The organism is Paenibacillus antarcticus (genome assembly GCF_001637225.1).
GTDB classification, from domain to species: Bacteria; Bacillota; Bacilli; order Paenibacillales; family Paenibacillaceae; genus Paenibacillus_AQ; species Paenibacillus_AQ antarcticus.
The window spans coordinates 57,672-115,342 of the sequence record NZ_LVJI01000018.1 but is presented as its reverse complement, the minus strand read 5'-3'; the positions used below and the strand labels follow the sequence as shown (position 1 = coordinate 115,342).

Genomic DNA, 57,671 nt, shown 5'->3' with positions numbered 1-57,671 from the left:
TAGAATAATAATACCATTATGTTACATATATCGATAATCGTCATGATGCGTTCGACCTAGGAAACACCACTAATAATAACCTTTTTTTGAAACCTTGTTGGAAACAAAAAAAAGTTTAATGGGGTGTCTATCTTTCAAAGGTTCAACATTACTATGTATTGGAGATTTTAATAGGAATAAAGCCGCAATTTCGTATGGATAGCTTTGAAACACTACGAAGAGTGTTAAAAAATTAGCGACATATGGCATGTTGTGGTTTTTCGAAAGGAGGCTCATAATGTTCTCAACTCATGCTTCTAAGCAAGACTCAATTCTACTAGATAATAAAGAGTTTTTTTTTCTAGCAGGGATTTTGGGCTCAGACCATTTACTTGGTGTCGAAGATCCCTTTCAAGGACGTTTGGCAGAAGAAATTGCTTGCGAATGGCACAAGACCAAAACTTTATTACTGGAAAAGGGTTATTTGATTAAGGGAAAGAATGAGATTCAGCTGTCTATTCCACCTACGGTATTCTCTAGTGTTGCTATTGCATGTTTAGCTGAACGTGCTTGCTGGATCAAGTTTAGTGTATATGGAGAGACATGCGAAAGTTACCTTCATGTTACGAATGAACGAGTAGTTAGAGTAAGTAAAGGTAATGAAATTACGACATGTTATAGGTTGGATGATTTAGGAACGATTGAAGAAGCTTGTTCAAGGATAATGGATGAAATAGATATGCAAGATGGTTCTCATATCGACATGCCTGCATTATTCTTCTCTCAACAACACTTCAATGAACTATACGAGGAATCTCACGACCTTGATGTTGATGTATTAAGTCGTAAGTTTGCTGAAGTAACGGATGATATAGAAGGATCGATCTCGTTGGCTAAATGTTTGAAATTTCGTTCGGGTGAAGGTGAATTCCATCTCTCGATATGGACAGGACATACCTGGGAGACTCAGCAAGCCGCATTTTTAATGAATGGTTCGGTAAACTGGTTAGTTCGCAAAAGTATAAACAGTGACCAAGATTGGCTTGTTGCTAGTCCAACGTGTAAGAAAAAGTTTCAAAATATGTTACTAATGTGGTTGAAGGAGTCTTCACAATCTGATGTGAGGTGAAAATCAATAATCCATGGATATAACCATTCAATCGAGTGTCCTTCGGACAGCAAATGTTCAATTACAACAAAGTGTGGAACAAATCCAACAGGCTACTCAACATTGTAAACAACAAGATTCTGATTCTTTCCACCTTGAGAGTTCTCATATTCTATCTGGATATGGTGATGAACATAGGGTGAGTTCTAATCCTCTCTCTGTAATGGTATGTATGACTGGAGAAGTGGAAGAACTGACATCTAAGAGATTCGACGGAGAAGGTCAGCGTTCATTGACGATTGTTGATCAGAGTCGAAATATACTTAATGCAGCAGCATTGAAATCACAGGATTGGACTTTTGTAGACCCTGAATCAATAGCTGTAAAGCAATCTTCACCAATAGGAGGTGATTATGATTATTAACTCTGAAGTGGTGAAATTATTTCATTACATAAGTTCTCAGGATGAAGAGCAAAAGGTTTCAACTTATCAAGGACAGATTACATGTCGGTATGGTTATGGGAGAGCGAAGAAGACAACTTTGCAAGGTGGCGCTGGTCAAGATTTCCTAAGTGTACATATTAAAGGTGATAGGTGTAACTTTGTTATATGTGATGGAGTAGGTGAAAGTAAACAAGGAAGTTCCAACACACGATATTTAGGTAATACGTTGTTGGAGTGGCTAGATTCGACCATAGACTGGTCGACTAAAGAGTTCCTTTCCTTTATGGAGTATGTTCCGGTTATGGCAATGAAGGAGTTACAGAACCCAAAGTCCTCAGAAACAATGTACATATGTGGTCGGGTAGAACTACCTACACTTGAAAATCCTGTCGGGCGAATATGGATGGCATGGCAGGGGGATTCTCGTCTAAGGTTTTGGCGTAATGGCGATGAAGTAAGTCAGTACTTTAAGGGAACAATGCGCGCGGAAGAACGTTGGTCGATTTCTGAAGGTCCACTGGGTGGAGAGCCACATGTATATCAAAGCCGTCTGGAATATGGTGTGCCTATGAGATTACAGTTGCATACAGATGGTCTCCGTGATTTAGATCCTATTCATGAACGACTTCCTGATGAACAGATTCAGATTTTGTTAGATGCACCGCATACGGATGGCTTAATAGAAGATGCAGCTTTCTTGGAATTTGAATGGTGATAGAAGACGTACATCCTTTTTGTTAAAAAGGATGTACGTCTTTTTATGAGTGATCTTAATCTTTTCTATAGGTTAATGATTAAGTAACCATCCTTTTGGGGTAATCTGAGTTACAAGTACACCAAAAGGAGAGTTCTATATGAGCGAAGAATACATGAATACGAAACGTTTTGAAGGACAGACAGCAATTGTAACAGGTGCAGGTTCAGGCATCGGAAAAGCATCTGCGATTAAATTGGCGCAGCAAGGTGCCAATGTGGCCTTATTCGATCTTCTTAATGATCGTACGTCAGAAACGGAAGCAGAAATTAATCGAATTCGTGAGGGGGCAGCCAGAGCATTTGATGTGGATACATCAAATGCGCAGAGAGTAGAGAAGGCAGTTCTAGAGACGGTTGAAATATTCGGTGGCGTTGACATTGTGTTCGCTAATGCAGGAATTAATGGCGTGTTGTCTCCGATTGAGGAGATGGAGTTTGAAGATTGGCAGAAGACGCTAAGTGTCAATCTGAATGGAACCTTTTTAACTTTGAAATATACTATTCCACACCTCAAAAAAAATGGGGGTAGCGTTATTGTTACGAGCTCAGTCAATGGTAATCGAACGTTCTCAAATTTTGGTATGACTGCATACAGTACTTCCAAAGCGGGACAGGTAGCTTTCACCAAAATGGCTGCACTAGAGCTTGCTCGGTATAAGATTCGAGTAAATGTTATTTGTCCAGGTGCGATCTCAACGAATATCGATCAAAGTACGGAAAAGACAGAAGAGCTTAAGGATATCATTATTCCGGTGCAGTTTCCGGAAGGGAGTCAGCCCTTAGCAGACGGTCCTGGAGATCCAAGGCAAGTCGCTGATTTAGTGAGTTTCCTAGCTTCCAAAGAAGCGAGTCATATCACAGGAGCAGAAATTCTCATTGATGGTGCGGAATCGCTATTGTGATCATGCATTAAATATACAAAAGAGTATCATCCTTGAGGGGATGGTACTCTTTTAATGTTGTGTGATACTATCTTAAATTTCATACCACTTGATCTCATTGGCTTCCATCTTGAGTGAGAAGCTAGAGCCATCACCTCGGTAGACGGTGGTTTCTTGTGGTTCATACGTATTGTTGACAACGCAGTACTTACCATTCTTAACATAGGCATGGACTTCGATGTTGTAGTTGTCACTGAACCAACGATGAAGCTCATGGTCGCTATGATCGCTCCAGAGGATCGCACGGTAAAGAAGTCGACTGTTCTCAAAGCTATAAGGGAGTCCGCTAATATAGACAGTTCTTCCTCTACCGAATTCATTCACTGCAAGTTGCACTTCTTTATCAATCTGACGAAGGATGGTGGTGCCTTCAAGAGCAAATATATTTTTCTTACCCTCACCAAAATCAATTATCTTATTCCCGTCAGCATCTATACCGCAGTCTTCAGTAATAAAGTGATCTTGCTCTTCCCAGTTATATTTATCATAACCGAGGGTGAACCCTCGTTCTTGCTCTACACCAAGAAGATTTGAAAGCTGGAAATACCTTCCGTTGGCTTGGTGAGCCGCAGGTTCGCCTACGCCGATGAATCCACCGCCCTCGTGAACAAATTTCTTCACAGCCGTTATGATGTCTGTATCCAGCCACCAATCCCCTCCGGTATAAGCGGTATCGCCATCTCCTACATTCAAGATGACATCGATGCCTTTAAGGATAGAGGGATCCTTCTTAATATCATCGAAGCTGATAAATTTAACATCAAATGGTGCACCAGATAACGCCTCGATGATGCCTGCATAGCTGTAATTTTGCTTTTGGTAGAGAGCATGATGAACCATGTGATTGCCCCATGCACGCATTTTACCCCAGCAGTTGAGTACGGCAACGGTTTTAACGCAATAGGGAGTTGTTCCTTGTACATTATCGTACAGCGTACGGAATTCGTCACAAACACTTTCAATGTATTCCATGAAATCGGGGAAATCTAGAGCTAGCTTCAGATATCCCCCATACCCGATTCTGTCGATTGGCTTGCGGAGGATCGCGCGTCTTGCAGTAACCCAGTTTACTTTGGCTTCACGTACAGGATCTCCACCCTCATAGAACGTATCTGGGAAGAAATATGGCAAGAAACGTCCTTCTGTATAATTCACTCCAGGTATATCACTGATCAGTCGAAGTGTGGAACCATTACCAACACTACCAACGACGGCGTCTACCCCGATGGTTGAGAATTCTTCCATAAAGGGCTCTGTACCAATCCAATGATCACCAAGGAACATCATGGCTTCCTTCCCATATTCATGTGTAATATCGACTAATTCTTTGGCAAGGTTGGCAACCTCACGCCTTTGGAATGCTTGAAAGTCTTGGAACTCCTTGGTTGGTATACGATAGTTGTTATTGTAGTAACCCTGATCAATGATGTATTCAGCTCTGAACGAATAGCCAACCTCTTGTTCAAATTGCTCAATAATATAAGGACTAACGGAAGCTGAATATCCATACCAATCCACATACTTCTCACGTGCGAGCTCATCAAAGATGAGTGTGAATTGGTGGAAGAAAGTCGTAAAGCGAATGACATTGACATAGGGATGTTCTTCGATAAATTGACGAAGACGTTGCATCGTGAACTCACGTGTTTTGGGTTGACGAACATCAAAGGTCATCTGAGGTTCAACGTTGTCCCAACCATTCGTAACTGCATTGTACATATGTACTGGATCCCACATAATAAAAGCTAAAAAACTAACGGTATAATCATGGAAGGGGGTTGCATGAATATCTACACTACCCGTTTCTTCGTTATAGGTCCATTGATCGGTTGAAATGACGGCTCCAGTTGTACGATCGATGACTTCCCAGAAGCGTTTGATATTGTCCTTACTATTCACCTTCAACATATCTGGATATAGTCCCTTCATTAGGGGGATTGAAAGGCCTGAATGCTCAGCTGTATAGAAGGGTGTCATGAGGTACATTTGTTGGATTTCATCGGGATTTTCTTTCGCCCATCCGTTTTCTTTACGCGTGGTATAGTAAGTGGAATACACCTTGGCATCGATATCCCGTAGCTCTTCGGGGAAGTCTGTACCATCGCAATCACGTACAGCGTCGGCGCCCCAACGCTTCATTACTTCTTTCGTCTGAGAAATCACATCTAGATCGGTTGGAATCGTGACACGTCCTTTGTTCATGTGAGGTAAATCTCCTTTTATTTGTATTTGCGATTATAGAACCAGAGTAGACCTATCAGAAGTGCAAGTCCCAGGAGCATAATACCTAACCCAGGCGCACCAATGTTTTTTTGTCCAATGAACACGAGTACTACAGCGAAGATAAAGACAATCAGTAGTAACAAACTGCGTAATAAATTTCGCATAGATTCACTCATAAGAGCACCTTAACCTTTCAGCCCGCCCATGGTCATGCCTTGGGTAAGCTTCTTTTGTACTAGAATATATAGAATAAGGGTTGGCAGCATGACGAGTACTAGTCCTGCATACATTTGACCATATTGAACGGCTGATTTCTGAGCGGCCATTAGATTCATTAGACCGACTGGCAATGTTCGAAGTCCGGGCTTTGTCAGTAAAGTCATTGAAATGATATATTCGTTCCAGAAGGATAGGAAATTAAACAAGATTACGGTCACAATGCTGGGTTTAGCCATTGGCATAATAATCTGAACCATGGTTCGGAAATATCCTGCACCATCTACAGAAGCGGCTTCTTCGAATTCCCTAGGCAATGATTTGAAATAACCAGCGAGTAGATAGACTGTGAAGGGGAGTGCCATTGCAGCATAGACCAATGCTAGAATGAATAGATTATTCAGGAATATGGGGTGTCCAAGAAAACTACGGACAATCTTATCGCCGTTATTGAGCATGAGAAAGATCGGAACGACAATATAGTTCACATTGATAAATAATCCTGCCATAAACATCAAATTCAAGATGACGCTTCCTTTAAATTTATAACGTGCCAGCACATAAGCTGCTGGTAACGCAATGACGAGTAGAAGAGCAAGTGCAATCACGGTTACGATTACGGAGTTGAGCATGTAACTGCCCATCTTAGCCTTCTGCCAAGCATTAACAAAGTTCTCTAGATAAAACCCTTTCGGAAGTGCCCAGGGATTGGCGTAGAACTCAATATCCTGTTTAATAGAGGCCATGAACGCCCAAGCGACAGGGACGATAATGATAATTGCCAGTGCGAATAGCACAACGTAGATGAAGCCCTTATAGAACGTATCACTGACGCCACGATGTGCGAGTTTATTATTCTTCAAGTTGTAACCTCCTTAATATTCCAAATGGTCACGTTTGGTGACTGCGTTCAGGATAGCAGCTAGTGCGAATGAGAACAGGAACACGACTACACCGATTGCCATACCGTAGCCATAGGAGGAGTTGGTATAAGCCTCTTTGTACATGTAGCTCAGGAATACCTCAGTAGATCCGTCAGGACCACCGCCAGTCATCGCAACAACGAACAGGAAGCTCATGTTGATCGTACTGATGACGAAGAAGGTAAGGGTGGTTCGAATATTCGTCCAGATTAACGGGATTGTAATGGTGAAAAATTGATGCATCCGCCCTGCACCCTCAAGTTCAGCAGATTCATACAAGCTTTCAGGGATATTCGCCATACTGGCCATGTACATGACCATGTAATAACCTATGGCCTGCCAGATCATCGCGCCTGCGAGGGAGTAAATAACGATTTTTTGATCGCCCAACCAGAGTATAGGGTCTGACGCTGCTCCCCGGAATAAATTCAGGAATGCATTTAGCAGTCCGCTATTGGGATCATAAATCGCTGAGAAAATAGCACTGATAACGACAACAGACAATATGTTTGGAATATAGAAGATAACTCGTAAGAAATCTTGTCCTTTCAACTTCTCACGAGAGAGCATGGACGCGAACACAAGTGCAAAAGCAAAAGTAACGATGGTGACTATTATGATAAGTAGAAGACTGTTCTGAAAAGCTTGATAGAATTTATCACTATGAAAAAGCTTTGTGAAATTTTGCAGTCCTACAAATGTCTTGTCATCTGTGTATCCACCCCATTTGTAAGTGGACATACGGAATACATCGATCGTAGGTATGATTAGAAAAACAACGAATAGGATTACGGCGGGAGCAAGACAGAAGAAAATAAAACGCCCTTGTCCCTTCTGGATTTCCATTGATCCATCTCCTTTCAAAGATAAAAATAACGGTGGCAGCTTGCGCATGCCACCATGGTTCACAGATTTAATTAGTAGTTAGCATTGCTTACTTCAACGCACCGCGTAATGCATCACTTGCTTTCGTGATGGCTTCAACCCATTGAGCTTGTGTCTTTGCCTTAGTTACAAGGGAATCCACTGTACCAAATACCGTGTCCGAAATGTTTACGCCTTCAACTGGATCAGTTGTGGAGAATGCTCCCATGGCTGCTTTTGCACCATTGTCATAGATGCTATAGAAAAGTTTATTATCCCCTTCTAGTTTGCTTGCCATATCTTTAATAGGTTGAACTGCACCTACTTTGGCAAAAATGCCAGCGGCTTCATCTGAGTAAAGATACGCAATAAATTGTTTAGCTAGATCAGCATTCGGAGCTTTTGCTGGAACCCAGATTTGTTCAAAGAATGTGTAGGAGAATCTATCACCGCCATCTTTAACAGCTGGTAGAGCCGTGAAGCCCCATTTAAATCCTTCAGCACGAGGTGCCTCACCCATTTCACCAACGACCCAAGTGCCGTTTGGCATGAAGATAGCTTTGTTATCGAGAATGAGCTGTTGATTTTTAGTGAAGTTATCTTTATTTCCGTTGGCAGGGACAGTTTTCTCAGTATAGGATGCAAGCTTATTAATAATGTCAAATGCTTGCGTTGCTTCTGGAGATTGCCATACACCTTCGGAATAATTCATCGCTTTAGTGAAGAATTCAGGACCACCCACTTCGTTAAGCAATGCATAGAAGAATGAATCGAAATAACCTGTAGTTGGGTAGGAGAACAATGCAATTCCATCCGTCTTAGCTTTGTCGCCTAATGCCCACATTTCATCCCAAGTGGTAGGAACAGTCCAGCCTTTCTGCTCAAGTAAGCCAGCGTTGTAGAATAGACCTGTTGGACTATAGAACATTGGCATCAAAAAGGTCTTGCCATCACCATAAGGATTTGTAATGGATGTATCCGTAAAGCCAGGGATGATTTTGTCCTTCACGGTAACACTTTCACCAGGAATCGTCATCGACAGCACATCCGTAAGATCCGTAAGGTTATTATCTTTAACGAAGGTTTCGGTTAAACCTTTTTTCTGACCAACTGCAAGATGGATAACGTCAGGGAAATCTCCTGACTTCATAGCAGGCCCGATGACATCTTCAAGACTCTTGTCGATTGTTGATTCGACTTTTACGCCGGGGTTTATTTTCTCGAATCCAGCAATGATTTCTTTCCAAATATCAGGACCGTAAGCAGTTTCTAAAGCTGCCAGTTTTAAAGTACGAGTCTCAGGTGTTGTAGGTGTCTCTGGTGTTTCTGTAGTTGTTACGGGTGTAGTTGTATCACTAGGAGCAGGACTAGAGCTGTTGTTGGTATTTCCACTACAAGCTGCAAGACTAAGTGATAATGATGCTGTAAGTGCCAGGCCAAGAATTTTTTTCATGTAAACCCTCCTGTTTATTCTATATTTGTTTACGACTGTGGAAATCATGACTCAAATGACTTCTCGCACAGTTAGAATAACGCTTACATATGTGTAATTCAATAGATTCAACGCAGGTAGATAGGATCGTACATAGACATGCAAAAATAATCAATATAGTACATGTAGGTTAAAATAATCATGAATCATTTGTACGATATCCATTCTAAATAAAAGTTATAAATGAAATGTATCTCACAAGGAAGATAATATTGTACATAGATTAGTCTATTTTATTCATGTATGGTTAGGGTACGAATACGTATAGTTGAAGTGTTATGCGATAGAAGCGAATTTAGGAGTGGACTCAATGAAGAGATATGCTAGCTTATTTTTACTAGCTGTGATATTGATATCAAGCGCCATTGGTTTAAGTAAGGATTCCACTTCAACCGATACAGTTAGTCCACTACCGGGAACAAAATCTTCAAATGACTTTAAGCACAAGGAATTGAATATAGCCGTATTCCAAGGTGGATACGGACCTGAATACTGGGATGAAATCGTGAGTGAGTTTGAATCAGCGTATCCAGGAGTAAAAGTTAACATGACAAACAGTCCTAGAATTGGAGATGTGGTTAGACCTCAATTCGTAGCAGGTAATCCGCCAGATTTTCTTGTCGTACTAGATACAGAGCAAAGTGGATTAATAACCTCTTTAGTTAAGGAAAAGGGCTTGCAAGATATTAGTGACGTATTTGAAAGTAAAGCATTGGATAAGGATCAATTACTGAAGGATAGGGTACTCCCTGGCATGTTAGAAAACACACGGTTTTCTCCATATCAGGATGGGAAAATTTATTTGGCTCCATTTAATGCGGGTCCTTTGGGGTTGATCTACAATAAAAAATTGTTCCGGGAGAAAGGATGGAAGTTACCAGAAACGTGGGATGACTTCTTCGCATTGGGTGAGGAACTGAAGAAAGAAGAAAATTTTCTAGCCGACAAAAATGGTGGAAAAACAAAAAGAGCATTATTTACTTACCAAGGCATTTATCCTAATTATTTGGAAGAGATTATGTACCCTTCATTAGCTAACGCCGCAGGCATTGATCATTTAAAAAAGATTTTTGCATACGAACCAGGCTCTTTTAAAACGGATGCGGTAAAAAAGGTACTTGATATTTTCGCGAAGATTGGTGCGGAAGGGTATTTAATGGATGGTACAGTTGATTTGAATCATACACAATCACAAACGGATATGATGCTTGGTAAAGCAATATTTATTGTTAATGGAACATGGATGGAGAATGAAATGAAGAATTTCCCTAGAGAAGAGGGCTTCGAATTTGGCATGATTCCTGTTCCAGTATTTAATAAGGGTGATAAGCGCTATATCCTTACAAGTTATGAACAATTCTCAATTCCAGTAAGAGCTAAGAATCCAGAACTTGCAAAGGAATTCTTGAAGTTTCTATACACAAACCAATCTGTCAAATTATTTGCTGAAAAATCCAATGGTGTATTTGCGCTAAAGGACGCTAAAGAACTTTCGAAGCCTTACTTAACACCTGGTGTATATGAAATGTTCAGTGCGTATGATGGCGCAACGTCCATTGTACAAGATTGGAAAGCCATTCCTAAAGGGTCTAAGAGTGATATTAGGACTGAATTATTTAAGAATGCAATTACCCCAATTATGACGGGTAAGATGACAACGGATCAATGGATGGATAGTGTCGAGAATTCATTTACTCAGATTCAATCTGAGATGGCAGCAAATAAACAATGAAATACAATGAAGAGGGCTGTCCCCAAGTTCGGGACAGCCCTCTTCATTTGTTTTTAATATATTTGTAATTGTTGAGCTTTATACTCCGTAGGAGACATACCAAAATGCTTTTTAAATAATCGATTAAAGTAGAATTGGTCACTAATACCGACTAGAGAAGAGACTTCCTTGATATAGATACGACCTTGTATAATTAATTCAGCGGCTTTAATCATTCTTAAATTATTGATGTAGCTGAACAGGCTTGTGCCAACTTGTTCCTTAAACATACGACATAAATAGTTTTCACTGAAATTAGTGTAACTCGAAATCATTTCTAAGGTGATCTTATCTTGATAATGTGACTCTATATAGTTAATGACATCTAGTACTTCTTTCTTGAATACAGGAGTGTCAGACATATCAGTTCGTAAGCTTAAACACTGAAAAGTTTGTATAGCATTAACTGTAAATAATTCAATGTTTTTACAATAAAGTAAACCCTTTTTACGGTACTCATATTGCTCTGGATCATCGATTCGGATCTTATTCTCATATAACGGCAAATAATCTAGACATTTAAAGATGAACGTTTTAACAACATCTGGATGAATGTTATTATGCCTGCACTCCTGAATAAATGCTTCTAAGTTATCGATGATCGACTCCTTATCATATTGCTGCCAATGCTTAATCATTGAAATAGAGTAATCAACGTAATTGGTATGCATTGTGTCTTCCTTGAACTTGATTTCATCCACGCAAATAACCGGATGATGATCGTAAAAATTAATATGTAGGGCATCTTTACATGCCCAGTATGTATCCCTTGCTTCCACATAACCAATAGTCTCATGAGAATATACAATAGTTGGTTCTATTGAAATATACATCTTAATTAATTTGCTGATTTTATTGATGAAGTCCATAGGTTTGATTTGATGTTTATTTAGCTGCTGTTCTGAGATTAAGGCGATGATGCCGGTTGCTTCCACTTGAAAAACTTCAATATCATTTCCTGCCTCTACTAGGTCAAGAATCATATTCTCGATAAATGCAATGGAAATGTCCGTCTTCTCATCTTGTTCTGCTGAAATGTCTAGCTCAAAGGTGATATAGAATAGATAAATGGGGGTATCCGTCAAATTCAATACAATCGGTTTATTGTGCAAGAAATGATGTAGATCAAAAGATGTATCTGTGAAATATTCTTTCAAAACGCTATTTTTTACACTTTTAAGATTACTTTGCATAAATTGATCTCGAGCTTCCTGTTCTTGTAATGTATGCTGTTGTTCCTGAAGGAGGCTAGCTGTCTTATGAAGTTGTGCAATAAGATCTTCGGTTTTTATGCTGATTTTTAACATATAGTCAACTGCCCCAAGCAGTAATGCTTCACGTACAAGCTCATAATCACCAAAATTGCTTGCTACAATGATCTTTCCATGATATTTAAATTTATTTAACTCCTTGATGAATTGAAGACCGTCCATATTGGGCATCTTTAGGTCCGTAATAATAATATCAGGCTTTAATTTCTCAACCAAAGCTAAGGCCTCTATCCCATCGGAGGCAGTACCGCATATAGGAAATCCGAGATCATCCCAAGCAATCATCGTTCGTAGTGCTATTTTTACAATCGGTTCATCATCTACAAGTAATACATTAAACATAAAGACTAGCCTCCTTGTTTAAGTTGACCTTCGTATGGAATGATGATTTTACAGCATGTGCCATCACCAATAACACTTGTAATAAATAATCCGTATTCTTCTCCATAATAGATTTTAATTCGTTCATCAACATTCGTTATCCCGATGCCGGATAGCTTTTTGTTATTGTCAGAATTTTTTGAAGTATTTGTATCAAATCCTTTACCATTGTCAGTGATTTCAATATCAATGAATTGATCTCTTTGCTGAACTTTAATCTTTATCTTGATAGATTTACCATGTTCGGATAATCCATGAATAATTGCATTCTCAGCAACAGGTTGCAGAATCAATTTGGGAATTAAGCAATGGACTAGTTCATCATTAATATCATATTCAACTTGAAAACTATCCGCATAGCGAATTTTTTGTATTTCAAAATAGTTCGATAAATTATGTAACTCTTGTTCAATCGTAATTTCCTCATTACGGTCTAAGATGGTACTACGAAGTAACTCTGATAAAGAGCTGATACCGTTACTTAAAACGGGCACTTGATTAATAATTGCGAGCCATCGCAGTGTGTTAAGGGTATTAAACAGAAAATGCGGATTGATTTGGGATTGAAGCATTTGTAGTTCTAACTCTCGTTTACGCTTTTGATCCAGTTTCTGATTATGTATTAGATGTTCAATTTCACCAACCATACTATTAATTTTGCGAGAAAGCACGCCCATTTCATCCTCATTATCATCTTGAATACGATTAGAGAATTTTCCATTTGATATTTGATTACTAAAGGTAATAATCCCCTTTATAGGTCTTACAATGCTGTTATTCATATAAGAAATGATCACAATACAACATATAACGATAAGCACGATGATGACTGACATACTGATGGTGATCTTACTTGTTTCTGAATTAATGTAGGAAAAGGGCATCATTGAAATAAGATACCAGCCAATTTGTTCATTATATATGTAAGAAATTTGTTGATCTGTGTTATTAACCTGTCCAGAAAAAGATTGACTGTCTTGCCCTTGGTGATCCTTAATTTGATTGATAAGTTCAGGGTCTATGTACGGAGATCCTAAAGGAATCTCCTTTTCGTTGGCTGATAACACGGTCCCATCTCGCCCCATAATCATTAGCTTAGTGCCAGTCCCTAAATCAACATTGGATAGAATGTTCTCTGAGAATAAATCATCTTTGATGAATACAAAAGCATAGCCTAACTGGGTTGAGATGTCATTCAGTGCATGTATTTTTCGTCCCAGAGCAATGGTATCGTATGATCGAATGGTCTTGACATATGTCAGGCCATCATAAGGAGCATTCGTATCCACATCGCTCATCGCCTTATTTAGGGCTTGATTATCGATTGGATCAAATCCAAGTTCATAAAAAAGACGATGGTCCGTATCAAATATACTTACGTTCACAGCATGTGATGGGAAAATGGTTCTAAAGATAGCATCCATTGCTGCTTCTTTGGCATTCTCAGGATCCTTTTGCTCAGCATTTTCCTTTGACAAGTTCTCTTGTACAAATTCATTTGTGGATATCGATCCAATGAGATACTGATAGTTCTGAAGTTCTGCAAGTAAATTGATATTGACTAATGTTAAGGCTTGAAAGGTAGATTTACTGAGCTTGTCACTGATGGATTCTGAATAAAGATGATATGCATAATATCCCAGAAAGAAGATCGGAAGAACCGAAACGATTAAGAAGGTTCCAATCAATCGATGCTGTATTTTGAATTTGCGTAACATAGATGGCCCCCTTAACTCGTTAAGCTTTTATGAAAGCAATATGTATGATTATAGCATTATTTGATAACGCTTTCACTAGTAGGAGGGAAAATATTTACATAAGACATAAAACTCTGAAATGGTAAAAGTAAAAGTGTTTGGAAGATCAAAGAAGATAGCTCGTTCCTCGTCATAGGATGGGCTGTTTTTACTTTGTTAGCCTAATCATTCGTCTCACATGTACATGAAACACCTGGATAGGATAATCCATAAAGATAATAAAATTGTCTATAGGGTCATGTGAATTGAAGAAAAAATTAATAATTGAAAGCCTAATGCAATAACAAATAATGTAATTACACACATCAAGGTAATATTATCCATATAAATGTTTGTTTTATTGATGTATTGCAAAAGGAAGATTTTCTATAATTATAGTATCAATTAATAACGCTTTCATATTAAAGGAGGAATAGCTAAAGAACGGGTTGATAGATTCAAAGATTAATATTTTTTTGGAAATACCACAATAAAAGTTATCTATGTCCACATGTATTGTAGAAATTACAGGAAGAATGCTTCCTGTTGAAAGCGATTACAATTAAGATTTGAATGATGGGGGCGAAGGAATTGAAGAAAGTGATTAGATTCAAGCAGTTACTATCCATATTTCTATCCGTTAGTATGTTGACTGGCATACCGATAGGTGCAGTATCGGCAGATACAGACATGGTTGGGTCGACAGAACTTCCAATCGAGGCACCGGGGAGGGGTAGCAGTGCTGATAACGCTACGGAAATTGATCCAGGGCTAGAAACCGACCCTGACAACGCTACAGCAATTGATCCCGAGACGGAGATCGTCCCTGCTAATGCTGCAGCAATTGATCCTGTGTCGGAAGCCGAGGTTAACGGTAATTATACGGTATCGTTCACGGATGAAAGCACCCGTGGTGGTTGGAAGAAAGCTACAGGTAACGGCATGATGACGTTTACGGATGGTGTAGGTGACGCTGGCTTTATGACACTTGCGGCTAACGGTAATACCGTGGTTATGGACGATACCGCACCTATTATGAAGGACGGCTTTATTCAGGCGGACATCACTCCTCTCAACAACGGCGGGCGGATGGCCCTGTTATTCCGTTACCAAAATGGGGATAGCTATGCCGGTATCAGCTACGATGATAAGTGGGGTTGGTGTATCAACAGTGGAAATGGCTGGGGTACTATCAGTGGCGTGGGCGCGGTACCAGCAGCCAATGTCAAAACCAACATGCGTGTGGAGTTCCGCGGTGAGCATATTCGCCTTCTTATAGATGGTGTGGAGCGCTACTCTGGGAATATCCCCCAGCTTGACTTAGCAGCAGGCAAGATTGGCGTTCGCTTTTGGGGTTATGACACAGGAGCTACACAGGCCAACGTCAAAATTGATAATTTTACTGTAGGGGAGCTGTCGAGTCTGCCTCCACAGCCAGATCTTCCGGTGGTGGAGACCGACGCTAATGGCAACTATACGGTATCCTTTACCGATGCCAAAACGCGTGGCGGCTGGACTAAAACCGGTGCAAACGGTGCTATGATATTCACAGATGGTGCAGGCGATGCGGGTAATATGCAACTGACAGCAAACGGAGCCTCGCAGTTTGCGGATCTGAATGCCCCTTCTCAAGGTGATGGTTTTGTCGAGATGGATGTTAATAATCTTTCCGAAGGTAGAATTGCATTGTTGTTCCGTTATCAAAATGAATCTCAGTTTGCTGGGGTAGGTTATGATGTTGGGACAGGATGGAAGTTCTTAAACAATGGTAATGATTCTATTACGTTTCAAGGTGCTGGGTTACCTCTTAATAAAAAGACTCGTGTTCGGATTGAGTATAAGGGAGAAAATATTCGCGTAATTGTAGCGGGTACTGAACTTTACTCGGGTAACGTTCCAGGACTTCAAACGGGAGCAGGAAAAATAGGTGTTCGTGTGTGGGGCTATGGCACTGGAGCTACGCAGGGGACTGCGAAATTTGATAACATCACTACTGGTGCCCTACATGAAACAGAGATGGATGAGCATGGAAATTACAAAATCACCTTTACAGATCGTAACAAACGAGGCGGCTTCCAAAAGGTGGGTGGAGATGGCACTGTAGAGTTCATAGACGGTGTGGGTGATGCAGGTTATATGAAGATTGCAAAACAAGACAACAGCGAAAGTAAAGTCACCTATATGGCGATAAGCGCTCCATTGGTGCAAGATGGATTTATTGAAATGGATGCTACCAACTTGTCCGATGGACGGATCGGGTTCTTGTTCCGACAGCAGAATGCTAGTAAATATGCTGCCGTAGCTTATGATGTGGGGACATGGAAAGTTCTTAAGGATGGACAGGATGTTCTAACAAATATCACTGGCCCGAGTTGGAAAAACGGAGATAAGATCCATGTCCGTATCGAGTATGCTGGTGACCGAGTCACTTTACTTGTGAATGGTGCGCAGGTATTCTCACAGAAACATGCACAGCTGGCAGATATGAATGCAGGACAGGTAGGGTTAATTGCTTGGGGATATGGCACTGGCGGTAGCCAGGGCAAGATGAAAGTCGATAATATTGTGGTGGGTGCCTATGACAGAGTAACGTTGACTCCAGATAATAAGTTCGTGCTCTACGCTGAGGCGGGTAGTTACGATGTTCCTATTGCGTTGTCTCAGACGAATAACGCACTTGTAAGTATCGAAGCTAATGATGTGAAACTCACTGAGAATACGGATTATTCCGTTAGCAATAATACGATCACATTGAAAAAGGAATATGTATCATCGGTAAAAGAAGCAGGAGGTGCGGTACTTACCTTCGCATTTGCGGATGGTTTTGAAACGAATTTTGAGCTTAGTGTTCAGGCAAAGCCTAACGATACTCAAATCAACTATGTGCGGGATTTCTCCGCAAACATAGATGAACTCAAGCTAGTTTCCGGTATGGGTACGCTGACTTATGACGCTACAAATCACGGTGCTAAATTTGTGAATAGTAGTAGTGCATTCATCATTGATCACAATGCTCCGGAACTTAAAAATAGTGATGTGGAATTTACCTTTCAGCCTGCAAATGACAATGGTAATTTTGCACTCGTAACAAGATACCGTGGGTCGGATGATTGGGTGGCTATCGGGATAAACGGTGCAAGTGGTAACAGATCGACATGGACTGTGTGGAATGGTCGGGGAGGAAGTCAAAAGCTAATAGAAGATGGAGATCGCTTTTATGCCAAACGCTTAGCACCTTACACTGTTCGAATTCGAGTAGTGGAAAAAGTCCTTACTATTTGGGTGGACGGTGGTGAAGTTTACTCCGGTGAAGTGGATTTATTGACCGGTGCAGCTGGTAAAGCTGGAATACGATTAACTGGTGGTGCGGGAGCGTTAATTACAAATCTCTCAATTACATCTGCTGACCTTCCTGCGATGGAAGAGGACCCAGGTGACGCTCGTACCATTCAATCAGGAGATCTTGTAGTCAATATGGATTCCTTATTTCCACGTGTTATTGACTACAAACTCAATTCAACAAGTGTGACCATGAAGGGGCAGGAGCGTCCTTATTATGTAGTTGAACTGAATAATAAGGAATATCGTCCTCAGGTGACGGCGGACTTTACTTCTGACACAGCATCTTATCATATGACAGTAGAGATTGAACCAAGCAAGACGGTCACTTTTGATGTGATCTTCACAGTGGTCAATAACGTGCTTCAAATGAAAATAACAAATATTAAAGACACGATGAATCCCATTTATTCTTTCAATTTTCCAAGGCATAGCTTGGTATCTCTATCCAATGAACAACCTGGTGCGGAATTAAGAGAGAATCGTTATGGTAATGCAGATGGATCAAATTATACTGAGTCTATTGTTGATCTAAAGGGACAACGTGAACATAACGCTTATGCTACAAGCGCAATTGTAGTTATCAGTGATGAGAACATTGCCGCAACTATCAACAATGGGTCCATTAATAATCGTCGGGGCATTGCTTATCAGACATTCCAAGTAGGTAGTCACTACTCAACGGGTCTATGGAGTAATGGCTATCAGTACCGCGGATTGGACAATAAAGTGATCGAAGAACCATGGGTTAAAGTCGCTATCACTGGAGATCGCAACCAAGATGGTAAAGTTGACTTTCAAGATGGAGCAATTGCACGGCGTGATGATGTATTGAAAGACGGAGAAACTGCTGATATGCAGCATTCCAGTGCAGTAATGAGCAGTTTAAATACGATTGCTATGGATGTGGGAAGTGCAGCACAATATCCATTCCTACGCATTCTAGATAATATCAAAAAAGTTTCGCTAGGCACGGATAGTTTCCCTCAGAACATTGTTATTAAAGGTTACAATGGCCAGGGACATGACTCTAACAATGGTGACTTTACAAATTATAATCAAGCTGCAGGTGGATTGAATGACTTCAACGTATTGCTTGAAAAAGCTCAACAGTATAATACGACAATCGGTATTCATATCAACCAGACAGAGACATACCCCGAGTCCATTACATTTGGTAAACTTGCTACCAAAATCGGTGGTTGGCCGTGGTATGATGTCGCAAGTCAAATTGTTCGTGAGAATGATATTTTGGATACGGATAATGGCATGATTGCCAGATTAGACCAACTTAATCAAGACACGAAAGGCAACCTATCTCTCATTTATGTCGATGTTTATTTTGGATCTCGTTGGCCGATGTATTCTATTATAGATAAGATCAACTCTATGGGCATGGCCATTGCTACAGAATACCCTCGGGAAATGGACACGCACAGTGTTTGGGCGCATCACGTGGGTGGTGAATTTAATAATGCGGGAAGTTTGGTTCGCTTTGTCAATCATACCCGTCAGGATGTATTTGGTTCTTCTAGTTTGTTCCGTTCCTCAGGTGATCGTAATAACTTGGGTATTAACGGATGGCAGACATCCTATAATTATGCCTCTACGATCGAACAGTTCTTTACACAAGTACTTCCAAATCGTTATTTGGTTCAGTTCCCAATCATGCAATTCGACACGGAGAATCGTGCGGTGCTAGGGGAGAAACTGGAGATCGTTACGGAGTATAATAATGGTAAGAATACGATCCGGAAGGATAATCATCTCATCGCAGATGGAAATTTGATCTTTATTCCTTGGGACGTAAAGACGGAAGAGAAAATTTACCACTGGAATCCGAATGGCGGTGCAAGTACTTGGACGCTACCTGCATCTTGGAATGGGTATGACAGTGTTGTAATGTATGAATTGTCAGACCATGGACGTAGTACTCCAGTGGATGTGTCATTAGATGGTGCTCATAAGGTAACAATCCATGCTAAGGCCAAAACCGGTTATGTAATTTATCCGAAGTCAAAAGCACCGGATGTAACCGATATGGCTGCTTATAGCTGGAGTGAAGGAAGTCTCGTCAAGGATATGGGCTTCGATAGTTTTACTCCTGAATACGCATGGAAGTTCTCTTCAAGTGCTGGTACTAAGGATCATGTGAAATTTGAGAATAATAACAGAGGTAATACGTATCTCACGGTTCGAGGTGTTAATGATGCTACGATCACCCAAGAAATTAAAGGCTTAGAACCGGGTAAAACATATGCTGCATCCATTTGGGCAGAGGTATCGAATGGTAGAACAGCTACCTTAGCCGTTCGTCTGCCGAACGGAACCGAAGTTTCTAATGAGATGGATCGAAGTAATATTATTTATGGTTTACATCATACGGATAAATATAAGCGTAATATCCAACGGATGAAAGTTCACTTCACCGCTACTACAGAAGGAACTGCGACTTTAATATTGAAAGCAGCAGTGGGGGCAGATGCTAGTAGTTATGTTCTGTTCGATGATGCACGCATTGTGCTAAATGCTCAATCAGACCAAAAAGGACATTATTTATATGAAGACTTTGAAAATGTCGATGAAGGGTATGGAGTATTCCTAGCTACGGAGTCTGATCAGACGCATTTAGCGGAAAGTAACGCGCCACATACGTTCGATACGATTGATGGACGTTACTCATTGAAGACTCGCGGTGGCGACTACCTCAGAACAGCTCCTTATACGTTAAGATTGAAACCTAATACACGTTATGAAGCGGGATTGGATTACCGTGCTAGCACGAACGGAGCCTTTACTGTTGCGGTGAAATCGGACAAAGCACAAGAAGCGGGCGATACGACTAATGCAAAGCTTGCATCCGAAGTAGCAGGTTCCAACACTTCATGGGGCAAGGGTAGTATAAGACTCAGCTTTACGACCGGACCTCATGATGATTATTACATCGATATTACTAAAGGAAACGCTTCAGAATATTCCGTTGATAATTTCTATGTAGATGAATTCTTAATCATCGATAGAACGATTCTACAAAATTTATATGATGCAAACAAGGACTTAATTGCGGAGAAATACACGGCTGAGAGTTATGCAACGTTGACTGCACAGCTAATAGAAGCAAAGACTATTTTAGATAAAGCTGAGGTCAGTGAAGAAGAGATTATCAGTGCATATGATGCACTGAAGGCTGCTCAAGATGCTTTGATTGCTTATGCAGAAGCTGAAGATATTTCTCGTTTACAATTAGTGATTAATGAGATGAAGGCACTTCCTGCAGGTGAATATAAGCATGATGAGAAATGGACAGTATTCCAAGGAATCATCAATGAAGCAGATACGATGACTAGAAAAGATAAAGTTACTGTACCTGAAGTTAATGCGATGATTAATCAGTTATTTGTGGCTAAGAATGAACTAAGTTCACTTGTAAACAAAAGTGAGTTGCAGAAGTTATATGATATTAGCAACACTATATCTTCAAATGATGTAGTAGACGGCAAAGAACTCCAAGATTTCTTAATGGCACGCACCACTGCAAAGACAGTGATAGAAACATCAGGTCAGACCCAAGAACAGGTGGATGCGGCTTTCAAAGAATTGCAGGAGAGTTATTCCAAGATCGTTCCTAAGAAAGAAGCTACAATTTGGACTACGTTAGAGAATACTAACTCTTTTGCAGCGTTGGCACAACCAGATTGGTTCGAGAATTGTGCACAAGCAGATGCTCTCGCAGCAGCTATTGCAGCAGCAAATAAAGCAACAACATGGAAAGAAGTTAACGATGCTATTTCTGACCTGAACGCTGCATTAGATTCACGTAAAGAGAGTGATATTCTGATTGCAGATAACATGATTGGTGGAACGCTTGAACAAGATCGTAATACAGCAAAAGCAGGTGATATCGTTACGCTAACGGCACATCCATCAGAAGGTGGACACATCGTTGAAGTAATAGTGACTAGCAACGGTGTACCTCTTGAAGTGACGAGAGGACTTGATGGTAATTACACATTCCGCATGCCTGGTAATGATGTAACAGTTAGTGCTAAATTCAATAATGAAACACCAGTTAATATGTTTATCATCTCAGGTACTTTAAAGCGCATAAGTGACATAAATGTTAGTTCGGCAGTACAAGGTTGGACAGTTAAAGTCATGAATGGTAAAACACAATTGGGTGACGAAGTCATTACCGATGTGGATGGTGCGTTTGCAATTAAGGGAATTCCGAATGGTACCTATAATTTAGTGGTCTCAAATGGGAACCAGATTCTTACTAGTTACATTAAGGTGGCTGGTGCCAACAAAGAGGTTCATGTGACCATCCCTAATGCGACATTAAGCAATATGGTAGAAATTCAAAATGGGGCTCCTAATATCGTGGTGGATGGTTTGAACAATCAGTTCACACAAGAAGAGATTGACGCTGCGAAAGTTCCGAATAATTCTATCGCAATAAAGCTTTCTGTAGCGATTGAGGAAGGTAACATTGCGGATATTCAAAAGATTATTGCTGCAGCTACTCAAAAGGATATTACCATGTTTATTAATTTGAACTTGATTAAACAAGTTACTACAGGTGGGAATGCAGAGAGTGCTATAAATATGCCGAATGCCCTGCAACCTATTACGATTTATATTCCATTGACGAAAGCCCAGCAAGGCAAAAGTGGTTATGTGATTTATCGTGTCCACAATGGTCAGGTGGAAATGATTACTACAGATGAGGTGGACGGTGAAAAGATTGTAGTCATGGGAGACACGATAGCCCTTACAACCAAGAAGTTCTCCACCTATGCTATTGGTTATGATTCAGCAGCAGGACCTAGCAATCCTGGTACTAATCCCGATAGTAATCCAGATCATAATTCAACGGTCGTTCCTGATACGCATTATGCAATTCAGGTGAAGCAATCCGAGGGCGGTACAATATCCCCTAAATCAGCCAATATTATAAAGGGTGGAAGTATAACCTTTACGATCACACCTGATGATAGATATCAAATTGTCGATGTATTGGTAGATGGAAAGTCTGTTGGTCCAGTTACTACATTTACCTTCTCTAAGGTGAATGCCAAACATATCATTGAGGCTAAATTTGCATTACAATCTATTGGTATTCCTTATTACGAGAAAGATGGAAGGATAATATATATCGGCTTTAGTGCCGATGTGAATGGTAAGTTGAAGTATATATCACCAGATGGAGTAGAAGTTCGCTTTGGTGAGAACAAAAAGTCTTTCTCAGATATAGGTGAGAGTTGGGCCCTTAAGAATATCGCTTTTGTTACTGAGCGTGAGTTGTTCCAAGGCACGAGTAAAGATAAGTTCAGCCCGCAACTTAATATGACGCGTGGAATGTTCGTTACTGTCATTGGACGGTTGTATGAAAGTTCCTATGGCGCGATCAAAGTTGCTCCGATCACTTTCAGTGACGTTTCCACTGATGCCTTCTATGCGTCTTATGCAGCTTGGGCATTGGAGAATGGTATTGTAAGCGGTGTGGGTAATGACCAGTTTGTGCCTAATCGTGAAATTACCCGTGAGGAAATGGCGAAGATTATATTTAACTTTTCTAAATTTTTGCAAAACGCCCCTGAAGTTACAAGTGCGATTAAGCTGGATTATGCAGATGTAGCGAATATATCTGACTATGCTAGAGAAGCAGTGATGTATGCTACTCTTCATAATATGATGCAGGGACGGAACAACAATCAATTTGATCCAAAGGGAATCGCTAACAGAGCTGAGGTCGCTGCTGTCATTCAAAGATTTGTTGAGAGCATGTTAAAAGGATAAACTTATAGAACCCACCGCTCAGGCTGTGGGTTCTTCTTTGCCTTACTCGATTGCACCTATAGATATTGTATGTGACTAGGCTATATAATAGGCAAGAATCGAATTATGGAATCCATCATCATGGGATTCACTTGGAGAAGATATAATGCATGAATTACCTATAAATGATGTATTACGGCAGCTGCTAGACCAATTATGTCATAATACTTCAGCTGTTCTTATAGCAGAACCAGGTGCTGGCAAAACTACTCGTGTGCCATTGGCACTACTTGACGAGCCTTGGCTTGAAGGCAAGAAGATTATGATGCTTGAACCTCGAAGGTTAGCCGCGCGTTCTGCAGCTCACTTTATGGCTACACAATTGGGAGAACGCGTAGGTGATAGGGTAGGTTACCGAGTAAGAATGGATAGTAAGGTAGGGAAGACGACACGAATAGAGGTCGTGACAGAAGGAATTCTGACACGTATGCTACAGAATGATCAAGAACTTTCAGATGTAGGTATCCTTATATTTGATGAGTTCCACGAACGGAATATACATGGAGATCTTGGACTGGCACTCGCATTGGAATCACAAACGATGTTGAGGGAGGACTTGAGAATCCTTGTCATGTCAGCCACGATGGACGCAAGCGTGGTTGCTTCGCTATTACATAATGCTCCTATCATTCATTGTGTGGGGCGCCAGTTCCCTGTTGATACAGTATATGTACCTAACCCAGCGCCAGTTCCCATGGAGAAGGCCATGTCTTCTATTATTCGACAGGCATTGATTAGTCACGAAGGGAGTCTATTGGCTTTCCTTCCGGGTGTAGGGGAAATTCGAAAGGTTAAGCGTGAATTAGAATTAATGTCATTACCAAGTGATATTGTAATCAGGACATTATATGGACAGTTGCCGTTGTCTGAACAGAGTGAGGCTATCCGAATTGAACCCGATGGATGTCGTAAAATCGTTCTTGCCACTTCGATAGCGGAGACCAGCTTGACGATAGAAGGTATACGTATTGTTGTGGATAGTGGGCTTATGAGAACACAAGTGGTATCTTCACGAAGTGGTATGTCTCATCTATCGACAGTTAATGTATCGAAGGCATCTGCTGATCAACGAAGAGGGAGAGCGGGACGTACGGAATCGGGTACCTGTTACCGACTTTGGAGCCAAGAGCAACAAGACTCGCTCCAGAGTGCCAATATACCTGAGATCATGAGTAGTGATCTTTCCTCACTTGCACTCGAATTAGCAGTATGGGGAATTCAAGATCCGAATGATTTACGATGGATTGATACACCTTCTGACATGGCTTTTGGTCAAGCCGTTGATCTTCTAAAGCGGCTTGGTGCTGTGGATCAAAAGGGGCGTATTACTTCACATGGTCAACAGATGGCTAGTATTGGGATGCATCCACGTATGGCCCATATGATATTAGAAGCTATTCCACTTCAATGTGGCGAATTAGCATGTCGACTAGCTGCGCTGCTACAGGAACGGGATATATTCAAAGGGAAAAGAGCGTTCGATGATAGTGATATTTCTACCAGAATAGATCAATTGATGATGTGGGAGAATCAAGGAATGCCAAGCGTAGATGACTCTTCGCTCGATGTAACAGCCATGCATCGAATTATTCAGGAGATGCGCCAGAATCAGAGAAATCTAAATATATCGGGAACTTCTCATGTACATTCGGATTGGTGTGGTATTCTTTTGTCTTTTGCATATCCAGATCGGATCGGACAAGGGAGAGGTGACGGAAGATTCCTATTAGCAAGCGGACGTGGTGTGGAGATGTCTATGATCCAGCCTTTGAGCCGTTCATCATATATCGTAGCTGCGTCTGTTGATGATCGTGGAACAGAGGGAAGATTGTTATTGGCTGCTTCACTATCAGAAGCATCATTGTATCGTTATCAACAGGATCTGATTCAAGAGACTGACGTGATCTTCTGGGATCGAGATTTGCAAGGTGTTAAAGCTCGACGCAGATGCTTATTTGGGGTATTAATGCTTCAAGAGAAAGCTTACCCCAAGCCTCCGGAGGAAGAAGTTGCCTATGCGTTAGTGGAAGGAATTAAGGAGGAAGGATTACAATTATTACCTTGGACTAAAGTGTCTATCCAATTAAGGCAACGATTGTTGTTTATGCATTCTATAACCCCTTCCGACTGGCCAAACGTTAGGGATGAAGCTCTGTTAGCTACAATGCAAGATTGGTTACTTCCTTCTATATATGGGATGAAGAATCGTAATGATCTACAGCGGTTATCATTGAATGGTATTATCGAACAGAATCTCCTAACGTGGGATCAACGACGAGAGTTAGATGCCAAAGCGCCAACACATATGATGGTACCTAGTGGATCACGTATTGCGATTGATTATAGTGATCCTGACCAGCCCAAGGTAGCTGTGAAGTTACAGGAAATGTTCGGATTACTAGAAACGCCACGTATTGGTGGTGGTCGCGTACCATTAACACTTCATTTATTGTCACCGGCACAACGTCCGGTACAAGTAACATCTGATCTGGCTAGTTTCTGGGAAGGTGCTTATTACGAGGTGAAAAAAGATTTGAAAGGTCGTTATCCTAAACATTATTGGCCGGATAAACCATTAGAAGCGATACCTACACGTCGTACGAGACAACAGCAGTAAATACACAGTAACCATTTCAATAATCAACTTATTTATACGAATGCTCTGAATAGTGTTTATTTAGATAGAGATGCGGGTAATTAAAGATAGAATCGCAATTACCCAATATCTTGAAGGAGGATTTAACTATGGATAAGAAAATTGTTGGTGTGTTTGATACAGAGCAGGAAGCTTCTAGAGCCATTGAAAATTTAAAAAATCAAGGAATTGGGATTGAACATATCTCAGTGATAACAAAAGATAGAGATGATTTGAAACAAATAACGGAAGATACAGGTTCGAAAGCTCCGGAAGGAGTAGCTGCTGGAATGGCAACTGGTGGTGTGCTAGGGGGTACAGTTGGACTTCTTGCAGGCATAGGAGCGCTAGCCATTCCGGGTATTGGACCTATTCTTGCGGCTGGTCCGATTGCAGCTACAATAGCTGGATTAGCAGTTGGTGCCGGTGCGGGTGGATTGGTTGGAGGGTTAGTAGGGCTCGGTATTCCTGAAGAGGAAGCTGCTGAATATGAGTCCTATGTAAGCAATGGGAAAATTCTAGTTCTTGTGGACTCTGATGGACCTGGAACAGAAGTGTATCATGTATTCCGTGATAATAAATCGTTGAATGCAAGTCGTTATGACTCAGAAGTGAACAGTGCCTTAAATACTCCACCTAGCAAACCTTTTGTATAGTAGATTTTCTGGAACTTCGAAATCATATACTTTTTTTAAGAATACAGTCCATAGATTGATTCGTAGAAGTTAAATGGGAATGCTCTCATTCGACAAGAATCTATTCTATGGGCTGTTTTCTATTCATTAAATGATTTTTTTGAAAAAAATATATAACCAACAAAATACATAAAAAATATACAAAGCGGAGAGGTGCAATGACTAATATATTGATACAATAGGTATAGTAAAGATTGTTAATTCCTTAGGGAGGTAATGATATGGGTATAAGTGAAATGAACATGAACAATTTGTTGTCATTCAGTGCGATTGTTGAGGAAGACATAGAGCCTTTAACTTTGATTATGACTAGAGCATTTGATGAGGATGCTCGAATTCATCTCGGTGAGGGTAAAACCGATGGACCAGAAGGTTATAATAATGGAGAATTCTTAAGGAAGTGGGCATTAAATACATCTAATGGAGCGTACAAAATATTGTTAGATGGTGAACTAATTGGAGCGTATATCCTATGGGTTAATGATAATGGGAATAATTATTTAGGGAATATATTTATTGATTCATCCATCCAAAACAAAGGGATTGGACGGCAAGTCTGGGGAGCTATTGAAAGAAAATATCCGGATACGTTGAAGTGGATTGCAGAAACACCTGGGTTTTCCAAGAGAAATCATAACTTTTATATTAATAAATGCGGGTTTCGTCTCGTTGAGATATTAAATCCAGGGGATATAGATAAAGAAATGTACGTGTTGCATAAAGAAATGAGCAGCTTCAAATCACTATGAGTGGGAGAATTCGATGGTACATAAAGAAAGAATTACCGAAATAGAAAGTTTACGTGGGTTGGCCTTTCTGGCTGTGGCACTACAGCATAGCATTGCACATTATTCGATCGTTGCGGGTATCCGTCTTGAAGATGGCATTCTTATGACGATATTATTAATGGCCGCTAAGTTCGCGGTGCCGGTCTTCATTTTTATTACAGGTATGGTGTTATTCTACAACTACGAGGGTCAATTCAATTATTTCACTTTTATACGAAAAAGACTGAGCGATATTATCGTTCCTTATATGCTTTGGTCCTTTGTTTACTTCTCATTTTATGGATGGAATGAAGGGTTTATACGAGAAGGTTGGAAATGGCTTCAGATGTTATTTTCTGGAAAGTCAAGTTATCATTTGTGGTATGTAGTTATGATCTTTCAGTTCTACCTCTTGTTCCCAGTATTTCGTTATGTGATCTATAAAGTGCAGAAAGTCATCCCCCCTAGAATATATATGGTGTGTATTATTTGTACTGGACTGCTATTTGTGTGGCTAACAGATAACATCTTTACGATAGGGGATATAATGGCTAGGATTCACTTACCCGTGATTACACCTATGTTCACGAAGTATGTGGATCGTAATTTCTTGTTCTTTTTCTTTTATTTCGTACTAGGAGCTTGTGCGGGAATGCGTCCGGATCTATGGAAAGAGTGGATTCGTAAGGGGAAGTGGATCTATATGAGTTGCTTCTTAGTCTTATTCGCCTACTATACATACATCGTTATCGAGAGCTTTCAAACGCCAAGTGGAATGGTCATTAATTTTAATAAAGTGAATTTACTTCGACCTCTCATGGTGTTCTTTCTAGTGAGTTCAATATGTGTATTGTATCAACTGGCAATTTGGATAAAGGAAAGTGGCAGAATTGCAACCAATAAGATCTTTATTTCAATTGGAAAATATTCATATGGAGCATACTTAGCACATGCATGCATGTTAAGAGTTAGTTATATATTTGATGTTCATCTTTTTGTACAATGGCCCGTTATTCTTAGAGTGTTGATGTCATTTGTTATCTGTGTCCTGCTTTCTTATTTCTTGATCAGATGGCTCTCAATGTTTTCTATAGGAAAATGGGTAGGTGGCGTTCCAGTGAAAAGGAAGAAGCTTGAGACGAAAGCATCGTAGTAAATAGATTTTTTTGGAGAGACCTGAATCAAAACTTCGGAATCATGGAGTGTTGAATAGGTCTCTTTTTAATACTCATGAAATGAATAATACATCACATGAAAAATTCTTAATAGAAAATGCCGTGAACATATCACATTGTGCAATTTGGTAAATAGTTGTTTATAATGTATTTATATTGGTTAATGAAGGAAATAGGGAAGGGGAACTTATCTATGGCATTTATGATTGCCCAGCGGGCATTTATCAAAGTATATCTAATCACGATGGTTGAACAACAACGAGGATATGGATATCAGATGCTCGAAGAACTACGGAAGCAATTTAGTAACTACGGTTATTCTCCTCCTCAGAGTGAAATTTATCGAGCTCTTCATGAATTAGTGCAAGAAGGGGTATTATACCGGACGAAGCAATTGAAGGGAAATGATCCACGAGTTGATTTCCAAGAAATCGTCCTATATCACTTTACTGATGAAGGTGAAGCGAAGGCAGAATTATATAAGAAGCAGATTAAAACGGACCTTGATCGTTGTCTTGGGATACTGAATAAAGCGGCGAACGATAATTATTGATTCGATGTAGGAAAGGGTGAGACGAATATGAGCCGAAAACTTCGTTGGGGAATTCTAAGTACATCTAGCATTGCGCAATCAGCCGTGATGCCTGGGATTCATGAATCTGAACGTGGAGAAATTATCGCTATAGCTAGCAGAGATGCGGATAAGGCGGCTGATGTAGCTGTGGAGTTTAATATACAACGCTCCTATGGGACTTATGAAGAATTACTAGCCGATGAGGAAGTAGATGCTGTCTATATTCCCTTACCTAATCATTTACATAAAGAGTGGACCATCGCTGCAGCGAAAGCCGGGAAGCATGTATTATGTGAGAAACCGGTAGCTTTAAATGCAGCAGAGGCGCTTGAAATGGTGGAAGTATGCCGACGTGAAGGTGTGATTTTTGCAGAAGCGTTCATGTATCGTTATCATCCCAAGCATGCAAGAGTGAAAGAAATCATTGCCAGTGGGGAAATAGGGAAGATTCGTGGTCTTCATGCTAATTTCACGTGTAATAATTCAGATGATTTAGGGAATGTTCGATACAAGAAATCAATGGGTGGAGGGTCCATCTATGATGTTGGCTGTTACCCCATTTCAATGGGACGTATGATCTTAGGACAAGAACCGACAGCTGCAACGGTACATGCATTATTCTCTCCTGAGCATGATGGTGTCGATATGATGGCAAGTGGTATGTTGGAATTTCCAGGCTCCATCGCACTAACCTTCGATTGTGGATTATGGGCGTTCCCACGTTGTTATTACGAAGTACTGGGGACTGAAGGAAGTATTGAACTTCCGAACGCTTTTGGCTGGGAGAGAAGTGATGAACCGCCACAGATTCTAGTTCATACAAGTGAAGGAACACGTGAAGAGAGAGGCGGAGTCATCAATTCTTTTACTTTAGAGGCAGATGCTTTTGCTAACGCTGTACTTGAGGGGATTCCACTACCTTATGCTCCAGAAGACGCTGTGAATAATATGAAAGTCATTGACGCATGTTTAGCATCAGCAAGAACTTCTATGAGAGTAAGAATAATATAAAGAACCCCGCATTCCAGATCCTATTTCCGGAATGCGGGGTTACGTAAGTTACATACCTTCTTGATAATCCTTTACATCTCGTTTAGTTGCCATAGCGGCTGAATTCGAAGTTCCATACTCTTCAACAGATTCCCAAGCATTGGCATCATCGAATTTCCCATGGTTATGCTGACGTTTCTCGCCTGCGCCGGATGGTGGTGGTGTCATGACTTCTTCTTCAATAGGTCGATCCTCGGAATTCTGATTCCTAGGCGTGTGATCCACACAATACATGGTATAAGGTAGTGCTTCTAGTCTCTCAAAAGGAATATCCATACCACAGATTCGGCAAGTTCCATAACGGCCTTGGTCAATAAGTTCAAGGGCTTGGTTAACTTGAGAAAGGTCATTAGTCATTTTTTCTTCTAAAGCTAAATCACGTCCGCGTTCAAACGTTTCTGTCCCCACATCAGCAGGATGATTATCGTATGTAGATAACTCTCCAGTAGCATCTGACAAAGATTGGTTTAAAGAACCACTTTCATCATCTTTTTGTAGATTAAAATGATGTTCGAGTTCCTGCTTTTCCTTATGGAGTGTATGGGTTAGGTTTTTTAATTCGGATTCTTTTAAATGATTCATTTCACATGACTCCCTTCCGTTTGGTAGATATTTATTAGCCTGATTGGTCATGTTCACATATACTTATTACCCAATATTGGGGGAGAACAATCATTGATGGGTATGGTACAATGGGCCTTGAATTTCTTTCAAAATGAACAATAGCGATTGTATATTCCTACAAAAAAGGTTGCTGTTTTTATCTGAGCGTGAAAATGATATATAATTAAAAAAGTGCGATTATAATTTCACAGTTAAACACATCTTAGATAATAGATCATAGGGGGTATTCTCATTGGATGAGCATATGCAACGAAGATTAGAAAAACAGAAGAAATTATTTAATCAATTGGGAATTCATCTTGATGCTCGTTCTATCCATGAGAAAGTGTTCAGTAATAAACTCAGAGGGTATGATCCTGATGAAGTCGACACTTTTTTGGACGAGGTTATTAAAGATTATGAACGCTTTTATGCTACGATAGCTGATTTGATGGACAAATGGCAGGAACAACAAATTGTCATGCGTGAGTTAAAAGCGGGAATAAAACCAGAACCTGTGATGACACACACCATAGATCCTAAACAATTGGAAGACATTATATTAAATTTGGAACATAGCGTGAAGCAATTGAGATCAAAAACCCGGCCTGAGCAGGATTTCTTTATTGACTAGGTTGGATCATACGAAGCTAAGTGAGGCCCTTTTCTATATAACCCTTGATCTAATGGGGAGGAAGGGCTTTTTAGTGAATTATATATGTAAATGAAAGGCCAATAAAAGGGGCAGAATGGTAGGAGAAGACGAAATGTCATTATATGAAATATTTGATATTTTCAATAATAGAATGGAAAAGATAGGAACGGCAAGTAGGTCTGAGGCACATCTTTTAGGATTATGGCATCAAACATTTCATTGTTGGGTGTACAGAGAAACGGATGGGCAGGGTCCAAGCTTATTGTTTCAATTACGTGATGCTAAGAAAGATACATATCCAAGTTTACTTGATATTTCTTGTGCGGGTCATCTAATAGCTGGAGAGCGTATCGAGGATGGAATACGAGAGTTAAAGGAAGAACTTGGACTCGATATCTCATTTAAAGCATTACATCCCTGTGGTGTATTTGTTGATGATAATACCATTACTGAAACTCTTATTGATCGTGAGTTTTGTCATGTGTTCTTGTATAAATGTGTTAAAGATGTATCTGAATATGAGTTTCAAGTAAGTGAAGTATCGGGACTCTATTTCATCAACATGGATAAATTCCAGCAACTAATTCAAGGGGATATCGAATCAGTAGTAGCCGAAGGAATCACACGCAATGAGAATACTGGTGAACGTTACGAAGAGAATAGAGAAGTGAACTTACGTGATTTCGTTCCACATCAGAAAGGATACTACGACTTAATTCTTCATGAAATTAGGGATAGAGAGTAGATCATTCATCTACATGCTCTATCCCTATTTGGTTATTGACCTATCGGTTGATCCGTTTTCCCTTGAATCTCAAAAAGGTTCATTATGACAGTTGCAGCTTGTGCTTTCGTGACCTTTTGTTGTGGATTGAATTTACCGTTCTCAACTTCCATTAACCCAAGATGGATGATAGTAGCGACGGCACCTTTATTGTTGATATCTTTGGCATCAGTCAATTGGTTAACAGTGGCGTCTTTACTCAGGTAATTTGATATTTTATCATACTGTACAATGGAAGTCAGAAGAACGGCTAACTGCTCTCTAGTCAGTTCTTTCTTATCTTGAAATGTTGTGTCGTTCTTAATCCATTTCCGTTCCACAGCATAGTTTACAATACTATAAATAGGATCTTCTGTATCAATACCTGCTGTAGGCTTGCGTTCTACACTATTATAACTTTCGTAATAAGGTGTGATCGACTTAACTATCATGGAAAGCCAGTCGCCTTCAGTGATTACTGTATTGGGATTTAATTTCCCAGTAGGATCAGTTGTCAGTACACCATATTCAACTAGCGTGGTAAGTGCTTTTTCTGCTAAGTTACCTTTAATATCGGTTGGAGTGATTCTTGAGCCAATTTGTCCAGTGATTTCATACTGTGTTACCCAGTTGCCTGAGTTAGCATCAAGGATCTGATAAGATGTATTCATGTCGATTGGCGTAGGATTATAGACAAGTCGCATCTCAGCTTTGGTAGTCGTATTGTTAACGTAGAATCCACCGAAGCGTGAATATTGCAACTTCAGGGTTGTATATTGTTTTCGGTATGTTTCTAATGCCTCGGCTTTTGAAACTTTGAGTACAGGGGTATCTTTTAGTTTCTCTAATCCTGTTGAACGATTTGCATAATAGGTTTGTAGTCTACCGTATATATCGAAGGTAATGGTTAAGCTTTCACTTACTGGAATTCCTTTGTAAAAGCGTTGAAATTCATATCGATATTGGTTACTTTCTTTGATGAAATTCCAGTCATCTTCATGGTTGACTATTTTTAATTCACTACTTGCATTAGGATATAATCGGTTGATGAGGTCGATGGCTCTTTGTTTGGCTGATTCCTTCGTTAATTTAGCAAGCCCAATTGGTATAGATACATCTTTTATAGAAGTGGCAGCCTCAAATGTATCCATTTGGAATTGTAAAATTTCACCGGTATCTGCATCAATTTCAGCAGAGGATTGTTCAGGGAAGAAACGTTGAGGAGCATTATTAGTATTTTCTCCCCAATTCAAATTCCATGATTGTTGTGTAGGATTTATATAATAAGGTCGTAACGACGAATTATTAAATGTTCTTCCTTTGGGAATCGTAGCTACTTCCTGTACAAGTTTGGCAGCTTCTTCAGCAGTCAGCTGAACCTTTGATGTGCGAGGTTTAAAGTGCTCCTTGGTCTGAGGTACTTCTGAATAAGTGACTGGTGAGATAGAGGGATTTGTACCTTCATAGGAAATTCTTTTACCTGTAAGCGCATCGATGGAGTACATTGAATATTCTACGGGGCGGTAACCCAAAACCCAGTCTGTTGTACGTCCATTCTTATTAATAGGAATGTAATAAAGACCCACATCTAAGTCGTTAATGAATTGTTTATCTGCTTGGTATTGGGTGATCGTTGCTTTTGAAGTGGGATATGTCAGAATATCGGAAGGTTTATTGAATTGAATAATATTACCAACAGCGTCTACGGTTACATTTATCGCGTCCGATGGAGAAGGGATTCCGTTCTTCAATGTTGTGAAGGAAAATGAATATTGTATAGGTCCGAAGAGAGTTCGATTCTCTGAATTGTTAACACTACTATCCTCTAATTGAAGGTCTTTCAGGGATATAGAAGTAACGGCTTTTGTAATAAAAGCCTTGGCTTCTTGTAGTGCTTGCTCTTTAGTCAATTTGGGAGGATAGTAGGCCACGTTCTCATCTGACTGCAATGAGATGTATGTACTAATTAAATCGCCTGTCATAGCATCCACGGAACTATTGAAACCGTAACCATTATTTCCTAACTGATATTTCCATTGAATACTCCAGACCATTTGATTCTCAGGAACTGGGAAGGAATTGTTATTGCCCAATGTGATATTGGATGTTGTGGCATCCTTTAGAATGGGGAATAAGGACCTAAGTTTTGTAACGGCTTCTTCTTTTGAAAATTTCGCCTTTTTGGGATCTGGTGTTACATGATCAGGCATAGGAATTTCTCCAGCTGCAATGGATAATTTTGTTCGATCCGATACCGATGTGATCGTTCCAGATGTAAAGGAACCTCCTGAGTCTGCAAACACCAAACCCTGCGGCAGGAGGATTGAACAGGTTATTACGCTTACAAGTACAACTTTAGGAAAGTACGAACTATTAGTGCCTTTTACCACAATATATCATCCTTTCAAAGTTAAATCTTCCAATTCATTGTAATTCATATTGGATAATAGTTCCAATAATATAGTGGCGCCATGATATGTATATTGTTCATTTCTACAATCATTCATCAAGAATGTATACAATACTAAAACAGGGAGCTACATCATAGCTACCCTGTTTTAGTGATTTCCATATCTCATTGTACTTTCTTTAAACGTGGAAATGGCGTGCATGGCCTCTAATATCCTCTGATATACGAAGAGATGCGACGGTACATACTCTTATCTTTGAGCTTCCGAAAGTGGGATCTTGAAGGAAATAGGTTGGCTTCGATAATCCAGACATGACCATCCTGATCCAATCCGATATCTAACCCATAGATGCGATGGCCTGGGAATAAGCGGTCCAACCGCTTAACGGATCGTATGGATACATGTTTGATTTTGTGCTTCAACATGGTTTTGGACATGTCACTGAGTGATGATTCCGAAAGTGCTGAACTTACCCGCATGAGTTTTCCATTGCTTCTTTCAATATTGGATACGATGTAACCTGGGCCGACTACTTTGGCGACCTTACCAGTTACTTTCCATGTGCTATGGTATCGTCTACGTTGTACAATGATCCGCATATCAAAGGGACGACCTTGAACTGTGGCACGAGTGATTAGTCGCTGAACCATATAGGAGTGATGTTTGGTTCTTTCTTGTAGGTAACTATAGACTGCATCCAGACCCATAAATTGATGTTGTCTATTCTCAATATGGATCTCGTAGAGATCTTCTCCTAAATTCCTGACTTGATAAACACCACGTCCCCGACTGCCGCCAATCGGTTTAACGATAACTTGACCGTATTTGTCCATCATTCTAAGGAAATTATGGTGTGAGAATTGTTTCGTGCTTGGTAGGTAAGGAGTTAATGAAGAGGAATGTTCCAAATACTTATACTTAAGCCATTTATTTTTGCTTAGATTCATAGGTAATAACCGCCTCTCGTAGAGGGAATCCGATATCCCGCAAATAGATTTCAAGTAGAACTAAGAATGCTTCAATATCATGATGAGTAATATCACCGATATTTGCTATTCTGAAAGTATTTAATTTCTCGACTTTTCCGGGATAAATCGTAATTCCCTTAGTGTAAAAAAAATCGTGCATTTTCTGGAAATCGTATCCCTCACAAATGGGTTCGATAATGGAGGTGAGTAATTTGGAATGATGTTCTTCTGCAACGATATGATTCAATCCCATGCGATGTATCCCCTGGGTTAACGTTTTCCATGATTGAGCATACCTAGCATATCTTTGCTCAATACCCTCGAGTATGAATTCGTTAATGGCTTGTCGGAGAGCGTAAAGAGTCTGTATGGGAGCGGTGAATCGCATCTGATTGTGTTGAAGGAAGTACGTATATTGATCATATAGATTCAGGTAATAACTTCTCCGACGGACATGTTGGAGACCCTCAAATCGCTGCTTGCTTGCAATAACAAAGGAAACACCTGGGAGGCCTTGAATATTCTTGTTGGAGCTTGCAATCAGATAACTAATATTCATATCTTCCATTTGAATAGGAACTGCCCCAAATGAGCTAATGGCATCCACAATCAGTATCACCTGATAAGCCTTGCATAGCTCACCTATAGCTTTGATATTGTTTAGTAAGCCTGTAGTTGTCTCATGATGAACGACAGTAAGGTGGGTGATGGTCGTATGGGTGAGTTTCAATATTTGTTCTAGAGCGCCTAAATCTACTGGCTTATCTGGAGGACTTACAAATTCAATGAAATGTAAACCATACACGGTAGCAATTTCGCACATGCGTTGCCCATATGCACCATTGTTAATAATAATTATCGTGCCTTCACCAATGACAGAGCTAAGGACAGCGTCCATTGCTGCTGTACCAGAACCACCAAATAAAACGGAAGTGTATTGTTTCTCATCCGCGACGATTGTTGTTAAATCGGCGGATATTGATTCCATCAACTCTCCAAATTCAGACTCTCGGGGACAAATATCCGGTACGATTTGAGCAAATTTGACGGTGTCTGTCGTTGTTGCAGGTCCGGGGGTAAGCAGAATATTTCTTTGTACATTTCTCATGATTGATCTTCCCCTTATTGACTTGAAGTTCCAGAGTTTAAGAATAGGCGCAGTCGATCCTTGACTTCGTATGGCTTGATATGAGGGCGAGCAAGATCTTTCTTGGAACCGGGAGCAATCTTTAGATGAAGAAAAGTAAGGCTTTTCTCCCTTTTCCAATCGATAATGGAGGATCTTAATTGATCTAAGTTGTGAACATATATGGATTTCGTATAGCCACAAGCTGCTGTAATTTCGACAAAGTCAAGATTATCAGACACTGTTTTTTGGCCACCCGTGGAGTCATGTGCGTTATTATCTAACAATATATGAAGCATATTCGGGGGACTGTAATAGCCATTTGTAGCCAAGGCACCCATTCTCATGAGTAGAGCACCATCTCCATCAATGACGATAATGTCTTTATCTTCCTTGGATAACGCGAGTCCCAGTCCAATAGAGTTGATACATCCCATAGAACCCACCATATAGAAATTATTAGAAATATCCTCAACTTCGTATAATTCTCGTCCTGTCTTTCCAGTCGTGGCTAACTGCACGGTGTTACTGTCTGTTAGGGATTGAATGGTAGAAAGAGCATCGTAACGTTTAGGTAACTGGTCGGAAGCGTTTTTTTGTTGCTTGAGTAGATTGGATGAAATTTTCACTTCCTGAGTTCGAAGGATTTCCTCCTGAAATGTTCCTTTTTTAACGACAAAGAAGAAAGGATGGTTTTGTTGAATAACTTGATTTGCTTGCTCTATCTGCTGCGTAGCTTCAGTTAAATTTGAAGATAAATACGCCCAACGTACTTCCATTAGATCCAGTAAACGAGTTGTGATCTGACCCATTAATTCATGCTGCGGTTCGTCGGGAATCCCCGGTTCACCGCGGAGGCTAACAAACCCTAATACTGGAATCTGGAACGTATAATTTAACGAAACTAAGGGAGAAACGGCATTCGCTAGCCCTGAATTTTGCATTAGAACAACGGGGTGTTTTCCAGCCAAATAAGCGCCACTGGCGATGGCCAGTGCATCACCCTCGTTTGTCGCTCCTACATATTCACAATCATTAATCGCATAATTGATCAAGTTCTTCAGAAATGAACAAGGAACTCCTGTATAAAATGAAAATCCTGATTGTTTGAGTTCTTCTCCGAACACTTTAGTATCAATCATAAAGAATCATCTCGATGTATGCGTGTTGATGGAAGATATTTGCCTTCAGCGGTCGTTAGTTCTTCCACCTGCTGTAATCTGAAAACCTCTTCTACGGTGGCTACGTTGTTCTCCACGGCTAGAAGACTCTCATCTTGGAAAATGGTTTGAGATATTCGCTGCATCGCATCGATGGAAGCTCTTAGATTATGGTTGGCCCAGATGATGGCACTTACACCGAGTTCTTTAAAGCGAGCCGTTGGCGTGGCATAATATTTGGTGGGAACGATAATGATAGGGGTTTTGCTCTTCCACTCTTTCATGAATAATTCGATTTCAGATGCATCTCGTCTTTTACTGTGTATGAGAATGGCATCTGCACCGGCACGTTCGTACGCCTCTGCACGTCGTAGATTCTCTTCGAGACCAAACCCTGCAATAAAGGCTTCAACTCTTGCAACGACCATAAAGTCATTATCGATTTGGGTATCCTTCATCGCTTTAATTTTTCCACAGAACTCATCGATATCTGCAAGAGGTTGCGGTCCGTTATCAATAAAGGAGTTGGTTTTCGGGAATAGTTTATCTTCGATACATACGCCAGCAACTTGCCGTTGCTCTAATTTCTTCACTAATCTTCTTGCATTATTGAAGTTTCCGTAACCGGTATCTCCATCAAGCAATATGGGTATCTTCGTCGCATCACTCATATATTCAAGTACATCGAGTACTTGTGTCCAGGAAGCTTCATTACTGTCTCGAACGCCAAGCGATGAGGAAATAGATAGTCCGCTTGCCCAGATGGCTTTAAATCCAGTCTGCTCCACGATTGTTGCAGATAAGCCATTGTGGGCTTCCATTAAATATTCGGTACTCTGAGATTGAAACAGATGCTTTAATTGAGTCGATTTATTCATCGGACCTATCCTTTCTTTATCTTCTTTTTGTTATGCCGAATAGTTCTGAGCATTTCTGAGGTAGGTAACTTGGTGAAAAGTTTGTGTTGAGGTCTCGTATTGGCTTCAATGATCCATATTTGTCCGCTACTTTCCACGGCTAGATCAATGCCAAGCTCGCGAATATCTCTAAACCTCTTGTTGAGTGTTGTGGCAATGTTCATGGATATGATCCTAAGATTCTCAATACATTCATTCACTTTCTCGGTGTTTCCTTCAAATAGTGGGTCCAATACTTTTTCTAACAGGACTGCTTTTCCTCCTCTTGTGTAATTCGTAATGTAATGATGTGGAGGTGCAATTCGAGCAGCCATGCCAGAAATACCCCATTCAGAACGAGGTTTCTGTAAATACATCCGAATATCAAATACTCTTCCATGGTATCGGCCTAAATGGATACCCTTTTGAACGATATATTGAGTGTATGATTTCTGATACCTTCGTAAAGTGCGATATAAAGTATGTCGCCCCACACGTTCGCGTACTTTCCCATACCTAATCTCATATCCACCTGTAGATGTGTTACGAATCTTAAGAATGCCCGAACCTCCACTACCGCCATCTGGTTTCAAAAAGACTGTAGAATGTGATTTAAGCATGTGAAGTGCATCCGAGGCGGTAAGCCATTTCGTTGATGGTAAATGTGGATATAGTGAAGGGTTTTTAATAAGGAGCTTATGCTTGATCATTTTTCCTTTTACAGAGTGACTTGACATGGATACCACAACCTTCTTGTAGGCCGTATAAATATTTCATGACAATACATTTCATGATTAAGGCTTAAATTGCATATCGATGTTGTTAGAGTAGGAAATGTATTCATATATAGCCTCCTTCATTTCTTTTCTCACCCAATTGTTAAATTCAATAACATACTATGGAGGTGAGACTTAGCCTAAACACTGCATAAGCCTATTTCGGGAAAATGTCTTTGGTCGTATCTGAATAGAATTTTTAATTTATTGTGGTATTTATGTTATTATTTGTATAAATATTAAATATGAATGGGGTGTACTATTTGCAACTGATTAAAGGTTATGTTCTTGTTGTACTGAACTTGGTTGGAGAATTGTGGACTGGTTTTTACAGCCGGAACCCTGATTTCTACGACAAATATTCAGCTACGCAAACAAAAATAGGATATATTTTCTTTGTTACAATGGTCACACTTGCAACAGTGGGTATAGCAAGTTGGTTATATATAAGGATATATTGACCATTGACTAATTAAGTTGGCATTTTGCTATTGGAATTTATTATAATAGATCATAGATGCATAAAGAGAGGATGAAAGATACATATGAAATTTAGTGAATATCGTTATGAAAGACCGGATGTACAGATCGTGGAAGAGAAATTCAAGGCATTGTTAAGTGCATTTAATACGGCAAGTAGCTTCGATGAGCAAGATCAGGTGATGACGTCTATTAACAAAATACGCAGTGAGGTTGCGACGCAAGGAACATTGGCCTCAATCAGGCACTCAGTGGACACGAATGATGAATTTTATAAAGCAGAGCAAGATTTCTTTGATGAATTTGGACCTGTCTTTCAGGAATATGAAACCGATTACTATCGTGGGCTAGTTGACTCTAAGTTTAGAGCTGATTTGGAAACCAAATGGGGAAGCCAACTGTTTCAATTGGCAGAACTTTCATTAAAGACATTTAAACCGGAAATCATTGAAGACCTTCAATTGGAGAATAAGCTAACCACGGAGTATGCACAACTTATCGCATCTGCTAAAATCCCATTCGAAGGGGAAGAAAGAACGTTAACTCAATTGACACCATTTGAGCAATCAACAGATCGTCAAATGAGACGTGCTGCTGCTGAAGCTAGATATAGGTTCATGGCAGAGAATGAAGAGCAGTTCGACCGTATTTATGATGACTTGGTTAAAGTACGTACGAAGATTGCAAAGAAACTTGGTTACGCTAATTTCACGGAGCTAGGATATGCTCGTATGAATCGTACGGATTATAATGCAGGAATGGTTGCGAACTTCAGAGATCAAGTAGCGGAATATATCGTTCCAGCGGCTGCGAAGTTAAGAGAACGTCAGGAACGTCGAATCGATGTTGATCAATTAGCTTATTATGATGAAGCCTTTAGTTTTAAGACTGGGAATGCGACACCTAAAGGAGATCCAGATTGGATTCTTGAGAATGGGGTGAAGATGTACCGTGAGCTATCACCTGAAGTGAACGAATTCTTCACATTTATGGTTGATAATGAACTAATGGATCTAGTGAGTAAAAAGGGTAAACAAGGCGGGGGATATTGCACTTACTTGAGCGAATATGGGGCTCCGTTTATCTTCTCCAATTTCAATGGAACATCTGGTGATATTGACGTGCTTACACATGAAGCTGGGCATGCTTTCCAAGTGTATGAGAGTCGCCATTATAGCATTCCTGAATATAACTGGCCTACATTTGAAGCTTGTGAGATTCATTCGATGAGTATGGAATTCTTCACATGGCCTTGGATGGATCTGTTCTTTAAAGAAGATGCCGATAAATATCGATTCAATCACTTAGCTGAATCCTTGTTGTTCATTCCTTACGGGGTATCAGTTGATGAATTCCAACATTTCGTATACGATCATCCAGAGGCGACACCAAGTGAGCGTAAGAGCGCATGGCGTGCAATTGAGAAGAAGTATTTACCGCATCGTAATTATGAGAATAATCATTATTTAGAGAGCGGAGCATTCTGGCAGAAGCAAGCTCATATTTTCCAATCTCCATTCTATTATATCGATTATACGTTGGCACAAATTTGTGCATTCCAATTCTGGAAGAAGATGAACGAGGATTCCAAATCAGCCTGGGCAGATTATTTGAAATTGTGTCAACAAGGAGGAAGTCAATCCTTCTTGGGTCTTGTGAAAGTTGCAGGTCTGATATCGCCGTTCGAAGATGGTTGTGTAACATCAGTTATCGGAGACATTGAGAGTTGGTTAGATGGGGTAGAAGATAGCAAATTATAATGAATAGTTGAATTGCATAGCTCGTATTAGAAACCACATGTGTGAAAAACATGTGGTTTTTAGCATCATGTTAAATCTATGTTTAAAAGGAGAAATAGGCCTGCGAGCGGGTGAATAGATGGGATCGTTCTAGAGACATGCTATTTGATGGGTTCTGTAGGTTCGTTGATAGGTTCATCAGAGCTGATTCAACTAGCGTTTTTCTAATAGGGCCCCATGGTTCATTCTTATTCTGTATGTAGATCATACCTTCGTAAATCGAAAGACCTCTTAACGGCATGAAAACAGAAGCCCAGTGGATAAGGTCGAAATGCTGCACTTCGGGTAATTTATACTCAGCCCAACCATCGATGCCATGACTTGAAATTTTAAACAATCCACAGGTACACTTATCGCTATTTACGGTAACCCTATTTTCGATTAATGCACAATCATATTGATATATCTCTAAATTACCAATCTTAGAGTTGGACAGTTCAGGTTGTTTCAGTTCAGACAAAAGGTCGGTCAAGTTTAACATGGTTTATTCTCCTCATGGTTATGGAATAGATAATATAAAAAGCCCAAAGCGTAGAGAATCTCTACGCTTTGGACTTTACACAATGTAAATAAAAATACGCTGTGAAGGCACACGAAGGCGTGGTTCTCTCTCAATACGCTTACGAGGTTAGCTGTCGGATTCGGGCTTGAGAGTTTGCCCTACCTAGCCGCTTTTTAGTAAGCAGAAGGATTCACCCCATGAAACCAATGTGGCAGTTTCGCTTGGGTCCCCCGGTTCCCACTTAAGGGAATTCAGCGTTTGATTTGGAAAGTATAAGTTCTTGAGATGAATGATACGCGGAGTGCAAGATATTGTAAAATCTTAAAACAGCCATTAATAATGAATTTTTAGATCAAATAAGTAAATAAAAACGGTTACATTGGGTAGTGTCGTTTATTATCTATATAAATCCTGCGCCATACGATGATTTGCGTGGTTTGATCGTCTTGAGGAGCATTATTAATGCTTACAACTATCTAGAGGGAAGTGATACCATCTTACTCCATTGTGGTTAATGTTATATGTTGGGCAGTGTTAATAAAGAAGCATCTGTATCCATGAATTTGGATCAATGAGGAGTTGAGTTATTATGGCAGTTAAAATATGTAGTAAATGTGGTGAATCGAATCGTGAGAACGCTACCGTATGTGTGGTCTGTAGTAACACGTTATCACCGAAAGATATGCAGGGGACATTGGATTCGGAAAAGGAGTACTCCGGAGTATTATTAAATGTTGTTAAAGACAAAAGTCAACGAACGACTTGCGCACATTGTAAGGAGCAGATTGAATATGGATCTACAAAATGTAAGTATTGTGGGAAACCTGTTACCAAATCACCTGCGCATAAAGTGATCTATACTTCAGATGAGTATCTCCCTGATCGAAGTAGTGTGAATCTTATGCTATTTATTTCAACATTTTTCATTCCCTTCGTAGGGATAATTGTAGGAGGCATATTAGCTTATGCTGAGGATAAGGATAAACAGTCTGTGGGTCGAAATCTCTTATTATTTGGATTTATTCTCCTCATGATCGGAGTTTTTATTTCTTTAATTATGATCATTAGCCATATTTAAATGCTTATGGACTCGTTTCTTCATACCGTATGATAAGCAATTGATTATTGTTGGGATTGTATGAAATCGTCACAATGACCCCCATTTCAATATTATTTTTTGTAATAATAAGCTTGAATTTTTCTTCCGTGACGGTGTCGGAAAGCTTCACGCTACCTATATGAAGATAGTCTGTAACAGATGTATTGTACTTCTTTTGCGTCTCTTTGACGGCAATACTACCCCATTTCGCATAAGAAGGTTCAGCCTGGATTATATCCGAGGGTAGGATTGTCATTGAGGTTGTCATGGTGAGTGATAACGAAATTATAACTTTTAGGATTGAGAACATCGATTAAAGCCTCCTTGTTGTGAGAATCAATCTTATTATTTGTTAGATATGTAATCGTATTCATAAAAGATGTCTTAAATAGCTTCGTGTTAATTCATATGGTGGAATAAGTAGTGGTAGCAAAGGATTTATACATATATAGTAATTGACGTTTATTGTACAGGCATATATTATAAGTAGTAATTAATAGGTATTTTTTTGCATGAAGACTTTAGCACGACGCAATCTTACAGCGGTGAAGCTTGTCTGTTTTAGTCGAATGTTGTTACATCAGATTATCGATATGAAAAAGGGGGATTTAGAGTGAAAAAGAAGGTATGGGTCTCACTTATTTTGACTGCAGTAATGATGGCAACGGTAGCTTGTGGAAATAACGCAGCTAAGGGAACGAATGACACCACTGGATCAGACACAGCCAGCAAAGAAAATGGTGACAAGAAATCGTACAAGATTGCTATTTCTCAAATTGTCGAACATCCATCGTTGGATGCTACACGTGAAGGATTCTTGCAAGCCTTGAAGGATGCTGGAATTAATGAGGGAGAGAACTTGAAGGTTGACTACAACAATGCGCAGAATGATCAAACGAATAATATGACGATCGCCCAGAAGATAAATTCAGGGGATGCAGAACTAGTTCTTGCCATTGCTACACCTTCTGCACAAGCGGTTGTAAAAGAAGTTAAGGATAAGTCGATCCTGTTCGCGGCAGTTACGGATCCACTGGATGCCAAGCTTGTAACGAATCTAGAAAAGCCAGGTGGTAATATATCTGGGGTTTCTGATACTAACCCTGAAGCGATCACTAAATTGATGGATTTCATTGCAGGAAGTTTTCCGAATGTTAAAAACTTGGGGCTTGTCATTAATGAAGGCGAATCTAACTCCGTTATGATGGCTAAATTGGCAGAGGAAGCTCTTTCTAAACATGGTATTAAATTAGTTAAGGCAGCAATCACTAATACCTCTGAAGTGAAACAAGCAGCAGAATCATTGATCGGTCGTGTAGATGCGCTGTATATTACGCTTGATAACAGTGTAGTGAGTGGTGCCGATGCCATCATTCAAGTTGCGAAGGAGAAAGATCTCCCGTTCTTCTCAAGTGATCGTGATACGGTCGAGAAAGGTGCATTTGCAACTGTAGGATTTAAATACTTCGATCATGGTTACCAAGTGGGTCAAATGGCTGTTGAGATCTTGAAAAATGGCAAGAAGCCAGGAGATATGCCAATCACAGTTCAGCAGAAACTTGATATCATCTTAAACCTTAAGGCAGCAGCTGACCAAGGAATCGATGTAACGGATGAAATGAAAGCACAAGTTCAAGACGCTGAGAAGAATATTATCCAATAATTAATTCGTATCTGAATGAAGTGACTATGTTATTTGTAAGTATGTTAGGAGTGGCCGATACTTATTATCGTCCACTCCCTTTACGTCTAAGAGGAGGTAATCAAAATGATTGACTCATTATGGGGTGCTTTAGAATCTGGGTTGTTGTATGCATTTATGGCACTTGGTGTATATATTACGTTTCGAATTTTGGATTTCCCTGATTTAACGGTTGATGGTAGTTTTACGACAGGGGCTGCTATTGCTGCCGTGATGATCAGCAATGGGTATTCTCCTATTCTAGCTACTCTTTCAGGGTTTGGTGGAGGGCTTGTTGCTGGAGTATGTACAGGACTATTGCATACAAAAGGTAAAATTAATGGACTCATGTCTGGTATTCTAATGATGATTGCTCTGTATTCCATCAATATGAGAATAATGAGTAAACCTAATATTTCAATCTATGACATGGATTCGATATTCGTCTCGATACAACCACTTATTATTGTACCGATTATTGCTATTATCGTATTAGTGCTATTAAATCGTTTCTTGTATTCGGATATTGGATTGGCTCTAAGAGCGACAGGGGATAATGAACGAATGATTCGAAGCTTCGGTGCAAATACGGATCTTACAAAGATCGTAGGCATCAGTTTGTCGAATGGATTGGTAGCACTCTCAGGGGCTCTTATTGCTCAACAATCTTCTTTCGCTGATATTAATGGTGGGGTGGGAATGATCGTTATCGGTCTTGCATCCGTTATTATTGGAGAAGCAGTGTTTGGAGCTAGGAATGTCATTCATCATACAATTTCGGTCGTTCTAGGTTCTATTATATATCGCATTGTTGTAGCTCTTGCACTTCGGGTAGAATGGTTGGAAGCCTCAGATATGAAGTTGATTACAGCTATTATTGTTATTATTGCACTCGTTCTTCCTTCCACTCGGCGTGTTATTAAGCAGAAGAAGATGGCTAAGAAACGTTCAGCAGAGATATTACATGTTGGACAAAAGAAAACAATGGGAGGTGGAGTGTAATGCTTCAGCTAAACCATGTAGCTAAATTATTTAATCCAGCCACGCCTGATGAGAAAATTGCACTTTTTGATATACAACTACATATGAAACCAGGAGACTTCGTTACGGTTATTGGTAGTAATGGGGCAGGTAAGTCGACATTAATGAATATTATTTCGGGTGTAATGAAGCCAGATACCGGTAATGTGATCATTGATAATGAAGATATCACCCACTTACCAGAATATCGTCGAAGTCAATGGATTGGACGAGTATTTCAAGATCCGATGGCTGGAACGGCTCCCCGTATGACGATTGAAGAAAACCTAGCGATGGCCTATGCACGGGGGAAACAACGTGGATTATCATTAGGTGTGAAGGCGAGCAAACGAACCTTATTTCGTGAACATCTCTCACGCTTGGGTATTGGTCTAGAAGAGCGGCTTCATGCTAAAGTAGGAATGCTCTCGGGTGGTGAACGCCAGGCACTGAGTCTACTTATGGCTACTTTCACGAATCCCCAGATCCTATTACTTGATGAACATACGGCAGCACTTGACCCTGCTCGAGCAGAGCTAATCACGCGATTAACCGAGAGTATCGTTCGGGAGATGAACCTGACGACGTTAATGGTAACTCATAATATGGAACAAGCGATACGCCTCGGTAATCGACTCATCATGATGGATGGTGGCCGAATTATATTAGATATTGATGAAGAACGAAAGAAAGACTTAACGGTCGAGCGGTTGCTAGGTGAATTCGAACAGATTAGTGGACATAAGTTGTCCGATGATCGTCTTGTATTAGGTTAGGCAAGTTAGAGACAAGCTATAATCTCACTATGATTGTTGTGAGGTTCTAGCTTGTTTTTGATATGAATATGTATAGCCGTTAAAGTAAATGACTCTCATTTAAGTTTAGGTAAGTTTTCAATAGAAATGAGTTTGGGATGTCTGAGTTGACCCGCCGCGGTGATCTCAAGCCCCGTAACATGTGCTTTAATTGAAAGGTTTAACCAATGAATGGTTGTTCTCCTCAATCCTTCTGGCAAGACATCGAAATAATCTTGTTGCTGAGCACTAGCCGGTAGCAATGCTAATTGTTGCTTTAATGAATGAGTAAGGCCTGAAGAAATTCTGCCGAAATAGTGACCTTCTTTACTCATAGCTAGACTGGATACGACGCCATCTTTGATGAGAACACCTACAATATCCACTTCCATCTGAACAGAAGTCTTACACTTCAGCCAGTCGTGGTGATGTTTACCTTCACGATAAGGACTAGAACGCTTCTTGGCGACGACACCTTCTAATTGTTGATCAACCACCCAATGCCATAAGACCTCACCATCATGAAATATATCTGTTGTATAGAGTGGATGTTTCCAACTTTTAGAGATCCCTTTCAATCTTTGATGCCGTTCTTCGAATGGATGTTTCCTGAAGTCCTGTTCTCCATATTGTAATAGATCAAATACCATGTAACTGACAGGTTCGCGTTCAGCTACACTCTTAATTAGCTTAGTGTCACGCATTCTTCCACGCTTCTGTAATAGTTGAAAGCTAGGTTTGCCCGTAGATGGATCTAAAAGAATGGCTTCTCCATCTAAAGTATAATTCCCTTTCAATGCGGAAAGTGCTTCTATTAACTCAGGGAAAACGGTATTTAAGGATAACATCTTTTTGGAGTAAAGATTAACTTTTCCACCTTCAATATTCGCTATGACTCGGTAACCGTCCCACTTCAGTTGATAGATCCATTCATCCCCAACGGGTAGGGATGGTTGAAGAATAGGTGACATTGGCGTAAATGGAATCATACACGTATTCCTCACTTTCAATTTGTGCTATCATTCTTTTGATATCAAGTTATTAACGGAAGCCCGCATCTATAAACAAGGGAATACAAACAAAAGAATGAAAATCACTTTCTACGAAAAAATGAGATGAAATTTCACACTTATTCTGATATGTTTCTAATATTAATTATCTTACCTAAATAGGAGAGATCTTATGTTTGAAAAAAATGCAACGATTTGTTTCCAAGGAGATTCAATTACCGATGGAGGACGTGGGCGTGATGGAGATCTTAATCATGCCATGGGACATGGATATGCTTATCTAATTGCAAGCCGAGTAGGGTATGAACAACCAGAGCAACAGTATAATTTCCAGAATAAAGGGATTAGTGGGAATCGGATTGTTGATTTGTACGCACGTTGGCAAGAGGATACATTAAATCTTAAACCAGACGTGTTAAGTATTCTTATTGGCGTAAATGATGTCGGAATGGAGTTCTCTCAAGCATGCGGTGTATCTGCGGCTAAGTATGAGAAGGTATATGCGTCTATAATAGAGGAGACTAAATCACAGTTCCCTAATATTAAAATTGTTATTTGTGAGCCGTTTATACTGCCTGTGGGATATGTCAAAGATAATTGGAAGCAATGGTACCAAGAAGTTTCTCAGAGACAAGAAGCGGCGAAGAGAATTTCTGAAATCTATGGTACCATTTATGTTCCCCTACAGGAGTCCTTTAATGACGCTTGTCGTCAAGCAGATGAATCGTATTGGATATGGGATGGTGTGCATCCAACGCCAGCAGGACACGCACTGATTGCAAATCAATGGCTAGACGTCGTGATGAATAGGAAATAGCTATACCTGCGATTAGGTCGCCTGCGAATGCTTGCGGACGGCCTTTTCGCAGGTATAGTAATAGGTAAGACGTATTGACATAGGGATCTTATCATGAGAAAATGTACGCGCGTACATAAAGACGGACTGGAGGGCTTATTATCGTATCCCGTAAGGAAGTGGCTAATCTAGCCAAGGTATCTGAGGCAACCGTATCCAGAGTACTTAATAACGTTGGATCTATGAAGGAAGAGACTAGGCAAAGAGTAATCGATGCAGCTAAAGTACTAAATTATGCTCCCAGCGCATTGGCAAGAAATTTCGCTACAAGTAAAAGCGGGAGTATAGGAGTTATTCTTCCTTATTTACCTAAAGTCAATATGTTTTCCACCTACTTTTTCTCAGAAATATTAAGTGGAATTGGCAGTATGTCACGTGAGTTCGGGTATGATCTATTGCTCTTATTTAGACCCATGGATGACGTGTTGAATTATTATTCTCAATTATTTCATACACATAAGGTGGATGCGCTTATCGTATTAGGCTCTAAAGAAGATCCTATAGAGTTAGAAGCATTACGACGGTTAAAAGAAGAGGGTAGACATTTCTGTTTAATCAATCAACATTATGATGGAGAAGGTTTCAGCGAAGTAGATGCGACGCATGAGAAGGGAAGTTATGAAGCGGTTACTCACCTTATTCAGCAAGGGTATAAAGACATCGCTTTTATCAATGGACCAGATGAATACTCCAATAGTCGTGAACGCTCCGCAGGATATCGTAGAGCTCTACATGATCATGGGTTAGAGGTTAATGAGTCATTATTATTCAGAGGTAACTTCGGTCGCAAAAGCGGTCACGCCGTGGCACCGTTAGTCTATGCTAGGTTGAATGAAGTCGATGCGTTATTCGCATCAAACGATCGTATGGCTATCGGTCTACAACAGGGATTGAGAGAAATCGGAATCCCATGGAATCAACTTCCGGCTATGATAGGCTTCGATGATTCGGATATAGCTGAGTTAACGACACCGTCCCTTAGTAGCGTTAAGGTACCTTTCTTCCACATGGGAGAGCTTGCTGCAGAGAATCTGTTAAGCCGTCTGAGACAATCATCACTCGGCTTGCAAGATCATTTCCAAATTCAACTACCGACAGAACTTATGATAAGAGAATCATCATTGCGAACTGAATCGAAGGAGGAATAGAAATGAAGGAGTTCCGTATTGGTATGGTAGGTTACAAATTTATGGGTAAGGCTCATAGTAATGCATATCGTGCACTCCCGATGTTTTTTCCGAATTCTAAGATAAAACCGAGAATGTCAGTCATCTGTGGACGTGATGAAGCTGGCGTTACACAGGCGGCTAAGCAATTTGGCTGGGCAGAGGTTGAGACAGATTGGCGAAAGTTGGTCGAGCGTGAAGATATCGATCTTATTGATATCAATGCACCAAGCAATGTTCACAAGGAAATTGCATTGGCTGCAGCACGTGCGGGTAAACATATTTTTTGTGAGAAGCCACTGGCATTAACGCTTGCGGATTCTCGTGAAATGTTAGCTGCTGCTGAGAAGGCTGGAATTAAACATATGATCGGTTTTAATTATCGATTCACTCCAGCGATTCAGTTAGCCAAGAAGCTAGTTGAAAGTGGAAGGTTAGGTGAACTCTATCATTTCCGGGCATGGTTTCTGCAGGATTGGATTATAGATCCGACATTTCCGCTAGTATGGCGACTTCAGAAGGAGATTGCAGGTTCAGGTTCGCATGGTGATCTGGGCGCTCATCTAATTGACCTCGCTCATTATTTAGTTGGTGATATGAAAGAGGTTATAGGGATGAGCGAGACTTTCATTCGTGAACGTCCACTAGCTAGTGAAATGACGGGGTTAACTGCGAAAGGAAGTAGTGATGCATCGAAGGGGAAAGTTACAGTTGATGATGCTACTCTATTCTTGAGTCGATTTGTAAGCGGTACCATGGGTGTCTTTGAATCAACTCGTCTTGCTGCGGGACATCGGAGTACGAATTCTTTTGAAATTAATGGGAGTAAGGGAAGCGTTAAATTTGATTTCGAACGGATGAATGAACTGGAAGTTTATTTCACGGATGATGAGGAAGATGTGCAAGGTTTCCGCCGGGTACTCGCAACTGATCCTGCTCATGCGTATTCAGAAGCTTGGTGGCCCACAGGCCATACGATCGGATTTGAACATACATTTACGCATGAAATGTTGGAACTTATGAATGCCATTGATGAAGGAAGACAACCTTCTCCTAATTTTTACGATGGCGTGAAATGTCAAGCGGTGCTAGAGGCAGTTGAACGTTCAGTAGAAGAGCGGCGTTGGGTGTCCATTTCTGAAATGTAAACTAAAAGATTAGGAGTGTTCTTATATGAAGAAGGCGTTAATTGTATGGGGTGGATGGGATGGGCATGAACCTGAACAAGTGGCTCAACTATTTAAGGTTATTCTAGAAAAAGAACAATTTGATGTAGAGGTATCAGATACGCTAGAAGCGTATTCTGACCTAGAGAAACTTCTAAGCTTGGATTTAATTGTGCCCGTCTGGACGATGGGTGAAATTAGAAATGAGCTTGCAGATAATGTGTTAGCAGCGGTGGAAAAAGGGGTTGGAATCGCGGGTTGCCATGGAGGGATGTGCGATTCTTTCCGGACTAACGTGAATTGGCAGTTCATGACCGGAGGACAGTGGGTATCTCATCCAGGGAACGATGGGGTAGAATATACCGTTCATATGAAATATAGTTCGGGCTTGTTACTGGAAGGAATAGAGGATTTCGAAGTCAAGAGTGAACAGTATTATCTTCATGTCGATCCGGCTGTAGAAGTTCTAGCATCAACGATATTCCCAGTAGCTACAGGACCACATTCGACGAATGGAACCGTTGAGATGCCTGTTGTTTGGACGAAGCGTTGGGGGAATGGCAGAGTATTCTACAATTCGTTAGGTCATCATGCAGATATTATTGAGATGCCAGAAGTGACAGAGATCATGCGTCGTGGGTTCCTATGGGCTGCAGAGGGTAAGTTAACAGCTGAACAAAACAATGGTGACTCAGAAACAGATCAAGCTAGCTCATACACAGGAATGGCAGACAGTAACTATTAAGGATTATAGGGGGGGATTTATAGAATGGATAAAATAACGGTTGGAATTATTGGTTGTGGGAAAATTAGCAGTATCTATATGGAGAACTGCAAGAAATTTAAGGTAATCGATTTAGTTGCATGTGCAGATATAGATATAGAACGGGCTCGGGAGAAAGCCGTAGAATTTGATATACCAAAAGCTTATTCCCCCGAAGAGTTATTGGCTGATCCAGATATTCAATTGGTTATTAATCTAACGATTCCTGCGGCTCATGCTTCAGTATGTCTGCAAGCGCTTAGGGAAGGCAAGCATGTGTACGTGGAGAAACCGCTTGCTGTTACGCGTGAAGAAGGTCAACAGGTATTACAAGTAGCGAAAGAAAAAGGGCTCCGTGTTGGATGCGCACCAGAAACATTCTATGGCGCGGGAATCCAAACGGCTCTACAATTGTTGAACGATGGTGTGATCGGGCGACCGATTGCAGCAACGGCATTTATGATGAGTAGTGGTCACGAAGGATGGCATCCTGATCCTGAGTTTTACTATCAAGCGGGCGGTGGACCGATGTTTGATATGGGACCTTATTATTTGACAGCACTTATTCAATTATTGGGTCCAATTAAACGAATCACAGGGATTACTGGAAAAGCACTGGATGAAAGAATCATCACAAGTGAGAAGAAGAAAGGTCAAGTCATTCCAGTCGAGATTCCAACACATGTGGCTGGCATGATGGAATTCGAAGAAGGAGCCATAGGAACGCTTATTATGAGCTTTGATATCTTTGGAGGAAGTAGTCTGCCACCGATTGAGATCTATGGTACGAAGGGTACTCTTCAAGTGCCTGATCCTAATAGTTTCAGTGGACAAGTGAAATATCGCCTAACTGGACAATCAGAATGGATCGAACAGCCACTATTATATGGTTATGAAGAGAATACAAGAGGTATAGCCGCAGCTGATATGGCCTACGCAATCCAAAGCGGACGCCCACATCGAGCTAGTGGTGAACTAGCATACCATGTTCTGGAGGCCATGTGGGCTTTCCATGGTGCGTCGGATGATTCGAAACATTATGAGATGCATAGTACATGTTCTAGACCAAACCCCATGCATAAAGATCTCGAACCTTATACATTGGAGGAATAATGCTTATTGGACTCATTGGATTATTCTTATAAAACTTACCATGAACATGATTCAATACAATAGAATAACTTTCGTTCGAACAACCTCATAACGGTTAGTATTCTGTTACGGGGTTGTTAAGATGGGAACAACTATATCTAAATAAAAGCCGAAAGAGATGAATTCTGATTACTTCTCAGATATAATGAATGGATGCTCATAGAGGAGAGTAACGATAGGTGATTGTAATTTCTGCGATGTTTGTAGCAGGTTCTCAGTTTATTCGAGCCTTGAGTGCATCAGTTATCTCCTCAATTGTCGGTGGAATGAATGATTATATTGGTTTTACAAATACGTCTATTATGGGTGCCTATGTTCTATTATTTATTATCTTTGCCTTTACCTTACGGACCCATAAAGTGAATCTTACAGGAGGATACAATGTCGTACAAACAGATTAAATGGATGATCCTCTTTCTACCTACGGTAACAGTTGGGTTATGGGAATATTTACGTCATAGTGCTTTACTTCATTACATATCGATGGATTTGGGGAATTTTCTAAGCCCTGTCATTGTCTTTCTCACGAGTCTGACCTTATTGATGCCTCTATTTCGGATGCTTGAACATAACCAAGAGGAGTTAAACCGTGAACGTTCGGAGAAGGCAGCACTTGAGGCGAGAGAACTGTTATCAAGAGAACTTCATGATGGGATAGCTCAATCACTGTTCTTATTGTCTGTGCAGATCGACCGTGTGGATACGAAGACAATCACACCTCAAGAGCAAGGAGAAATTCAAGAAATACGAAAGACGGTTCATGAAGTCAATCGGTATGCTCGTCAGGCTATCTCGAATTTGCGTTATCCAGCAACGACAGAAATGCATGAATTTGAAGACTCCATGAAAGCTAGAATTATGGATATTGCGGATGAGACGTTAACGATCCAACCTTTCATAGAATGGACGATTCCTGATCATTGCCTTGATTCTAGACAAAAAATTGAGATGTTAGCCTGTATCCGTGAATCCCTTCTTAATATAGCCAAACATGCACAAGCAACTGTTATTTCAATTCGTGGGATTGGTACGGATCAGTCGTGGCAGGTTCGAATTCAAGATAACGGAATTGGAATGATGGATGACCTTGATTACTACAAAGATCGATATGGCTTACGTATTATGATGGAAAGAGCACAGGATCTTGGGTGGCAGGTATCTTTACCGAATGTATCACATGGAGCCGTAGTTGAGATTAGAATGGAGGCAACAACACCGTGAGTTCATATCGCGTTCTAATCGTTGATGATTCCCAACATGCTAGGGAAGCTATGATTACTATATTGAATGGTGATGAGGATTATGAAGTCATAGGGATTGTGTCTAGTGGAGAAGAAGCGATCGCTGCAACGGAGCACTTGATGCCCGATCTTATCTTGATGGATATTGAAATGCAAGGCATGGGAGGTCTTGAGGCTACTCGAATCATTAAATTACAATATCCTTATGTCAAAATAGTGATGATTACGGTATCGGATGATATCGCACATTTGTTTGAGGCACTTAAGCAAGGGGCACAAGGGTATTTGTTGAAGAACTTATCCCCAAGTACATGGCTCGCGTATCTACATGCGATCATGAGAGACGACGCTCCCCTGAGCCGTGAACTTGCATATCAGATACTGAAAGAATTTCCGATTTCTGCAGTGAATGATGATCAAATTCCGTTAACCACAAGAGAGAGAGAAATATTAACATGGGTTGCATCAGGCATGACGAATAAAGAGATTGCAACACAACTAGGAATTTCGGATCAGACGGTAAAGAACCATTTAAAGAACATCCTACACAAACTTCATCTTGAGAATCGTGTGCAATTAACCCGTTATGCCATGGAAAAAGGATTAGTTAACCTTAACCGTAAAGCCGGACTATTTCCTAAACGTAAGCGCACTTAAAAAGAGCTTCACTTATCCTTCAAAGGATCAGCGAAGCTCTTTATTTTATCCGATTGTTATTTTACCTTCTGGATATCGGAATGATTCTTTCTGAGGTTTAGGGCTTAATGCATAAGCTAATGTTAAAGGACCAAGTCGGCCTAGGAACATCAGGAATGTAATCGCAATTTTCCCTACAGTTGAAAGCTCCTGAGTTAGTCCCATAGAGAGGCCGGTCGTTCCGAAAGCTGAAGTTGCCTCGAATAGAATAGTCAGAAATTGACGATCTTCTGTAACGGATAATACCATGGTAAAGGCGATGACAAGTAAAAAAGATAACAGTGTAAGTGTAATGGCTTTGTAGACAACTTCCTTCGAAATTCGGTTGCGGAAGAATACGACATCATCTTTTCCTCGAGCCATGGTATACATGGCACCTATGAGAATAGCAAAGGTAGTCACTTTGATCCCTCCACCTGTTGAACCAGGTGCTGCACCGATGAACATCCATATGATCATGAAGAACTGAGTAGATTGACGTAACATAGGGATATCGAGTGTCGTGATCCCGCCTGAACGTGTAGTGACCGATTGTAAGGTGGAAGCCATTATTTTGTCTGTAGGATTAAGACCTTGTAACGTATGTTCATTTGAGTATTCGAAAATAAATATAATGATGGATCCAATCACAACCAGCGCCAATGATACGGATAGAACGACTTTGCTATGCAGCGAAAGTTTTCTCGATTTGCGAAATCCTAGTAAATCGGAAATAACGATAAAACCAATGCCTCCGAGAAAGATAAGTAACATAATTACAATGCTTACATAAGGGTCATTTACATATTGATTGAAGCTACTGAAAGGACCGTGCATGCTCCCAAAGATATCTAGACCAACGTTTGTAAATGAAGAGACACTATGGAATAACCCATAATACATAGCTTGTCCGACAGGCATGTCTAAAGAAAAGCGAATGGAAAGTAGGAATGCTCCAACCAATTCGATGGTAAGAGAATAGAAAATGACTTTGCGCATGAGGCGTACAATGCCCTCCATACTTCCATGATTCATAGCTTGTTGAAGAATAAGGCGCTCTTTAACAGATATACGTTTGTTAAACACCAAGGCAATCAACGTAGCCATGGTTGTAAAACCCAGTCCGCCTATTTGACAAAGGCTTAATATTACTAATTCCCCAAAAGTGGATAACTCTGTACCCGGATCTATGACAGCAAGACCTGTGACACAAGTTGCTGAGGTTGCCATAAATAAGGCATTCATAAATGATAAGGGTAATCCTGTAGATGAAGCTATGGGTAACGCTAGCAGAATAGTCCCTATTAGAATGATAATTGCGAAGCCGATCACTAATATCTTTGGTGGTGTTAATAAGAAGCGATACACTTTATTTCTCTTCGATAAATTCATTTCATTGCTCACTTTCTAAAATGTCATTCTTTCCATTATAGTGTACCCAAGATTGATAAAACAGTCCTCGACTCCCATTATTTCTTATCGTAAGTTATAATTTTGATATCAACATAGATAACTTTGGAGGGATACATCATGATAAGACACGCTAAGAAAGAAGATTCAACTAAGGTTTCAAGATTACTTTATGATGCTATACATGATATTGCGCACCAATTAACGGGACAAGAGAGTGAAGCTGACGCCATTGAAGTTCTGGAGAGATTTTTCGTTCAAGAAGAGGGCCGTTTAAGTTATCATCAAATGTTAGTCAAAGAAGTGAATAGTGAGGTAGCAGGTGTTGTTGTATCATATGCTGGGTCGGATGCAATAGCATTGGACAAACCGATTATTGATTACTTACGTAACTTGAAGAATGACCCGAATATTGTGCTAGACAAGGAAGCTGATGAGGATGAATATTATATAGATACCCTTTCTGTATCTCCGGCATATGGAAGAAGAGGAATAGGCAAGGAACTTATGTTAGCCGTAGAGAATGAAGCGAGAGATCGAAATTTCGCTCGAATTGCATTGGCTGTAGATATTGATAACGCGGGCGCATATGCTTTGTATCAGAGATCAGGATATATCGTGGATAAAGAAATTTCGATTAATGATCACATGTATTATCATATGGTGAAGACGATATCGCTCTAACGTATATTTAGTACTACCGATAATGTTTGTATGAGAGGGGCATGAGATGATGGGCAAGATTATGAAGCGTTCAGAAGTGCTTAAAGAAACGACATGGAATTTAGATGATATTTTTACAAGTGTCGAGGCTTGGGATATAGAACTGAAATCCATTCGCGAGGACGTAGAGTCTGTAACACAATATAAAGGGCGATTAATTGAAGGCTCAGAAACGTTGTTAGCATGTCTTAATGCCCGAGAGGAATTACAGAGGAGAGTCTCTCGGGCCGCTACATTTGCACATTTACGTCAGACAGAGGATGGAACAAATCCAGATCATCTCGTAAACTCGGCGAAATCGGGAGATATGGTCTCGAATATCGCTTCTCAGTTGTCTTTTATCAATTCTGAGATCATTGCATTACCTGATGGCACGGTAGAACGGTTTTTAGAAGAGAATGCTGGATTATCAGATTACCGAAGAAGTATTCATCTGTTGCTCAAGACGAAATCTCATCGACTGAGTTCAGAAACCGAGAGCGTGCTTGCATCGATGAGTGAGGTCTTCAACGCACCTTATCGTGTTTATCTGCGGGCGAAGTTATCTGATATGACATTTGAAAATGCAACGGATGAGGGTGGAAACTCTTTGCCAGT

The 57,671-nt window shown here is 40.3% G+C and carries 48 protein-coding genes and 1 riboswitch (1 of these 49 only partly in view); of the genes, 30 read left to right on the top strand and 18 right to left on the bottom strand.

Features of this window, described 5'->3' with window-relative positions:
- Positions 1-277 precede the first annotated feature (277 nt).
- The 4 genes from PBAT_RS13765 to PBAT_RS13750 all read left to right on the top strand — a co-directional run bounded on the left by PBAT_RS13765 (position 278) and on the right by PBAT_RS13750 (position 3,190).
- Positions 278-1,108 (top strand): hypothetical protein, encoded by an 831-nt coding sequence (locus PBAT_RS13765; protein ID WP_068650521.1) that lies wholly within the window; start codon positions 278-280, stop codon positions 1,106-1,108.
- Positions 1,109-1,121: 13 nt separating this feature from the next.
- On the top strand, positions 1,122-1,511 hold the full coding sequence (locus PBAT_RS13760) for a hypothetical protein (protein WP_068650519.1): 390 nt from the start codon (positions 1,122-1,124) through the stop codon (positions 1,509-1,511).
- Positions 1,501-2,247, top strand: coding sequence for a hypothetical protein (locus tag PBAT_RS13755; protein WP_068650517.1), 747 nt, complete (start codon positions 1,501-1,503; stop codon positions 2,245-2,247). Before PBAT_RS13760 ends, PBAT_RS13755 begins: the two co-directional genes overlap by 11 nt.
- A gap of 139 nt (positions 2,248-2,386) precedes the next feature.
- The gene (locus tag PBAT_RS13750; protein ID WP_068650515.1) at positions 2,387-3,190 is read left to right on the top strand and encodes an SDR family oxidoreductase; all 804 of its coding nucleotides are present in this window, start codon (positions 2,387-2,389) and stop codon (positions 3,188-3,190) included.
- A 72-nt stretch (positions 3,191-3,262) separates the two neighbouring features.
- Here the strand turns inward: PBAT_RS13750 and gnpA are convergent, their stop codons facing one another.
- The 5 genes from gnpA to PBAT_RS13730 form a co-directional block, all read right to left on the bottom strand.
- Positions 3,263-5,431 (bottom strand): 1,3-beta-galactosyl-N-acetylhexosamine phosphorylase, encoded by a 2,169-nt coding sequence (gene gnpA / locus PBAT_RS13745; RefSeq protein ID WP_068650513.1) that lies wholly within the window; start codon positions 5,429-5,431, stop codon positions 3,263-3,265.
- Positions 5,432-5,448: 17 nt separating this feature from the next.
- Entirely contained in the window at positions 5,449-5,616 is a 168-nt protein-coding gene (locus PBAT_RS24800) for a DUF6903 family protein (protein WP_211267829.1), read from the bottom strand.
- A gap of 21 nt (positions 5,617-5,637) precedes the next feature.
- On the bottom strand, positions 5,638-6,531 hold the full coding sequence (locus PBAT_RS13740) for a carbohydrate ABC transporter permease (protein WP_068650511.1): 894 nt from the start codon (positions 6,529-6,531) through the stop codon (positions 5,638-5,640).
- Between the two features lie 12 nt (positions 6,532-6,543).
- Entirely contained in the window at positions 6,544-7,437 is an 894-nt protein-coding gene (locus tag PBAT_RS13735; RefSeq protein WP_068650509.1) for a carbohydrate ABC transporter permease, read from the bottom strand.
- An 88-nt stretch (positions 7,438-7,525) separates the two neighbouring features.
- Positions 7,526-8,908: a carbohydrate ABC transporter substrate-binding protein gene (locus PBAT_RS13730; protein WP_068650507.1), complete on the bottom strand. Its 1,383-nt coding sequence runs from the start codon at positions 8,906-8,908 to the stop codon at positions 7,526-7,528.
- A 349-nt stretch (positions 8,909-9,257) separates the two neighbouring features.
- Here PBAT_RS13730 and PBAT_RS13725 point away from each other — a divergent pair, with 349 nt between their 5' ends.
- Positions 9,258-10,679 (top strand): carbohydrate ABC transporter substrate-binding protein, encoded by a 1,422-nt coding sequence (locus PBAT_RS13725; RefSeq protein WP_068650505.1) that lies wholly within the window; start codon positions 9,258-9,260, stop codon positions 10,677-10,679.
- Between the two features lie 53 nt (positions 10,680-10,732).
- On the opposite strand, the gene PBAT_RS13720 is transcribed toward PBAT_RS13725, so the two are convergent.
- Positions 10,733-12,331, bottom strand: coding sequence for a response regulator transcription factor (locus tag PBAT_RS13720; RefSeq protein WP_068650503.1), 1,599 nt, complete (start codon positions 12,329-12,331; stop codon positions 10,733-10,735).
- 5 nt (positions 12,332-12,336) lie between these two features.
- Positions 12,337-14,088, bottom strand: coding sequence for a sensor histidine kinase (locus PBAT_RS13715; protein WP_068650501.1), 1,752 nt, complete (start codon positions 14,086-14,088; stop codon positions 12,337-12,339).
- Between the two features lie 618 nt (positions 14,089-14,706).
- On the opposite strand from PBAT_RS13715, the gene PBAT_RS13710 reads away from it, so the two are divergent.
- The 7 genes from PBAT_RS13710 to PBAT_RS13680 all read left to right on the top strand — a co-directional run bounded on the left by PBAT_RS13710 (position 14,707) and on the right by PBAT_RS13680 (position 30,140).
- Positions 14,707-23,244, top strand: a complete 8,538-nt coding sequence (locus tag PBAT_RS13710; protein WP_246168881.1) for an endo-alpha-N-acetylgalactosaminidase family protein — start codon at positions 14,707-14,709, stop codon at positions 23,242-23,244.
- A gap of 145 nt (positions 23,245-23,389) precedes the next feature.
- On the top strand, positions 23,390-25,900 hold the full coding sequence (hrpB, locus tag PBAT_RS13705) for an ATP-dependent helicase HrpB (RefSeq protein ID WP_068650497.1): 2,511 nt from the start codon (positions 23,390-23,392) through the stop codon (positions 25,898-25,900).
- A 128-nt stretch (positions 25,901-26,028) separates the two neighbouring features.
- The gene (locus tag PBAT_RS13700) at positions 26,029-26,574 is read left to right on the top strand and encodes a general stress protein (RefSeq protein ID WP_068650495.1); all 546 of its coding nucleotides are present in this window, start codon (positions 26,029-26,031) and stop codon (positions 26,572-26,574) included.
- A gap of 260 nt (positions 26,575-26,834) precedes the next feature.
- Positions 26,835-27,362: a GNAT family N-acetyltransferase gene (locus PBAT_RS13695; RefSeq protein WP_246168192.1), complete on the top strand. Its 528-nt coding sequence runs from the start codon at positions 26,835-26,837 to the stop codon at positions 27,360-27,362.
- Between the two features lie 13 nt (positions 27,363-27,375).
- Positions 27,376-28,533, top strand: coding sequence for an acyltransferase (locus PBAT_RS13690; protein WP_068650494.1), 1,158 nt, complete (start codon positions 27,376-27,378; stop codon positions 28,531-28,533).
- A gap of 215 nt (positions 28,534-28,748) precedes the next feature.
- The gene (locus PBAT_RS13685; protein WP_068534892.1) at positions 28,749-29,108 is read left to right on the top strand and encodes a replication termination protein; all 360 of its coding nucleotides are present in this window, start codon (positions 28,749-28,751) and stop codon (positions 29,106-29,108) included.
- A 27-nt stretch (positions 29,109-29,135) separates the two neighbouring features.
- A complete protein-coding gene (locus tag PBAT_RS13680; protein ID WP_068650492.1) occupies positions 29,136-30,140 on the top strand; it encodes a Gfo/Idh/MocA family protein in 1,005 nt (334 codons plus the stop codon).
- 48 nt (positions 30,141-30,188) lie between these two features.
- Here the strand turns inward: PBAT_RS13680 and PBAT_RS13675 are convergent, their stop codons facing one another.
- The gene (locus tag PBAT_RS13675; protein ID WP_068650490.1) at positions 30,189-30,761 is read right to left on the bottom strand and encodes a TraR/DksA C4-type zinc finger protein; all 573 of its coding nucleotides are present in this window, start codon (positions 30,759-30,761) and stop codon (positions 30,189-30,191) included.
- A 274-nt stretch (positions 30,762-31,035) separates the two neighbouring features.
- Here PBAT_RS13675 and PBAT_RS13670 point away from each other — a divergent pair, with 274 nt between their 5' ends.
- Both PBAT_RS13670 and PBAT_RS13665 read left to right on the top strand, forming a co-directional pair.
- Positions 31,036-31,416 carry a DivIVA domain-containing protein gene (locus tag PBAT_RS13670; protein ID WP_068650488.1) on the top strand — a complete coding sequence of 127 codons (381 nt, stop codon included), beginning with the start codon at positions 31,036-31,038 and terminating at the stop codon, positions 31,414-31,416.
- Between the two features lie 133 nt (positions 31,417-31,549).
- Positions 31,550-32,182, top strand: a complete 633-nt coding sequence (locus PBAT_RS13665; RefSeq protein ID WP_068650486.1) for an NUDIX hydrolase — start codon at positions 31,550-31,552, stop codon at positions 32,180-32,182.
- Between the two features lie 32 nt (positions 32,183-32,214).
- Here the strand turns inward: PBAT_RS13665 and PBAT_RS13660 are convergent, their stop codons facing one another.
- The 6 genes from PBAT_RS13660 to PBAT_RS13635 all read right to left on the bottom strand — a co-directional run bounded on the left by PBAT_RS13660 (position 32,215) and on the right by PBAT_RS13635 (position 39,498).
- Complete coding sequence (locus PBAT_RS13660; protein ID WP_068650484.1) at positions 32,215-34,590, bottom strand: YcdB/YcdC domain-containing protein; 2,376 nt, start codon at positions 34,588-34,590, stop codon at positions 32,215-32,217.
- Between the two features lie 227 nt (positions 34,591-34,817).
- Entirely contained in the window at positions 34,818-35,558 is a 741-nt protein-coding gene (locus PBAT_RS13655; protein ID WP_068650482.1) for a YheC/YheD family protein, read from the bottom strand.
- Complete coding sequence (locus tag PBAT_RS13650; RefSeq protein WP_068650480.1) at positions 35,539-36,687, bottom strand: 2-aminoethylphosphonate aminotransferase; 1,149 nt, start codon at positions 36,685-36,687, stop codon at positions 35,539-35,541. The genes PBAT_RS13655 and PBAT_RS13650 overlap by 20 nt, the downstream gene beginning before the upstream one ends.
- 14 nt (positions 36,688-36,701) lie before the next feature.
- Positions 36,702-37,847: a phosphonopyruvate decarboxylase gene (gene aepY / locus PBAT_RS13645; protein ID WP_188016946.1), complete on the bottom strand. Its 1,146-nt coding sequence runs from the start codon at positions 37,845-37,847 to the stop codon at positions 36,702-36,704.
- The gene (gene aepX / locus PBAT_RS13640; protein WP_068650478.1) at positions 37,844-38,743 is read right to left on the bottom strand and encodes a phosphoenolpyruvate mutase; all 900 of its coding nucleotides are present in this window, start codon (positions 38,741-38,743) and stop codon (positions 37,844-37,846) included. The genes aepY and aepX overlap by 4 nt, the downstream gene beginning before the upstream one ends.
- Positions 38,744-38,748: 5 nt before the next feature.
- Complete coding sequence (locus PBAT_RS13635; RefSeq protein ID WP_068650476.1) at positions 38,749-39,498, bottom strand: YheC/YheD family protein; 750 nt, start codon at positions 39,496-39,498, stop codon at positions 38,749-38,751.
- A 302-nt stretch (positions 39,499-39,800) separates the two neighbouring features.
- On the opposite strand from PBAT_RS13635, the gene PBAT_RS13630 reads away from it, so the two are divergent.
- Both PBAT_RS13630 and PBAT_RS13625 read left to right on the top strand, forming a co-directional pair.
- On the top strand, positions 39,801-39,998 hold the full coding sequence (locus tag PBAT_RS13630; RefSeq protein ID WP_068650474.1) for a hypothetical protein: 198 nt from the start codon (positions 39,801-39,803) through the stop codon (positions 39,996-39,998).
- Between the two features lie 84 nt (positions 39,999-40,082).
- Positions 40,083-41,777 carry a M3 family oligoendopeptidase gene (locus tag PBAT_RS13625; RefSeq protein ID WP_068650472.1) on the top strand — a complete coding sequence of 565 codons (1,695 nt, stop codon included), beginning with the start codon at positions 40,083-40,085 and terminating at the stop codon, positions 41,775-41,777.
- Positions 41,778-41,859: 82 nt separating this feature from the next.
- Here the strand turns inward: PBAT_RS13625 and PBAT_RS13620 are convergent, their stop codons facing one another.
- Positions 41,860-42,297 carry a hypothetical protein gene (locus PBAT_RS13620; RefSeq protein ID WP_068650470.1) on the bottom strand — a complete coding sequence of 146 codons (438 nt, stop codon included), beginning with the start codon at positions 42,295-42,297 and terminating at the stop codon, positions 41,860-41,862.
- A gap of 120 nt (positions 42,298-42,417) precedes the next feature.
- A riboswitch (cyclic di-AMP (ydaO/yuaA leader) is annotated at positions 42,418-42,585 on the bottom strand.
- A 322-nt stretch (positions 42,586-42,907) separates the two neighbouring features.
- Here PBAT_RS13620 and PBAT_RS13615 point away from each other — a divergent pair.
- Entirely contained in the window at positions 42,908-43,396 is a 489-nt protein-coding gene (locus PBAT_RS13615; protein ID WP_068650468.1) for a zinc ribbon domain-containing protein, read from the top strand.
- A 4-nt stretch (positions 43,397-43,400) separates the two neighbouring features.
- Here the strand turns inward: PBAT_RS13615 and PBAT_RS13610 are convergent, their stop codons facing one another.
- Positions 43,401-43,727 carry a DUF3889 domain-containing protein gene (locus PBAT_RS13610; protein WP_084403065.1) on the bottom strand — a complete coding sequence of 109 codons (327 nt, stop codon included), beginning with the start codon at positions 43,725-43,727 and terminating at the stop codon, positions 43,401-43,403.
- A 303-nt stretch (positions 43,728-44,030) separates the two neighbouring features.
- On the opposite strand from PBAT_RS13610, the gene PBAT_RS13605 reads away from it, so the two are divergent.
- The 3 genes from PBAT_RS13605 to PBAT_RS13595 all read left to right on the top strand — a co-directional run bounded on the left by PBAT_RS13605 (position 44,031) and on the right by PBAT_RS13595 (position 46,894).
- Positions 44,031-45,080: an ABC transporter substrate-binding protein gene (locus PBAT_RS13605; RefSeq protein ID WP_068650466.1), complete on the top strand. Its 1,050-nt coding sequence runs from the start codon at positions 44,031-44,033 to the stop codon at positions 45,078-45,080.
- A gap of 105 nt (positions 45,081-45,185) precedes the next feature.
- A complete protein-coding gene (locus PBAT_RS13600) occupies positions 45,186-46,100 on the top strand; it encodes an ABC transporter permease (RefSeq protein WP_068650464.1) in 915 nt (304 codons plus the stop codon).
- Positions 46,100-46,894, top strand: a complete 795-nt coding sequence (locus PBAT_RS13595; protein ID WP_068650462.1) for an ABC transporter ATP-binding protein — start codon at positions 46,100-46,102, stop codon at positions 46,892-46,894. The genes PBAT_RS13600 and PBAT_RS13595 overlap by 1 nt, the downstream gene beginning before the upstream one ends.
- A gap of 95 nt (positions 46,895-46,989) precedes the next feature.
- Here PBAT_RS13595 and PBAT_RS13590 read toward each other — a convergent pair whose 3' ends face one another.
- On the bottom strand, positions 46,990-47,901 hold the full coding sequence (locus tag PBAT_RS13590; protein ID WP_068650459.1) for an ATP-dependent DNA ligase: 912 nt from the start codon (positions 47,899-47,901) through the stop codon (positions 46,990-46,992).
- A gap of 193 nt (positions 47,902-48,094) precedes the next feature.
- Here PBAT_RS13590 and PBAT_RS13585 point away from each other — a divergent pair, with 193 nt between their 5' ends.
- The 8 genes from PBAT_RS13585 (at position 48,095) to PBAT_RS13550 (ending at position 54,923) form a co-directional block, all read left to right on the top strand.
- Entirely contained in the window at positions 48,095-48,739 is a 645-nt protein-coding gene (locus tag PBAT_RS13585) for an SGNH/GDSL hydrolase family protein (protein WP_068650457.1), read from the top strand.
- A 158-nt stretch (positions 48,740-48,897) separates the two neighbouring features.
- Positions 48,898-49,926 carry a LacI family DNA-binding transcriptional regulator gene (locus PBAT_RS13580; protein WP_246168194.1) on the top strand — a complete coding sequence of 343 codons (1,029 nt, stop codon included), beginning with the start codon at positions 48,898-48,900 and terminating at the stop codon, positions 49,924-49,926.
- 2 nt (positions 49,927-49,928) lie between these two features.
- The gene (locus PBAT_RS13575; protein WP_068650453.1) at positions 49,929-51,092 is read left to right on the top strand and encodes a Gfo/Idh/MocA family protein; all 1,164 of its coding nucleotides are present in this window, start codon (positions 49,929-49,931) and stop codon (positions 51,090-51,092) included.
- A gap of 25 nt (positions 51,093-51,117) precedes the next feature.
- Positions 51,118-51,855: a ThuA domain-containing protein gene (locus PBAT_RS13570; RefSeq protein ID WP_068650451.1), complete on the top strand. Its 738-nt coding sequence runs from the start codon at positions 51,118-51,120 to the stop codon at positions 51,853-51,855.
- A 24-nt stretch (positions 51,856-51,879) separates the two neighbouring features.
- Complete coding sequence (locus PBAT_RS13565) at positions 51,880-52,986, top strand: Gfo/Idh/MocA family protein (protein ID WP_068650449.1); 1,107 nt, start codon at positions 51,880-51,882, stop codon at positions 52,984-52,986.
- 218 nt (positions 52,987-53,204) lie between these two features.
- Positions 53,205-53,426 carry a hypothetical protein gene (locus PBAT_RS13560; protein WP_068650446.1) on the top strand — a complete coding sequence of 74 codons (222 nt, stop codon included), beginning with the start codon at positions 53,205-53,207 and terminating at the stop codon, positions 53,424-53,426.
- The gene (locus tag PBAT_RS13555) at positions 53,407-54,246 is read left to right on the top strand and encodes a sensor histidine kinase (protein ID WP_068650445.1); all 840 of its coding nucleotides are present in this window, start codon (positions 53,407-53,409) and stop codon (positions 54,244-54,246) included. Before PBAT_RS13560 ends, PBAT_RS13555 begins: the two co-directional genes overlap by 20 nt.
- Positions 54,243-54,923 (top strand): response regulator, encoded by a 681-nt coding sequence (locus tag PBAT_RS13550; protein WP_068650444.1) that lies wholly within the window; start codon positions 54,243-54,245, stop codon positions 54,921-54,923. Before PBAT_RS13555 ends, PBAT_RS13550 begins: the two co-directional genes overlap by 4 nt.
- Before the next feature lie 45 nt (positions 54,924-54,968).
- On the opposite strand, the gene PBAT_RS13545 is transcribed toward PBAT_RS13550, so the two are convergent.
- A complete protein-coding gene (locus tag PBAT_RS13545; RefSeq protein WP_068650443.1) occupies positions 54,969-56,333 on the bottom strand; it encodes a TrkH family potassium uptake protein in 1,365 nt (454 codons plus the stop codon).
- A 138-nt stretch (positions 56,334-56,471) separates the two neighbouring features.
- Here PBAT_RS13545 and PBAT_RS13540 point away from each other — a divergent pair, with 138 nt between their 5' ends.
- Complete coding sequence (locus PBAT_RS13540; RefSeq protein WP_068650442.1) at positions 56,472-57,035, top strand: GNAT family N-acetyltransferase; 564 nt, start codon at positions 56,472-56,474, stop codon at positions 57,033-57,035.
- Between the two features lie 49 nt (positions 57,036-57,084).
- On the top strand, positions 57,085-57,671 hold the 5' portion of the coding sequence (gene pepF, locus PBAT_RS13535; RefSeq protein ID WP_068650714.1) for an oligoendopeptidase F. 1,213 nt of this gene lie beyond the right edge of the window; 587 of the gene's 1,800 nt are visible here — the first part of the coding sequence; it begins with the start codon at positions 57,085-57,087; its stop codon lies off the right edge, out of view.

What these genes read in the sequence shown, in the direction of transcription:
- aepY (WP_188016946.1), bottom strand. Translation starts at nt 37,847, where the DNA reads ATGATTGATACTAAAGTGTTCGGAGAAGAACTCAAACAATCAGGATTT.
- PBAT_RS13655 (WP_068650482.1), bottom strand. Translation starts at nt 35,558, where the DNA reads ATGAATCTAAGCAAAAATAAATGGCTTAAGTATAAGTATTTGGAACAT.
- PBAT_RS13720 (WP_068650503.1), bottom strand. Translation starts at nt 12,331, where the DNA reads ATGTTTAATGTATTACTTGTAGATGATGAACCGATTGTAAAAATAGCA.
- PBAT_RS13600 (WP_068650464.1), top strand. Translation starts at nt 45,186, where the DNA reads ATGATTGACTCATTATGGGGTGCTTTAGAATCTGGGTTGTTGTATGCA.
- PBAT_RS13675 (WP_068650490.1), bottom strand. Translation starts at nt 30,761, where the DNA reads ATGAATCATTTAAAAGAATCCGAATTAAAAAACCTAACCCATACACTC.
- PBAT_RS13760 (WP_068650519.1), top strand. Translation starts at nt 1,122, where the DNA reads ATGGATATAACCATTCAATCGAGTGTCCTTCGGACAGCAAATGTTCAA.
- PBAT_RS13685 (WP_068534892.1), top strand. Translation starts at nt 28,749, where the DNA reads ATGGCATTTATGATTGCCCAGCGGGCATTTATCAAAGTATATCTAATC.
- PBAT_RS13680 (WP_068650492.1), top strand. Translation starts at nt 29,136, where the DNA reads ATGAGCCGAAAACTTCGTTGGGGAATTCTAAGTACATCTAGCATTGCG.
- PBAT_RS13750 (WP_068650515.1), top strand. Translation starts at nt 2,387, where the DNA reads ATGAGCGAAGAATACATGAATACGAAACGTTTTGAAGGACAGACAGCA.
- PBAT_RS13625 (WP_068650472.1), top strand. Translation starts at nt 40,083, where the DNA reads ATGAAATTTAGTGAATATCGTTATGAAAGACCGGATGTACAGATCGTG.
- PBAT_RS13555 (WP_068650445.1), top strand. Translation starts at nt 53,407, where the DNA reads ATGTCGTACAAACAGATTAAATGGATGATCCTCTTTCTACCTACGGTA.
- PBAT_RS13575 (WP_068650453.1), top strand. Translation starts at nt 49,929, where the DNA reads ATGAAGGAGTTCCGTATTGGTATGGTAGGTTACAAATTTATGGGTAAG.
- PBAT_RS13755 (WP_068650517.1), top strand. Translation starts at nt 1,501, where the DNA reads ATGATTATTAACTCTGAAGTGGTGAAATTATTTCATTACATAAGTTCT.
- PBAT_RS13615 (WP_068650468.1), top strand. Translation starts at nt 42,908, where the DNA reads ATGGCAGTTAAAATATGTAGTAAATGTGGTGAATCGAATCGTGAGAAC.
- PBAT_RS13570 (WP_068650451.1), top strand. Translation starts at nt 51,118, where the DNA reads ATGAAGAAGGCGTTAATTGTATGGGGTGGATGGGATGGGCATGAACCT.
- PBAT_RS13730 (WP_068650507.1), bottom strand. Translation starts at nt 8,908, where the DNA reads ATGAAAAAAATTCTTGGCCTGGCACTTACAGCATCATTATCACTTAGT.
- PBAT_RS13650 (WP_068650480.1), bottom strand. Translation starts at nt 36,687, where the DNA reads ATGAGAAATGTACAAAGAAATATTCTGCTTACCCCCGGACCTGCAACA.
- PBAT_RS24800 (WP_211267829.1), bottom strand. Translation starts at nt 5,616, where the DNA reads ATGCGAAATTTATTACGCAGTTTGTTACTACTGATTGTCTTTATCTTC.
- PBAT_RS13695 (WP_246168192.1), top strand. Translation starts at nt 26,835, where the DNA reads ATGGGTATAAGTGAAATGAACATGAACAATTTGTTGTCATTCAGTGCG.
- gnpA (WP_068650513.1), bottom strand. Translation starts at nt 5,431, where the DNA reads ATGAACAAAGGACGTGTCACGATTCCAACCGATCTAGATGTGATTTCT.
- PBAT_RS13545 (WP_068650443.1), bottom strand. Translation starts at nt 56,333, where the DNA reads ATGAATTTATCGAAGAGAAATAAAGTGTATCGCTTCTTATTAACACCA.
- aepX (WP_068650478.1), bottom strand. Translation starts at nt 38,743, where the DNA reads ATGAATAAATCGACTCAATTAAAGCATCTGTTTCAATCTCAGAGTACC.
- PBAT_RS13725 (WP_068650505.1), top strand. Translation starts at nt 9,258, where the DNA reads ATGAAGAGATATGCTAGCTTATTTTTACTAGCTGTGATATTGATATCA.
- PBAT_RS13735 (WP_068650509.1), bottom strand. Translation starts at nt 7,437, where the DNA reads ATGGAAATCCAGAAGGGACAAGGGCGTTTTATTTTCTTCTGTCTTGCT.
- PBAT_RS13540 (WP_068650442.1), top strand. Translation starts at nt 56,472, where the DNA reads ATGATAAGACACGCTAAGAAAGAAGATTCAACTAAGGTTTCAAGATTA.
- hrpB (WP_068650497.1), top strand. Translation starts at nt 23,390, where the DNA reads ATGCATGAATTACCTATAAATGATGTATTACGGCAGCTGCTAGACCAA.
- PBAT_RS13585 (WP_068650457.1), top strand. Translation starts at nt 48,095, where the DNA reads ATGTTTGAAAAAAATGCAACGATTTGTTTCCAAGGAGATTCAATTACC.
- PBAT_RS13590 (WP_068650459.1), bottom strand. Translation starts at nt 47,901, where the DNA reads ATGATTCCATTTACGCCAATGTCACCTATTCTTCAACCATCCCTACCC.
- PBAT_RS13715 (WP_068650501.1), bottom strand. Translation starts at nt 14,088, where the DNA reads ATGTTACGCAAATTCAAAATACAGCATCGATTGATTGGAACCTTCTTA.
- PBAT_RS13765 (WP_068650521.1), top strand. Translation starts at nt 278, where the DNA reads ATGTTCTCAACTCATGCTTCTAAGCAAGACTCAATTCTACTAGATAAT.
- PBAT_RS13665 (WP_068650486.1), top strand. Translation starts at nt 31,550, where the DNA reads ATGTCATTATATGAAATATTTGATATTTTCAATAATAGAATGGAAAAG.
- PBAT_RS13610 (WP_084403065.1), bottom strand. Translation starts at nt 43,727, where the DNA reads ATGTTCTCAATCCTAAAAGTTATAATTTCGTTATCACTCACCATGACA.
- PBAT_RS13620 (WP_068650470.1), bottom strand. Translation starts at nt 42,297, where the DNA reads ATGTTAAACTTGACCGACCTTTTGTCTGAACTGAAACAACCTGAACTG.
- PBAT_RS13565 (WP_068650449.1), top strand. Translation starts at nt 51,880, where the DNA reads ATGGATAAAATAACGGTTGGAATTATTGGTTGTGGGAAAATTAGCAGT.
- PBAT_RS13635 (WP_068650476.1), bottom strand. Translation starts at nt 39,498, where the DNA reads ATGTCAAGTCACTCTGTAAAAGGAAAAATGATCAAGCATAAGCTCCTT.
- PBAT_RS13595 (WP_068650462.1), top strand. Translation starts at nt 46,100, where the DNA reads ATGCTTCAGCTAAACCATGTAGCTAAATTATTTAATCCAGCCACGCCT.
- PBAT_RS13700 (WP_068650495.1), top strand. Translation starts at nt 26,029, where the DNA reads ATGGATAAGAAAATTGTTGGTGTGTTTGATACAGAGCAGGAAGCTTCT.
- PBAT_RS13690 (WP_068650494.1), top strand. Translation starts at nt 27,376, where the DNA reads ATGGTACATAAAGAAAGAATTACCGAAATAGAAAGTTTACGTGGGTTG.